We start from the raw sequence: 57,324 nt of genomic DNA on the forward strand, positions 1-57,324 counted from the left end.
GCAACGAGGTCGTGAAGTTCACACTGCGTGCGCGGGCCCGCAACAACGGCCGCAATCCTTCCTGGACCAGCTATGAAAAGCTCCGCGAGGTCATCGAGAAGCGGATGTTCGGACAGGTCGAGGATCTGCTTCCCGTCATCAGTTTCGGCTCGAAGCAGGACAGCGTGACCGAGAAGCGGCACCAGGGCTTCGTCGAGCGTATGGTGGAGCGGGGGTACACCGAGCGCCAGGTCCGGCGCCTGGTGGATTGGTACATGCGCGTGAACAAGGCGGGCTGACGTCGGCCCGAGCGGTCCCATGCCCATCTTCATCGACCGTCGATTGAACCCGAAAGACAAAAGCCTCGGCAATCGCCAGCGCTTCCTGCGCCGCGTGCGCACGGAGCTGAAGCGGAACATCCAGGACCAGATCCGATCCGGCAAGATCGCCGATGCGGACGGCGAGCGTGCCATCTCGATGCCCGCGAACGAGACGCGCGAGCCGAGCTTTCGCGATGCGAAGGATAGCGGTCATCGCCAATACGTCCTGCCCGGAAACAAGCATTTTTCTCCGGGGGACCGGACGCCGAAACCGGGCCAAGGTGGCGGGACGGGATCGTCACCGGGCTCGCAGTCGTCCGAGGATGACTTTCGCTTCGTGCTGTCGCGCGAAGAGGTGCTCGACCTGTTCTTCGAGGATCTCGCGCTTCCCGACATGGTCAAGCTCAACCTCAAGGAAATTCTCGCCTTCAAGCCGCGGCGGGCCGGCTTTTCGGTGAGCGGGTCGCCCACCAACATCAGCGTCGCGCGCACCATGCGTAACAGCCACGGCCGCCGCATCGCGCTCCGACGGCCCAAACGCGCGGAGCTCGAGGCAATCCTGCGGGAGCTGGCCAGCCTCGAATCCCGCCGGGCAGATCCCGAGGCCCGCCAGCGTATCGCCAGCCTGCGCGAGGAACTCGACCGGCTGGAGCGCCGGCGCAAGGTCATCGCCTTCGTCGACCCGGTCGACATCCGCTTCAATCGCTTCGACCCGCAGCCCCTGCCGAACGCGAAGGCGGTCATGTTCTGCCTCATGGACGTCTCGGGCTCGATGGGCGAACGCGAGAAGGATCTCGCCAAGCGCTTCTTCGTCCTGCTGCATCTTTTCCTGAAGCGGCGCTACGACCGCACGGACATCGTCTTCATCCGCCACACCCACGCGGCGCAGGAGGTGGACGAGGACACCTTCTTCTACAGCACGCAGAGCGGGGGCACCGTCGTCTCGACTGCGCTGGATGAAATGCATCGCATCATCAAGCTGCGCTATCCCAGCCGGGAGTGGAACATCTATGCCGCCCAGGCTTCGGACGGCGACAATCTTGCCACCGATTCCGAGCATTGCCTGACGCTGATGGATGGCGAGATCATGCGCCTGTGCCAGTATTTCGCCTATGTCGAGATCATCGACGAGCGCGAAAGCGAGATCTTCGGCTCGACCGACAACGGAACATCGCTCTGGCGCGCCTATCAGGCCGTCAAGGACAGGTGGTCGAATTTCGACATGAGCCGCATCGCCAAGGCGGCCGACATCTACCCGGTCTTCCGCCAGCTCTTCACCAAACAACAGGCGCTGCAGCGCGACTGAAAGGAGCGCCGATGCCCAAGCACGCGCCCAGGCTCGACCTGCTGTTCTCCGGTTCGGACTGGAATTTCCGGACGCTCTCGCGTGCTTACGACGTCATCGAGGCGGTTGCGAAGGAGGAGCTCCATCTCGATATCTATCCGGTCCAGATGGAGGTCATCTCATCCGAGCAGATGCTTGACGCGTATTCATCCATCGGCATGCCGCTGATGTATCGCCACTGGTCCTTCGGCAAGCATTACCTCCATCACGAACTGCTCTATCGCAAGGGCGGACGCGGACTCGCCTATGAACTCGTGATCAACTCCAATCCCTGCATCGTCTATCTGATGGAGGAGAACACCATGGCCCTCCAGGCCCTGGTGACCGCGCACGCGGCATTGGGCCACAATCATTTTTTCAAGAACAACTATCTGTTCCAGCAATGGACGGACGCCGGCGCCATCCTAGGCTATCTCGATTTTGCCAAGGGCTTCATCGCCCGCTGCGAGGAAAGGCACGGCGTCGCGGCGGTGGAGGCCATTCTCGATGCCGCCCACGCGCTGATGGACCAGGGCGTGTTCCGCTATCGCCGCCCTCCGAAGCTCTCGTCCGACAAGCAGCGCGAGGGCCTTCGCGAGCGGCTGGAGTACGAAGAGCGCTCCTATAACGATCTATGGCGCACAGTCCCGCGCCCTGCGGACGGCACCAAGGCCGACGAGACGGAGGATACGGTCGCCGAGCGCAAGAAGGCGCTCAATCTCCCCGAGGAGAACCTGCTCTACTTCCTCGAAAAGAACAGCCTGATCCTCGAGCCCTGGCAGCGCGAGATCCTCAGAATCGTGCGGGTCATCGCGCAGTATTTCTACCCCCAGCGGCAGACGCAGGTGATGAACGAAGGCTGCGCGACCTTCGTGCACTACACGGTCATGAACGCGCTGTTCGACCAGGGCCGGATCAGCGAGGGCGCCATGCTGGAAATCCTGCGCAACCACTCGAATGTCGTCTTCCAGCCGGCCTTCGACGATCCCCGCTTTTCCGGCATCAATCCTTATGCGCTGGGCCTGGACATGATGCAGGATATCCAGCGTATCGCGACCGAGCCCACAGCGGAGGATCGCGACTGGTTTCCCGAGATCGCGGGACAAGGCGACTGGCGCGCGATTCTGCTCGACGCCTGGGCCAATCACCGCGACGAGTCCTTCATGCGTCAGTATCTCAGCCCAGCCCTGATCCGAAAATGGCGGATGTTCCTGCTGTCCGACGCGGCCGATGAACGCTTCTACACTGTGGCGTCGATCCATAACGAACGCGGCTACGAGCGCATAAGGGCTGCGCTGGCCCAGAAATACGATATTGGCGCAAGCTATTCCGATATTCAGGTCGTGGATGTGGACCTGCTCGGCCAGAGGCATCTGCGTCTGCAGCACAGGGTCAATGGCGGCATTCTGCTGGAAAGCACCAGCTGCGACGCGACGCTGCGCCGTATCCATGAGCTTTGGGGTTATGAAGTCAACCTGGAAGGAGTGGACGCGCAGACGGGAGCCAGGATCTACGAGCGATCCAGCCGTCAGCTTGCGTAACAACTGCTCCACCCGACAGAATTGGCCCAGCCTGAATTATATCCGCAGGCAAAGCAGTTCCAGCCATCCGCTAATTCGCGATGACTACTCACCAAAACCTCGGGAACGAGCCGTAACGCGCAGCCGGATCAGCAGGATGGATCTGATGTCGGAGTTCATTGATCATAATGAGCGCGATGGCGCCGCAATACCCCCACGTCGCAATGGAGGCACCGCACCGGCCGCAGACGACTTCACTCTCTGGCTTGAGGATGCTCGGAATCGAGACATGTGGGGAGCCACATGTCTCGCAACGAAACTCGTTCTGATCCATGCCGAAACCCCCGGCTTACTGGTTATTCGTCGCGGCAAGCCGCGTTCCAGTTCATCGTCGCCAAGGATCGTTCGGGGTCGCGCTTGCCAGCCCCGCGACCTCGAACAAGGCCGATATCGGCCCCTCTACCTGAGCAGCGCTCCGGCCCCATGCTGCCGAAACCCATGTCAGTAAGGCTGGCCTGCGGGATCAAGTCGAGAAGCGACCGGTCCTTCTCCGTGACGAGCAGAACAATGTCGGCAGCAACAGATCGATCGTGATCGGGCCAGCTGCAAAGCCGCCTGACGGAACTGAGCGGCCGCCGCAGGATCGGCGCCTACGGCTTACATCCAAGCGCAGAGTGCGAGTTCGGAAAGCGCGCTCGATGACGGCGGGCTGAGCGCTGCCAAGGTCAGCAAATCCCATTTATCCTTGAGCAGTTTCCGGAGCTTGCCGACATCATTTGCGGCAACGGGTGCGGAGTTATGTGTACGGAGGATAGCTTTCCTGTCGGCGACCGCGATGTATCCGGATGCCTCGCACCGGGGGCACGCTTCGATGTGCCCGGGATATGCTAGGTTCGCGACCGAACGAAGGCCCCGGCAGCCCGGACAAACCATTTGTATCTTCATGCTTCCCCCGCGTTCAACCCCAAGCGGACGGCCATTCTTCTTGTAGAAAGCCCCGATCTTTCAAAAGAGTAAAGCACAAATTATACGCAATGATACCATCCATTTGCGAGGCGAACACGTCGCATTGCTCCGCTGGTCCGTTACTCAAACGGGAGTCGGGTTCTGTTGCTATCTTACTCTACGGCAATTTACGTCGCACACCCTGCAATTGCGAGACACCGACCGATCGAACGCAACACGGTAACGATCACATCGCGTGGCTGTTCGCGCTCTTGCACGCCCATCACCAGCGGTCGTCGTAGTCGCGGCGATAGCCATAAGCCGGCGCCCAGGGAGGCGGGCCGCCGTATCGGCGTCCGTAGCCGTATCCGTTCCCGCCACCATAGCCGTGACGACGCTCATGGTAGCGCTGGCGCTCCATATTCTCCTGAATGATCATCAGACGCTCACGCTTGGCTTCGCTCATCGTGAACTCCACCGCCTGCTTGTCGAGGCGCCGAGCAACATCTCCGGGCAACGCCTCGCTGGCGCGCAACGACGTCAATGAAGCGGCAATGCCTAAGCCAACAAGTGCTGTGATCGCAAACCGACGCATGGGAATCTCCCTTTTTGCTCTGGCCAGTAGAGCAGTCGGTTATGGAACGTGGCCTGAACAGGATTGTTCGCGGGCGTTCATCTTCCCCGCTTCCCGTTCGGCGGTATCCCCGTCTTTGAGAGCCGTACGAGAGCCATGAAGGCGTGGCGGGGGGCATGCTGGAAGGAAGAGCACGCCAGACGGCGGTTCCTCTTTGCGCCGGCGGTCAAGGAGTAGCCCTGCATCCGCCGGTCGGCCGCCAAACGGCGTTGGGTTCGGCCCCTATCGGGAGCCGGGCAGCAGGAACGGCGCGCCCTTCACCGATACGAAAACGGTCTGTCCGATCTGCGGCCGGTCCATGCTCGAAACCTGTGCGGTGAAACGGATTTCCCCGCCGCCATGGTTCGTCCGCAGTGCCACAGTGCATTGCGCGCCCCGGAAAGCGACGCTCTCGATCAAGGCTTCGAGGCCCGGACCGACCGGCGACAGCTGGAACTGCTCAGGCCTGAGCATGATGGTGCCAACCCCGCGGCGACCGCCTGTCTCGGCTTCGAACTCGCCAAGCCCGCAGGAGACGCTCTTCTCCTCGATTTTGGCCTCGAACAGAACGGCGCTTCCCAGGAACAGGGCCGTTTCGACATCCGCCGGCCGCCAATAAAGCTCGGCCGGCCGGCCTGATTGCACAAGCCTGCCTTCACGCATCACCGCGAGCTGATCGGCAAAGGACAACGCCTCACCCTGATCATGAGTGACCAGGATGGTCGTGATGCCGGCTCGGGCGAGCACGCGCGCCACAGCCTGCCGGACAGTCTCGCGCAGCCCCGTATCGAGCGCGGAAAACGGCTCGTCGAGGAGCATCAGGGCCGGTTTCCGGGCGAGCGCGCGGGCGAGCGCGACACGCTGCTGCTGCCCTCCGGAGAGCTCGTGCGGCCTGCGGGTCAGCATCGCGACATCGAGCTCGACGAGCTCCATCAGCTCGCGCAATCGGCCCGCCCGGTCCGGCTCGTTTCGCGGGATGCCGAAGCCGAGATTGCCGGCAACGTCGAGATGCGGGAACAGCGCCCCGTCCTGAGTGACATAGCCGATCCGGCGCCGATGTGCGGGGGCGATCGCCGGCCCGTCGGCCAGCACCTGCCCGTCGAGCACCACAGTTCCCGCATCGGGGGCTTCGAAGCCGGCGATGACACGCAACAGCGTCGTCTTTCCCGAGCCGGAGGGCCCGACGATGGCGACGCGGCTGCCCGCCTCCACGGAAAGTGACACGCGATCCAACGCCACCGTCGCACCGTAGCGCTTCGAGACTTCCGAGATGACGAGCTGGGTCATGCGCCGAGGGATTTGCGTGCCTGAGCGTGCAGCAGCGCGGTCATCGGCAACGAGAGAAGGATCATCAGCACCGCATAGGGCGCGGCATTCGCATAGTCGAGTTCGCTGGTGAGCGCCCAGAACTCCGTGGCCAGCGTGCGGGTGCCGTTGGGAGCGAGCAGCAATGTCGCGGTCAGCTCCGTTGCCACGCCCATCGCGACGAGTGCCATCGCGGCGGCGACGCCGGGCGCTGCGAGCGGCAGCGTCACCGACAGAAGCGTCCGGGCCGGGTTGCGGCCGAGCGCCGCCGCAGCGCGCTCCAGCTCGACCGGAACCTGCGCGATGCCGGCCCGCAGCCCGACCAGCGCGCGCGGCAGAAACATGAGGACATAGGCAAAGACCACGGTCGCAGCCGTCTGGTAGAGCGGCAAGGCGATGCGCACCGTCACGGTGACGAGGGCCAGCGCCACCACGACACCCGGCAGCGCACCCAGATAGCTGTGGCAGCTTTCCAGCAAGCGGGTCGCCCGGCCGGGTGCGCGGACCGAGAGCCACGCCATCGGCAGCGCGGTAGCAGCGGCAGCGAAGGCGCCGGCAGCGGCATAGCCCAGCGTCTCGACCAGGGACGCCGCCAGCGCGCTCTGCCGCCAGACATCGTCTCCTGCGGCCATGAGCCATCGGGAGAGCGTCAGCGCGGGTACGCCGAGGCTGAGCGCGGCGAAGGCGAACGGCAGCGCCAGGGCCGGCAGCCGCCAGGCTCCGAGCCGCTGGCGCGGTGCCGGGCGCGGCGCGCCGGAGCCGAGCCGGGCATAGCGCGCGCCGCCGCGCAGCAGCCATTCGAGCCCGATGAGCCCGCAGCAGCTCAGCACCAGCACGCCCGCGAGCATGTTCGCCGCCGGGCCGTTATAACTCGACTGGAACTGGTCGATGATCGCCGTGGTGAAGGTGTCGAAGCGGATCATGGCGTAGAGCCCGTATTCGGCGAGCAGGTGCAGCCCGACCAGAAGGCTGCCGCCACAAATCGCAAGCCGCAGTTGCGGCAGCACCACCCGCAGAAGGACGCGCGACGGAGACTGCCCGAGCGAGGCTGCTACATGTTCGAGTTCAGGGTCGAGCCGGCGCATCTGCGCGGCGACCGGCAGATAGAGGAAGGGGAGATAGGCGAGGACCGAAACCAGCACCGCGGCCGGCAGCCCGTGGAAGCGCGGCAGGAAGCTGACCCAGGCATAGGACTGGACGAAGGCCGGCACTGCGAGCGGTGCGACCGCGAGCCAGGACAAGACCTTGGCGCCGGGCATGTCGCTGCGCTCGGTGAGCCAGGCCAGCGTGACCGCCAGCAGGATCGCAGGCGGCAGCGTGCAGAGTTCGAGCAGCAACGTGTTGACGAGCAATTCGCCGACGCGTGGCCGCCAGATCAGCGAGAAGGCCGTCTGCCAACCGGTCTCGATCGCAATCCAGACGATGAATCCCAATGGCAGCAGGGCGCAGAGGGAGACGCCGCCGGCGAGCAGCAGCATTGCCCGGCCGGCGAGATTGCGTTGCCGCCTGAGCGGCAAAACCGGCAGAGCCGGCGTATCGACGGAAAGAGAAACGGTCATGGGACAATGCGCGTGCGAGGGCATCTCGCACGCGCAATTAATCTACGCAACCGGGTCAGAGCAGGCCCGCGGCGGTCATCAGCTCGGTGACCTTCTTGCTGTCGAGCTGCGAGGGCTCGACCTTCGGTGCGTCGAGCTTGGCGATCGGCTCCAGCTTCGGGTTCGAAGCCTCGCCGTTGCCGATGGCGTATTCGAAGGAATCACCCTCGCGCAGGACGGCCTGCCCTTGCTTGCCGCTCATCCACCTCACGAAGGCTTCCGCCTCCTTCTTGTGCTTGCTGGATTCGAGCACGCCCGCCCCCGAAGTGCTCAGGAAGGCGCCGGGATCCTGGCCGCGGAAATAGTGCAGCCCGACATTGCCGCTGTTCTCAGCCGTCTTCGCCTGATCGCCGAAGTAATAATAGTGGTAGATCACCGCGCCCTCGACCTCGCCGGCATTGACCGCCTTCATGGCGACGCTGTTGCCGCGGTAGGCGCTGGAGTTGTCCTTCATCGCCTTGAGCCAGTCGCCCGTGACCTTCTCGCCCTTGAGGACGAGGAGCGCGCCGACGATCGCCTGGAAGTCGGCGCCCGACGGCGAGGCGGCCCAGCGCCCCTTCCACTTGGCGTCGGCGAGATCCAGCATCGACTTCGGCAGCTCCGCCTCCTTCAGCTTGCGCTTGTCGTAGGCGAAGACGGTGCTGCGCGCGGCGACGCCCGTCCAGCGCCCGCTCGCGGGGCGAAACTGCGCCGGAACCTGATCGAGAACGTCCTTGGGCAGCGTCTCGAACAGCCCGGCCTTCTCKACCAGCACCATGGCCGGGGAATTCTCGGTGACGAAGACGTCCGCTGGAGAGGACGCGCCCTCCTGGACGATCTGGTTGGCGAGTTCGGTATCCGACCCCTTGCGGATCGTCACCTTGATGCCAGTCTCCTTGGTGAAGCCGTCGGCCCAGGCCTGCGTCAGGCTGGCGTGCTGGGCGTTGTAGACCGTGATCCCGTCCTGAGCCCGAACCGCGTTCGCCGCGGCGAGGGTGATGGCGAGAACGCCGATACGAAGAGCAAGGGACGAGTACGACGCCATGGTGACCTTCTCCTGCCAACGCAGTTCGTGAACTGGGCCGGCGTTAGATTCCCAAGCGTCAAAGCTGTCAATTATTATTGTCTAGTTTATAATCTTTCGAAACAATACGAATCCGCCGACAAGCACTACTGTCGGGCTGCGTTTCACCGCCCTCCCCCTCGGTATGATCTTCCGAACGGGATGGGCGGCGATGACGCCCGCTCACACCGTCCGCGTTACCTTGGCCAAATGGGGCGGCCGATCGGGATCCAGACCGCGGCTTTTCGCCAGAGCCGCGACCGCGCCGTAGAACGCGCGGACTTGCGCCAACGGCAGCAGCGGGGCTGGCAGCGCAGGCGGCAGAGGCAGGCTCGTGCCATGCCCCCCCTCGCGCGCACCGGCATAGCACAGGTCGGCGCCGAATTGCGCCAGGGCGGACGCGGCGTCAGCGACGCTGGTGCTGCCCTCGTCGCCCGGGTCGAGCGCCAGAGCCGGGAAGCCCGGCCCGACCAGAGCGAGCGGGCCGTGCCGCACCTCGGCGGCGCTGAAGGCCTCGGCGTGGATCCGGCAGGTTTCCTTGAACTTGAGCGCGATCTCCTGCGCGATGCCGAAGCTCAGGCCACGCCCGATCACATACAGACTGCGCGCTTCGCGCCAGGCCGAGAGAGCCGGCCCCCAGTCGCAGCGGCCGGCGGCATCGAGCGCTTCGGGCGCCTGCGCCAGCGCGGCGGACAGGGCATCGTCCTGCGCCCATTCGGCTGCCAGATGCAGGAAAGCGAGACAGGTGGCGAGGAAGCTCTTGGTCGCAGCGACGCTGTGCTCCGGCCCGGCCCGCAGCGGCACGAGCACGTCGACCATCTCGGCCAGCGGCGAAGCCTCGTCATTGACGAAGCCGACCACGAGCGCGTCGGCGCGTTTTGCGGCTTCGGTCAGGCGCAAGGCATCGGGGCTGCGGCCCGACTGCGACACGGCGATGAACAAGGCACGGGAGAGGTCGAGTTCGCCGCCATAGACCGAGGCGAGGCTTGGTCCGAGCGAGGCGACGGGCAGACCGAGCGCGAGTTCGATCAGATATTTGCCGTAGGTTGCCGCATGGTCCGACGAGCCCCGCGCGCAGGTCGCGACGAAGGCTGGCCGCTTGATGCGCAGGCGTCCGGCGAGATCGGCCATGATGGCCGCGTTTTCCGTCCGCTGACGGAGCGCGACGGCTGCGGACTCGGCCGCTTCTCGGGTGAGCAGAGCTTCAACCATGGTGGCGCAACGGTGTTTCGAGCAGATGGTCCGCGAGGTGGGCAACCTGCCGCGGGGCGAGCTTGCTTCCTGCACCTCCGACACTCTGAACCGAGAGCGTGCCGCAGACGATGCCCTCGGCAAGCGCGCGAACCGGAGAGCTTCCGGCAAGCCAGGCCGCCAGGAAGCCGGCATTGAAGGCATCGCCGGCGCCTGTCGTGTCGAGCACCTCCCGGCACGGCGCGGCCGGCAGGGTGACCTGCTCGCCGCCGTGGTAGAGCCGCGCTCCAGCGCCGCCGTCCTTGATCGCTACCAGTGCAAAATGCCGGGCGAGCCGCTGCCCCGCGAGGTCGAGATCATCGCAACCGGCGATCACGCGAGCTTCCGCCGCATTGGGCAGGAAGATATCGACGCCGCTGCAGCGTGCGAGGAGATCAGGCGAGCGGATCAGCGCGTCATCCCAGCTCGGATCGAGCGAGACTGTGAGGCCGTGACGGCGGGCCTCGCTTACCACATCGGGAATCTCGGCCAGCGTCGCGAATTCGGCGATATGGAGATGGCAGGCGCGGGTATCACCGAGCGCGGCGTTCAGTGTCGCCGGGCGCGCCGGACCGGCACGGCGCGAGAGAAAGGCGCGCTCGCCATCATGGATCATCGCGACGGTGAGCTGCGGACCCGCATCGGCGGCGCATTCGAGAAAGGCGAGGTCGACGCCGCTGGCTTCGAGTGCAGGCCGCAGCGCCTGCGAGATCGGGTCCTCGCCGAGGCGCGCAAGCAGGCCGGCAGGCCGGCCGAGCCCGATCAGATGCGCAGCGGTAATGAAGCCGCCGCCACCGGGAACGACGGCGACCTCGTCGGCGAAACGCTCCTCCCCGAGCCGCGGCATGGCCGCCAGCCCCCGGAAAACGAGATCGCAATAGAGCCGGCCGATGCTCAGCACCAGCCCGTCGGGCTGCGGTCGTTCGGCCATCACAGGGCCCGCTCGCTCTTGGCGTCGAACAGGCGCAGCGCCGATGCCGGAGCGCCGAGTCTGACAGCAGCGCCGATGGCGGGCGGCCTCTTGGCCGGAGCCGAGGCGAGCAGCAACCCGCCTTCGGTATCGACATGCACGAAGGTTTCCGGCCCGAGCGGCTCCACGACCGCGACCGTCCCGGAGAGCACGAGGTCCGCGCCCTCGCCCGGCTCCAGCACACGCAATTCCTGCGGGCGGACGCCGACGAGGAGCTCGGCTGGAAGCGGACCGGACCAGGCAACCGGCGCCTCGCCGAGCTGGAGGGTACTCCGACCGGCTTCGGAGGCTGCTCTCGCAGGCACGATGTTCATCGTCGGCGAGCCGATGAAGCGCGCGGTGAAGACATCCGCCGGCTTCTCGTAGAGCTCCATCGGCGCACCGACCTGCAGGATGCGCCCGTCGCGCATCACCACGATCCGGTCAGCCAGGGTCATCGCCTCGACCTGGTCGTGGGTGACGAAGACGATGGTGGTGCCGAGTCGCTGGTGCAGCCGCTTGATCTCAAGCCGCATCTGCCCGCGAAGCTGCGCATCGAGATTGGAGAGCGGTTCGTCGAACAGGAAGACGGCCGGATCGCGCACCATGGCGCGCCCGATGGCGACGCGCTGGCGCTGGCCGCCGGACAGGGCCGAGGGCCGGCGCTCCAGCAGCGCGGTCAGGCCGAGCACTTCGGCGACCTCTTCGACGCGCTTGCGCTTCTGCGCCTTGTCGAGACCGGAGGTGTAGAGGCCGAAGGCGATGTTCTCGGCCACGCTCATATGGGGATAGATCGCGTAGTTCTGGAACACCATGGCGATGTTCCGTTCCTTGGGCTCCAGTTGATTGACGATGCGCCCGCCGATCGCGATGGAGCCGCCGTCGATCTCCTCCAACCCGGCGATCATGCGCAAAGTCGTCGACTTGCCGCAGCCGGAAGGGCCGACGAAGACGACGAACTCCCCGTCCTGGATGTCGAGGTCGATGCCATGCACGACCTGCGTCGGGCCATAGCTCTTGACCAGCTTCTCGATCGCGATCCCGGCCATCAGACGGCTCCTGCCAAGGCGGCGAATGCGCCGTTCAATTCCTGCCGCGCAGCCTCCTCGCGCTGCGCCGTCGCGGCGGCGGCGTCCTCGGCTGCGCCAAGCTCGATGCGATAGCCGGCAAGCGCCGCACCCAGCGCCTTCGGACCCGGCCCGCCGAAACGCTCGCGCAGGGCAACAAAATTCTCCGGCGAGACGGCGAGCGTGAAATCCCCGCGGCTCAGCGCAGGCTCGCGACCAGCAGCATGGCGGAAGGCATCGACGAAGGCGTCGTAGCCATCGCGCTGCAGGTCGCCATCCCGCGCGACAACGGCGCGCGCGACCGCCGAGGCGATCTCGTGCGCGACCCGGAACGGCAGGCCCTCGCGGCGCACCAACGTGTCGGCAAGCTCGGTGATGGTGATGCAGGACCGGCGGATCGTCTCGGTGACGCGGCGGCTGTCGACCGAAAGCTTCGGCAGCAGCGCGGCGAGCAGATCGAGCACACGGCCCCCCGTCTCGAAGGCCTGATAGCCCGCTTCCTGGGTCTCGCCCTCGCTGTCATTCATGTCGGTGAACGGCGTGTTGTGAACGATGTCGCGGGCCATGCGGGCGCGGCTCATCGTCTGCGAGGAAAGATGACGCAGATGCTCGATCGGAACCGGATTGCGCTTCTGAGGCATGATCGAAGAAATCTGCACGAAGGCATTGGGAACATAGATCTGTCCGACCTCGAAGGCCGTCCAGAACTGCAGGTCCTGGATCACCCGGCCGAGATGCAGGAAGACGAGCTCGACCGCGCTGAAGACGCTGGTCACATAGTCGACCGCGGCGATGCAGCCATAGGAGTTCTGCAGCGGCGCCTTGAAGCCGAGCAGGTGCGCGACACGGTGACGGTCGAGCGGGAAACCGCTTGTGGTGATCGCGGCGGCACCCATCGGGCAGAGATCGAGGAGCTCGCGCGCCTGCGTCAGGCGCAGGTGGTCGCGCAGCATCACCTCGATCGCGGCCGAGAGATAATGCCCCAGCGTCGAGGGCTGGGCGGGCTGACCATGGGTATAGGCAACGATCAGTGTCGCCCTCTCGCGCTCGGCCAGCGTCAGCGCAGCGGCAATGACGGCGCGCAGGCGCGCGGCGAGCTGGTCCAGCCGCGGCTTTAGCGCGAGCTTGAACAAGGTGTGGTCGATGTCGTTGCGGGACCGACCGGTGTGCAGCCGGCCGTCATCCTCCGGTTTCAGGCGCTTGCGCAGCTCGGCTTCGACGAGGAAGAAATAGTCCTCGACCTCGCCGGTGTAGCTCAGCGCCGCTGGATCGATTTCGCGCTCGATCGCGGCCAGCGCGTGAGCAATGCCGGACGCCGTCTCACGGGGGAGAATGCCGGTCTCGGCCAGCATGACGAGATGGGCGCGGTCGATGGCGCGGAAACCCTCGACATGATGGGTCTTCGCCCCATCGAAGAGCGGGCGCAGCACCGTTTCCTTGTAGACCGGATCGGGAAAGATGGACTTGTCGCGCGAGCGCGGGTCGGCGTTGTCGGTCATCGGACTTATCCCTTCAGCCCGGCGAGCACGACGCCGCGGACGATATAGCGCTGCAGCACCAGGAAGACGGTGAGCGTCGGCAGGGTCGCGAGCGCCGCCCCCGTCATGATGAGTTCCCACTGCACCTGCGCCTCGACGGCGAAGCTCGTGAGGCCGACGGGGAGCGTGTAGAGCTCCTTGCTCGTCGTCACGATCAGCGGCCAGATGAAGGCCGTCCAGTTGCCCAGGAAGGTGAAGATCGCGAGCGCCGAGAGCGCAGGCGTCACCAGCGGCATGGCAATGCGCCAGAAGATCGCGAATTCGTTGAGCCCGTCGACGCGCGCGGCCTCGAGGAAATCGTTCGGCACCGTCTCGAAGAACTGCTTCATCAGGAAGGTGCCGAAGGCGGTCATCATGCCCGGGAACATGATGCCCCAGTAGCTGTCGAGCCAGCCGAAGTTCTTGGCCATGACGTACCAGGGGATGACCAGCATCTCCGTCGGGATCATCAGCGTCGAAAGGATGGCGATGAAGACCAGATAGCGGCCGCGGAACCGGAACTTCGCCAGCGTGTATCCCACCAGGCTGTCGAAGAAGACGTTGGAGAGCGTGACCGCAGCCGCGATGCCGAAGGAGTTCGCGAACCAGCGCACGAAACGGCCGTCAGAGAGAACCGTGACGTAGTTCTCGAGCGTCGGATGCGCCGGGAAGAAGGCGAGATCGTAGATCTCGGAGGAGTCTTTCAGCGAGGTCGCGAACATGAAGGCGAGCGGCGTCACCATCAACAGGCCGCCGCCGAAGAGCAGCAGCCAGGCGAGGATGCGACCGGGTCCGGTACGGCCGGAGAGTGGCGAGGCGATGGCGCTCATCAGCGGTCCCTCAGCAGGCGCAGCTGCAGCAGCGAGACGCAGAGCAGAACGAGGAAGAGCACGACGGTCTGGGCCGCAGCATAGCCCATGTCGAAGGAGGAGAAGGCAGTCTGATAGATCATCAGCACGAGCGGCTTGGTCGCGTTCAGCGGCCCGCCGGGGTCGCTGCTCGTCTGGCTCGTCATGTTGTAGACCTGATCGAAGATCCGCAGGAAGCCGATCGAGGAGAAAACGACGAGGAAGATGATCGTCGGCTTGAGCAAAGGCAGGGTGATCCGCCGGAGGATGGCGAGGTCGGGAAGCCCGTCGATGCGGGCCGCCTCGTAATAGGTGGTCGGGATCGCGCGCAGGCCGGCGAGGAAGATCACGACCTGGAAGCCCAGGCCAGCCCAGATCGCCGGCGCAAGCACGGCAGGCAGCGCCTGCGTCGTCGAGCGCAGGAAGGGCTGCTGGGGAATGCCAAGCCCGGCGAGCAGGTTGTTGAACAGGCCGATCGGCACCGGCTGGTAGAACCAGCGCCAAACCCAGGCCATCGCCGCCGCCGTGGTGAGGAAAGGCAGGAAATACAGCGCCCGGATGAAGCCGTGCATGAAGCGGACACGGTCGAGATGATAGGCGATCACGAAGGACAGGATCAGGCTCAGCGGCGTGCCGATGACGAGGTAGAGGAAGGTGTTGGCGAACACCTTCCAGAACACCGGATCGGTCAGCAGGCGCTCGAAATTCGCCAGCCCGACGTAGGTCGGCGGCGTCATCAGGTTCCACTTCGTGGTCGAGATCACGAAGGCCTCGAGCGTCGGGTAGAAGCGAACCAGCCCGTAGAACAAGATCGGCACGGCGAGGAAGGCCCAGGCCCAGACGACCTGCTTCTGTCGCAGGCTGAGGCCCTGCCAAAGGCGCCCGCCGGAGCGAGCGACATCGGTGTCGATTGTCATATGCGTCCTGTCCCGATGGCCTGCTCAGACAGCTGCGATCACTTCTTGTAGAAGCGGTCGAGGATCGCCTGTTCGGCCTTGGCCGCCTCGGCAAGTGCCGCCCTGGGCTCCTGGTCCTGGAGCAGAACGCGGTTGGCCATGTCGAGGATCACCTGGCGCTGCGGCATCTCGTCGACGAATACGGTCGCCTGCGAGTAGTTCAGCGCCTTCAGGAACGGGCCGTAGACGGGATGGGCGAGGTTCTTCTCGGTCTCAGCCGCGGCCTTGCGCGCCGGCAGCTCGCCGACGGTCTCCAACCAGAGCTGCATCGCCTCGGGCGAGGTCACGAAGGCCAAGAACTTCTTCGACGCCTCGAGCTTCTCGCCGGTCGGCTTCGTGGTGATGGCATTGACCCAATAGCTGGCGAAGTTCGACTTCGTCCCATCGGGCCCTGCCGGCAGCTCGGCGACGCCCCACTCGAAGTTCTTGATGCCACCGAACGCACCGAGGCGGAACGAGCCGTCGATCGTCATCGCCACACGGCCAGCGCGGAAGGCGGCCTGGCCCTCATCCATGAAGCCGGCGAGCCCGACCTTGTGGACGCGCTGGAGATCGGCATACCAAGCGAGCGACTTGGCGCCGGCCTCGCTGTCATAGGTCACCTTGCGATTGTCGGCGCTGTAGGGCGCGCCGCCCATCTGGCGCAGCAGCGCCTCGCGCCACCAATGGTAGTCCTGGCCGGGCATGTCGAGCGTGATGCCTGCCTGCAGCATGTTGCCCGCGCCGTCGCGCTTCGTGGTCTTCTTGGCGACGTCGAGGAACTCGTCGAGCGTCTTCGGCGGCTTGGCCGGATCGAGCCCCGCCTCCTGGAAGATCTTCTTGTTGTAGAACAGCGCCAGCGAGCGCACCGCCGTCGGCAGGCCGTAATATTCACCGTCGCGCTTCATCGCCGAGACGATCGGATAGAACTCCTTCTCGATCATCTCCGGCGGGAAGGCGTCGCGCGGCAGCGGCCGGATGACCTTGCCGGCAATGAAGTTGTCGACCCAGCCATAGAAGAGCTGGACCACGTCCGGCCCCTGCCCCGCGGGCGCCGCCGCGACGATCTTGGTCTGGTAGTCGGCATAGGGGAAGGTCGTGTGCTTGACCTTGATGTTCGGATTGGCGGCCTCGAAGCGCTTGATCAGTTCGTTCATCGCCTTGACGCGAGCGTCGAACACATACTGCCAATATTCGATCTCGACCGCCTGGGCGCGGGCGCCGGCGATGGCGCCGACAGACATCAACATGCCCAGGAACAATCCGCGAAAGCCGCGCATGGTCTCTCCCCTCTGGTTGTGACGCCCGATTCATCTGCTCCCGGCAGGCGGGGCTGTCTGGCGCCATGCTTTTCCCGGCGCAGGATCGCTGTCAACAAATTAATTCACTTGAATTGAATTAATAACCGCCGCAGCTTGTCCAGACGAAGAACCCCGGTTTCCGATGCCGCACCGCAAGCCTCCCGCAGCGCAAAGCGCCGCCCTCGGCGCCAACCCCGAAAGGGCGCGCCACCACAACCGCCGCGTTGTGCTCGAGACCTTCCGTCAGCACGGCCGGCTCGGCCGCTCGGATATCGCCCACCYGACCCGGCTGACCGCCCAGACCGTCTCGAACATCGTCGCCGAGTTGCTGGAAGAGGGATATCTGATCGAGCTCGGCCGCCGGCGCACGGCGCGGGGCCAACCGCCGGTAGAGTTCGCCCTCAACGCCGATGGCGGCCTTACCGCCGGCATGGAGATCGCGGCGGACCACATCACCACGGTACTGGTCGACCTGACCGGGGAAGTCAGGGCTCAGCGCGTCGCCCCCCTCCCCGACCTTGCCGTGGAAGCGGTACAGGCGCTGGCTGCGGGAGAACTGGCGCGGGCGCGAGCGGCACAGGGACTTCCGGAGCGCCTGCTCGGCTGCGGCGTGGTGATGCCGGGCCCGTTCGATTTCGAGGGCACGCTCACCGTCGGCTCGACGGCGCTGCCGGGGTGGACCGGCCATGATGTCACCGCCCTGATGAGCGCCGCGCTCGGCACCTCGGTCACGATCGAAAACGACGCCACGGCTGCCGCGGTCGGAGAGCATCTCTACGGGATCGGCCGCAATCTGCGGCACTTCTGCCTGGTCTATTTCGGCCTCGGCCTCGGCCTCGGGCTCATGTTCGACGGCGAGCCCTATCGCGGTGCCTTCGGCAACGCCGGCGAGATCGGCCACATTCCGGTGGTGCCGCATGGCGAGACCTGCATCTGCGGGCGCCAGGGTTGCCTGGAACGCTATGTCTCGCCGCCGGCGCTGCGGGACGCATTGCGCCGCGCCGGCATCGACCAGATCGATGCCGGCGGAATCGCGCGCCTCCACGCCGAGGGGCATCCGGTCGTGACAGGCTGGATCACCCAGGCGGGAGCATTGCTCGCCCCCGTGCTGGGCTTGCTGGAGAACCTGTTCGATCCGGAGACCATCGTGCTCGGCGGCGCACTGCCGGACAGCGTCATCGATGCGCTAATCGCAGCGGCCGGGCCGTTGCCGCTCTCCGTAGCAAGGCGTGGCGATCGCTCGGTTCCCCGCGTCCAGCGCGGCGCCACGGGCCAATTTACCGCCGCGCTCGGCGCAGCAGCGCTACCGCTCCTGGACGCGACGGCGCCGCGGCTCGTGCGCAATCCGACAACGGCCGACGAGAACCACTCCCCGGCCGCCGACGGCACTTCCGCATCCTGAGCGCCTGCCGCAGCGGCGATCCGGCAGATCGTGCTCGCTGGTGCCGCTATGCGCCTGCCAGCGGTCGCTCGGCCATCTCCGTTGCCACGCCGGCATCGATCGGCGTGTCGTAGGTCATCAGGATGTAGCCAAGGACAGAATAGAAGCCGACTGTCGCGATCAGGTCGAAAACCGCCTCGCGGCCGAGCGCGGCGGCCAGCTCGGACTCCAGCGCGACCGAGAGGCGCCGGTCGTCGAAGAGGGCGTCCACCGCCCGCGCGATCAACCCGTCCTCGCCCTCCGGCATGCCGCGCAGCGCAGCGATACGCGCGTCGCTCATGCCCAGAACCCGAGCCCGGCTGACATGATGGGCCCACTCATAGGGCGAGCCCATGCGATGGGCCGCGCGCAGGATCACCACCTCCGAGCGCACCGGCCCGAGCGCACTGTCCTTGACGACGTGCTGGCGCAGCGGTGCCCAGGCCTGCAGCAGCGCCGGATGATGCGCCATCGTCCGGTAGACATTGAGCGCGCCAGCGAAACCGGTCTTCATCCCGGCGAGGGCTTCGGGCCAGTCGGCATCGCTGATCGGCGGGCAGGCAGAACGCGTCATCGGATGTCTCGCAGGGCTCAGGGCGTGAGGTATTTGGCGTAGAGCACGGCCATCCGGTCGGCCCCGATGCCGGTGAAGCTGCGATAGCGCACGACGTCGGCGAGGTCGATATCGACCCGCGGCACGTCCTCGCGATCATCGTCGAGCGCGCGACCGTCCGGCCCAAGCGCACAGGAGCCGCCGAAGAAGCGCTGCCCGCCGCGGTTACAGCTCAGAAAGAAGGCGCCGTTCTCGGTCGCCCGCGTGCAGGCGCGATGGATCGACCGCCTCGTCCGAGGCCCCCGAGCGCGCCGCGCAGCGTGTGAAACAGCAGCAGGCTTCCGCTTTCAGCAGAACAGAAAATCACTCTCTGTCAGCGCTTCTGCGAAATTGTGGAGAGTCACCTGATCCGCCCCTGCGGTAACGATGACGTCGGAGCCACTTTGCGTAATGACGAGATCGGCGAACGATTCTACGCCCGCCACGCCACTGAACTCGATTTTATCGTGCTGGCACTGGCTGAAGTCCTCGATGGTGTTATTGGTTCCGACCGTCATTGAACCAGCGTCCTTGAACACGAACCGATCGGCACCGCCCTGAGCGTGGTCGCTCAGTTGTCCGTCACCCCACATGTCGTTGCTGACCGTGGATCCCGGTGCAGCGGTTCCGGCGATCAAGGTGTCATCGCCGCCCTTGGCGAAGCCCGACAGGCTTGCTGCGTCACCGAAGAGAACGTTCGTCACCGTGCCACTGCCGCTGTTGCTGCCGCCGGTAAGCGTATCGTTGCCAGCTCTCGCGGCCTCCGACATGAATTCCGCGTCGCCGTAGAGTTGGTAGTGAACATCACCGGCGCCGGCGTTGTCGCCGCCGGTCAGGGTATCGTTGCCGCCCCTGGCATCGCCAGACATCGTCTGGGTGTCGCCATACGCGATATCGTTGAATAGGCCTGACAGCGTCACGCTGCCTGGCAGCACTGCCACGTCGTCGCCGCCCTGGGCGTGGCCCGACATGCCGCCGGCCGCGTCGCCGTAGAATACGTTGGCGGAGTCGCTGCCAGCTATCAAAGTGTCGTTGCCGCCTTTGGCGAAGTCCGACATGTTGCCGCTCGCATCGCCGAAGAAGTTATTCGAGGAGAGGATGGCGCCGATGTAAGTGTCGTCCCCGCCCTGAGCATGGCCGGACATGCCGCCGCCCGCATCGCCGGAGAAACTATTGGAGGAGTTGCTGCCGGGGCTGAAGGTGTCATTGCCGCCCTTGGCATGGTCGGACATGTTCCCGAGCGCATCACCCTGGAAAAAGTTGGTGGAGTCCTGCCCGCCCGTAAAGATGTCGTCGCCGCCCTCAGCGTGCCCGACCATATTGCCGCCCGCGTCACCGTTGAAAGCGTTGATCGCGTCGCTGCCACCGGTGAAAGCGTCGTTGCCGCCCCGACTGTGGTCCGACATATCGCCGCCCGCGTCTCCAAAGAAATTATTGATTGCCCCCGCGCCGCCCGTGAAAGTGTCGTTGCCGCCCTGAGCATGGCCGGACATGTTGCCGCCTGCGTCGCCGAAGAAATAATTGCTCGACTCTGCGGCCCCGGTGAAGGTGTCGTTGCCGCCCTTGCCGTGGTCCGACATCTCACCACCCGCATCGCCGTAGACAGTGGTGAAGGATTGGAATGCGCCCGCGAAAGTGGCTGTGAAGGTATCGTCGCCGCCCCGCGCAGAATCAGAAATGTCGCCGAGCGCATCGCCGTAAAAAGTGTAGGTGGCGGCGCCGCTCTCGGTGAAGATGTCGTTGCCGCCCCCGGAATGATCGAGCAGACTGCCGCCAGCGTCGCCGATCAGAACATTGTTGGTCGGATTGCCGGCAAGAATGTCATCGGTACCCAATTGATGATCGGTCAGATCACCCGGGGTAAACGGGACGCGGTGAGACATGACATGCTCCCACTGAGTTACCCCAGCGCCCGCGGCGATATTAGGCTGATACGCCCCAGTCCACAACGACCGCAAACGGGCTAGTTCCTTTGGATCGATGCCAGCCTGGGGGGCCATACTTGCTGCGATGTGGTCCACGCCGTGGCCCCGAGGCGCGCATCCATTAGCCGGCTATTCCGGATCGGGGCACCCGCGGCCCATGTGCACGGCGCCAAATCTCCGGTCACAGGGGCCATCAAAAGTCCGCTTCCGGCACCGAGCGAGGCCGGCCAAGCGTGATCCGGCCGCCCCTCACACCGGCGGCATCGTCTCGAATTTCGGCAAGGCCGGATCGACGTGATCCCAGGCATGACCGCGCGCCGCGTAGGTCACCACCTGCGGAGCGTACCGGCTGGGATCGTCGAGGCTCGCGGCGTGCACGGTGAACAGATCGGGCATGGCCGCGAATGTCAGATATACCGGCGATCCGCAGGCGGGGCAGAAGCCGCGCGTCTTCACATTGCCGCTGTCGGCGACCACGTCCCAATGCGTCACCTCCCCCGCAAGCTTCACCTGCGCGCGCAACGGGAAGGTCAGGTAGGATCCATGCCCGGTGCCGCTCGTGTGCTGGCAGTCGCGGCATTGGCAGTCGTTCATGAAGATCGGCTCGCAAGAAATCTCGTAGCGGACCGCGCCGCAGGCGCAGCCGCCGGTGTAAGCGTCACTCATCGCTCTCTCCTGTCATGAAGCGTCGATGGATCGCGCGCAGATCGCAGCGATCGGAGCCCGCTCCGGGGCCCGGCCTCGTGCCCGGTCAGTCCTGCTCGCCGGCGATGCTGCCGATGCTCGGGACGACCTTCTTCCAACCGTTGCCCATTGTCTCGAAAGCGGACTGGTTCCTCGGCACGACGAAACCGGCATGGACGAGGCGCAAGCGTGTTCCGTTCGCTGTCCTGAAGAGCGTCCAGCTGACGACCGTGTCCAGCAGCGAGCCGTAGCCGGCATTCGCCTCGTGCCCGCCCTTCCAGCTATAGACGAGGCTCTCGTTCGGGATCACCTCCAATACCTGGCAATGAATGGTGCCGTCCCAGGCGCCGGCGGGTTTGGTCTGGAAGGTGAACCGCCTGCCCTTCACCGGCTCGAACCCCGTCGGCGCCATCAGCCAGCGGCCGATCAGTTCGCCGGTGGTCAACGTCTTCCAGAGAGTCTCCGGCGCGTACGGGAAGACCTCCTCGACCACGATATCCCTGGTGTCGGATGCGGTGTCGTTCATGGATCGATCTCCTTGAGAAGGGCACGGAGGTCGCCGAACCGGTCGCGCCAGAAGGCGCCGTAGTGACTCATCCAGCCGGCCAACGGCTCGAGGCCTTCGGGCCGGGCGCGGTAGTAGACCTTGCGCCCCTCGGGGCGCTCGGCGACCAGGCCAGCCTGCTTCAACGACTTCAGATGCTGGGAGACGGCTCCCTGCGTCACGCCGCTTCCCCGCGTCAGCTCGACAACGGTGATCTCGCCGGACTGGATGATCCGCTCGAACACCGCCCGCCGGGTCGGAACGGCAAGCGCCTGCATGACGGCGTCGATGGGGATGGTTGCGATCATGAAAATCAAATAGCTTTCGCTAATTGATTAGTCAAGACTATTAGCTGAAGCGCCGTAAGGCATGTCCGCGTTTCTCCGAAGCGCCGACATGCCTTACGGCGCTGTTTTATCGCATTTTCTTCTCGTGAACCGGTGTCCACTTCGCTCGAAAATGCTCTAGACAGCCCGGCTGTAGCGGCGCGGCGATTGCTCGACATGGGCATCGAAGACCGATGCCACCTTGCGCACGAGCAGGCGCGCATTCTCCGGGAGGAGCACGCGGCTGCCATCGAAGTCGACCACCCCCTCCGACGCCAGCTGGTCGAGGGCGCGTAACGCGGGGGCGAGAACCTGCGGATCGACCGGATGCCGTGCGCAGACGGCATCGATATCGACCGCGAGATCGCACATCACACGCTCGATCAGCTCGGCCCGCAGGCGGTCCTCGGCGCTCAGGCCGTAGCCCCTGGCGGTGGGCAGCAAGCTGTCGGCGATGCGCTCCGCATAGCGGCCGATGACTACCTCGTTCTGGACATAGCCCTGCGGCAGGCGCCCGATCGCCGACGCCCCGAAGCCGATCAGCGCCTCACAGGGATCTGTGGTGTAGCCCTGAAAGTTGCGGTGGAGCCGGCCTTCCGGCAGCGCCCGGGCCATCGCGTCGCCCGGCCGGGCGAAGTGATCGAGCCCGATGCGGACATAGCCCGCGGCAGTGAGGCTGCGCGCCATCGCCTCCGCCTGCTCGTGCCGCGCTTGCCCGTCGGGGAGGTCTTCCGTTGCGATCCGGCGCTGGTGCTTCTTGAATTCGGGCACATGGGCGTAGCCGAAGATCGAAAACCGATCGGGCCGCATCGCCAGGCATTGCTCGACCGTGTCGAGGCAGGATTGCAGCGTCTGCTTCGGCAGGCCGTAGATCAGGTCGAAGCTGACGGCGCGGATTCCCTCCTCGCGCAAGCCTGAGACCACGGCGGCGGTCTGCTCGACGCTCTGGATGCGGTTGATCGCCTTCTGCACGGCGGGGTCGAAGCTCTGCACCCCGAGGCTCGCCCGATTGACGCCCGCCGCCGCCAGAGCGGCCGTCATCGCAGGTTCGAGGCGGCGTGGATCGATCTCGACCGCAATCTCGGCGTCGGGATGGACAGCGAAATGCTGGCGCAGCAATCCGACAAGCGCGACGAAATCCGCCGGCTCGAGGATCGTCGGCGTGCCGCCGCCGAAATGGACGTGACGCACGTCGACAGATGCGGAGAGATGCTCGGCGACCAGCGCGATTTCGCCGCGCAGCGCTGCGAGGTAGTCGATGATCGGGCCGTTGCGCAGCGCCACCGTGGTGTGGCAACCGCAATACCAGCACATCGAACGGCAAAACGGGACGTGCAGATAGAGCGACGTCGTCGTCCCCGCCGCGAGCGCCTTCAGCCACTTCCCATAGGATGGCCCGTCCACTTCCGCATGAAAGTGAGGGGCTGTCGGGTAGCTGGTGTAGCGCGGAAGCCGCTCGTCTCGATATGGCGTGGCCTGCATGGCGCGGCTCCGATCAATTTTAAACCGAGCCCTTATTTAGTCGTCAGCGCGATCCTCTTCTTTGACATGCTGCAAACTCGCGCGGTGTCAGAGGCCTTCCATGCGCGCGTCAGTTAGAGACCGTTTGGAAACGCAAGCCCTCATCCTGAGGAGCGCCGTAAGGCGCGTCTCGAAGGATAGTCGAGAAGGTTCAGGAGCCTCCTGGAGCATCCTTCGAGACGCCATTCGCAAGGGAATGGCTCCTCAGGATGAGGGCTCAGTAAATTTTCTAACGGGCTCTTGGGGCCTGTCAGCGGGTCCAAGCTCCTGCGCCGCAACGGTTCGCACCGCAAGTGTGAGCTTGTCGAGCAGCCGCACCGCCAATCGTGTGCGCTGCCAGTAAAGCGCAACCCCGATCCGCTTTTGCGGTGGCAGCTCGATCAGGCGGCCCGCGGCAACCAGCGGGCTCGCGAGCGGCACGGGAGCCATCGACCATCCCAGCCCGGCGAGCGTCATATCCAGCATGCCCTGCGTCGACGGCGTCCAGTGAATCGGCGGCGAGATCGTCGCTCCCCATGCCTCCCGCGCCCATCGCGACTGCAGTTCATCGCGGCGGTCGAAGCGCATCATCGGAGCGCGCTGCAGGCTCGACGCATCGGCGCCCGCCGGAAAATACCTGCTCGCAAATGCCGGGCTGGCCACGGCCAGGTATTCGACAATGCCGAGTGGGTGAATCCTGCAGCCTGCGACGGGGGCCGGGTCCGCCGTCACCGCCGCCAGGACATCGCCCGTGCGAAGCCGCTCGGCTGTATGAGCCTCGTCGTCGAGGACAAGATCGAGCAGGCCACCGGTTTCAGTCGCGAATTGAGCTGCCGCCCTGGGAAACCATGTACTGACGCTGTCGGCGTTGACCGCGACACGCACCGCATAGGGGCCGGTGTCCGGACCAGCCGTCAGACCGGGCAGAGCGCCGACGACTTCGGTTTCGATGAGCCGGACCCGCTCGACATGGGCACATAGCTTGGCGCCGATCTCCGTAGGGCGGCAGGGCGAGCCTCTTGTCAGCAGGATCGCTCCGAGCCGTTCCTCGAGGCCTTTCACACGTTGCGAGACTGCCGAGGGCGTAACGCCCAGCGCTGCCGCCGCCTTTTCGAAGCTGCCTTCGCGTGCGACGGCGGCGACTGCTGCCAGCGCCTGATAGTCGAGCATTAGTTTACCTAAATCAGCATAAGAGAATTTAGTTAGACTACATCGATGCCCGGACGCATCAAGCCCGTATGACCAGCGCTCTCCTGCCCGCCTTCGCCAAAGGCTTTGTCCTCTCCGCCGGCCTCATCGTCGCCATCGGCGCCCAGAACATGTTCGTCCTCCGGCAGGGGCTGAAGCGCGAACATGTCTGGCCCATCGTCCTCTTCTGCGCGGCGGCGGATGCCTGCCTGATCGTCGCGGGGGTGAGCGGCCTGGGCAGCGTGCTTGCGCTCGTTCCGGGTTTGTCGCTGGCACTCGGTCTTGCCGGAGCAGCCTTCCTCGCCTGGTACGGCGTCTCGGCGCTGCGCCGGGCAGCCAGCCCAACCGCGCTCATCGTCGATCAGCAGGCGGGGATCAGCCTCGGTGCCGCGCTTGCGGGCACCGCCGCCTTCACCTTCCTCAATCCGCATGTCTACATCGACACTGTCATGCTGATGGGCGCCGTCGGGACGAGCCTGCCTCCCGTCGAGCGCACGCCATTCATGGCCGGAGCGGCGAGCGCGAGCTTCGCCTGGTTCGCTTCGCTGGGGCTTGGCGCGCGCTTCCTGGCGCCGCTCTTCGCCCGACCGGCAGCCTGGCGCATCCTGGATCTCGCGATCGGCGTCATGATGCTGGCGCTCGCCGCGAGCCTGGTGCGCGGCGCGCTGGCGAGTTGACGAGCCGGAGTTATCCAGCCTCAGTCACCGGATCAGGATGATGCTGGCTGCCATCGCCACCGGGCGATCCCGCACCAAGCCATGAAAGGCGAACGGAGCAGACCATGGCGGGAACTTCGATCTTTCGGGGATTGTCAGCCTTTCCGCTGACGCCGGCGGATGCTGACGGTGTGGTCGATACGCAAGCCTTTGCCCGCATGCTCGACCGGCTCGTCGCGGCCGGGGTCGATTCCATCGCGGTGCTGGGCAGCACCGGCACCTACGCCTATCTGGACCGGAGCGAGCGAGCGCGCGCGCTGGCTGCGGCCGTCGAGACCGTCGCAGGCCGCGTCCCGCTCATTGCCGGCATCGGTGCCATGCGAACCTCATGGGTGCGGGAGCTCGCCGGGGATGCGGAGCGGATGGGCGCTGATGGGCTGCTGCTGGCTCCGGTCTCGTACACACCGCTTACGCAGGACGAAGTCTTCGCCCAATTCGAAGCGGTCTCGGCGACATCCGGCCTGCCGGTCTGCATCTACAACAACCCCAGCACGACCCATTTCACCTTCTCGCCGGAGCTGATCGGCCGCCTTTCCAGGCTGGCGAATATCGCGGCGATCAAAATGCCGCTGCCTGCGGACGGGAACTTCGAAGGCGAAATGAGCCTGCTGCGATCGTCCTGCCAGAGTGGGATGACCGTCGGATATAGCGGCGATTGGGGCGCCGCCTCGGCGCTCCTGGCAGGCGCGGATGCCTGGTACAGCGTCGTCGCCGGCATTCTACCTGCCGCCGCTCTGCGTTTGACGCGCGCCGCGATGGCCGGTGATCAGGAATCAGCTGGCGCTGCCAATGCCGCGTTCGAGCCGCTGTGGGCGCTATTTCGCGCCCATGGCAGCCTGCGCGTGATGTATCGGATCGCGGATCAGCTCGGGCTTCAGCCCGGATCGCCGCCATTGCCGATCCAGCCGCTCGCCGGCTCCATCGGCGCGGCGGTCGAGGAGGCACTTCAGCTTATCGAGAAATCTGCGGCAGGCGGGAGCTGACCGGCGCATTTCGCGCCGGCCGGCGGATGTCGGCCAATCACCAAGCTCCTGGAGGCGGGCTAAGCCTTCTGCATCAGGGCAGAGCGCAGCTGAAGCAGCTCCTCGCACACCGCCTCGAGCTCCTGCACGACGAAGCCGTTGCGTAGAGTGGGGCAGTGTTCGGCCAGCCTGTCGCCGAGGATGCCGGTGAAGACGACCTTGCCTTCGGGCGAAACGACAAGGCCGTTTTCCTGCTCGAACGACGCATTCCAGGCAATCGCTTCGGCATCAGTGACGCCGCCCGGAAGATCGAGCTCGAGCGCCCCGTTCACGAGCCGGACCGGATAGCCGCCCGGCAAGCCGTTCGGCCCCGGCACGTGCCCGCGCCAGGAGCGGCCGGAGGCCATGGCGAGCAGCATGGGAACGCCGCTCGCTCCCGATATCTCGATGACCGGTTCGGGTGTGAGCTGGATGTCGGCGAAGCGCGCATAGACGTCCGCGACCTCGGAGCCATCCAGCCAGACGCGAGGCGGCCGCCCGCCCCGATCCTCCGGCCGGCGGCGCCAGGCTGCGAGGTTCTGATAATGGGCGAGAACCTTGACCTCGCTTCCCGGCGGCGTGGCAGCCGATCCTGCGAAGACGTTGGACAGGATCGCGACATTGCCCATGCCGCAAGCGACGTCATGGCCCATCGCACGGATCATGCCATTGACCACGTCGGGGAAGCCGCAATTGACCAGCGTCACGGGCTTGCCTCTGCGCGTGATCGCCGCAGCGACGCGCGAAGAAAGCAGAGCCTGGAAAACCGCCGTGGCGCTCAGGCCGCCCTCGGCCACGAGCTGCGTCCAGGCATTGCCGCTCTGGGCGATCACCTGCGAGGTCTGGATCGAGGCAGCCTGGACGAGAATGCGCGGGCCGGTTGCGGCGAGCAGATCATCCGATGCGTTCGGAGTGAGCAGGTCGACCGCGTGGGTGGTGAAGCGCGCCTTCTTGCCGAACAACGCCGCGCGGGCATTCGCCGCGGTCCGCAGCCAGTTCAGCCGCTCGCGGTTACGGCCGGCGATGACGACCTCGACAGGCTCCTCAGCCGTTGCGGCGATGTCGAAGGCGATGCGCGCGGCGAATCCGCCGGTTCCGGAAACAAGGATATCGCAGCCGGCCATCTCAGTGCCCCATCGCCATCGCAGCCCTGTCCCAGCAGTCGTCGAGCCGGGGCGAGAGCTTGTGCTTCATGATGCGCTGGCTCGCCGTGCGTTCGAATTCGTCGACGACGACGATGTAGCGCGGGTTCTGGTAGGGAGCGAGGCGCTGGCCGAGCCAGCCGGACAACGCGCGCGGATCGATGATCGCGCCCTCGCGCGGCTTGACGAACAGCTTGATATCCTGCTCGCCAACGTCGGCCGCGACGCCGATCATCGCGCAATCCTCGACCGCCTCATGCTCGGCCGCGACGTGCTCGACCTCCCAGGCCGAGACGTTCTCGCCCCTGCAGCGCACGCTGTCGGTCATCCGGCCGTGGAAGTAGAGATTGCCGTCGGCGTCGAAGGAGCCGAGATCGCCGGTATGGAAGCCGTCCGCGCGCAGGGCCTTCGCCGTCGCCTCGGGATTGTCGAGATAGCCGGGGAAGATCGCGCCGGGAATGCTGGTCTCGATGACGATCTCGCCGCGCTCGCCGGCGGCCACTGCCCAGCCTTCCGCATTCTGCAGCTTCACCGTGAACCAGGGCATCGGCCGCCCAACCGAGCCGACCACGCCGGTGACGTTGCAGGTGGTGAGGCTGGAGGCTTCCGTCATGCCGTAGCACTCGCGGATATCGATACCGAAGCGATCGCGGAACTGCGGCCAGATGTCCGGCGGACAGCCGCCGCCCCAGGCGATGCGCACGCCATGATCGCGGTCGCGCGGCGAAGCCGGCTGCTTCAGCAGGATCTGCAGGATGCCGCCGAGATAGTGGATATGGCTCGCGCCCTCCGCCCTGACCTGATCCCAGAAGCGGCTGGCGCTGAAGCGCTCGACCATGGCGAGCGTGATGCCTCTGATCATCGGCAGAGGCAGAAGCTGCGCCCCGCCGATGTGGTAGAGCGGCTCCCAGACGAAGAAGACATCATCCTGCTTCGCAGCCGAGAGCAGCGCGACGCTCTCCGCCGCGAGCCGCAGCATGCGGTGCGAGACGATCACGCCCTTCGGGCGCCCGGTCGTGCCGGAGGTGTACATGATCGCGAAAACTGCATCGGCGGACGGAGCAGGCTCCTCGAAGGAGCCGGTGCCTGCAAGAACGGCGTCGAGCTCGCCGCCCGGCTCATGGGCGAGCAGCGAGAGCTCCGCTTCGGACGCCATCGCCTCGGCGATCTGCGGCGCAAGCTCGGCATCGGCGACGACAAGGCGCGGCTGCGAATGCGTCAGCAGGTAGCGCAGCCCCTCCCCGCGCTGCTGGGCGTTGACCGGCACCCAGGCGACGCCGGCGCGCGCGAGGCCAAAGACCACCGCGATGGTCGCGATCGAATTGCGCATCATCACGGCGACCCGGTCACCGGCGACGATGCCGCGGGCTCTCAGATGCGCGGCGAAGGCGGCTGAGCGGCGCTCGATCTCGGCATAGGTCACCGGCTCGCCGCAGAAGCGCGCATAGACGCGCTGCGGTTCCGCTGTGGCACGCGCTGTCAGAAGGCTCACGAAGCCGTTGTCGTCAGGAGGCGTCATGTTCGTCGGTCAGTCGAGTCGGGAGGTGGAGCGGAAGCGTTCCGCGATGAGCAGCATCGCCGTCACCACGACGAAGACGACGACCGAGACCGCCGCGAGCGTCGGGTTGAGCTGCAGGATCATGTCGTCCCACATCTGCTTCGGCAGCGTCGTCTTGATGCCGCCCGAGACGAAGATCGCGATGGTCAACTCGTCGAAGGAGGTGATGAAGGCGAAGAGGAAGGCCGCAACGAGACCTCCCTTGACCAGCGGGATGGTGACGCCCGTCAATGTCCGCACCCGGTTCGCGCCGAGCGTCGCCGCCGCCTGGTCGAGGCGTTGGTCGTATGTCTTCAGCACGGCTGCGATGGTGACCAGCGTGAACGGGATCGCCAGCACGGTGTGGCCGATGACGAGGCCGAGATCGGTCGCGATCAGCCCCAGCCGCGCGAAGAGATAGAACAGCCCGACGGCAATGACGATGCGCGGCACGATCATCGGCGCGAGGAAGAAGGCGAAGATCAGCCCGGCCCAGCGGGTACGGCTGTTCGCCAGTGCCAGTGCGGCGAAGCCGCCGATCGCCGTTGCTGCCAGCGCCGTGACGAAAGCGACCGTGAAAGAGCGGATCGTCGCCTGGATCCAGAGTGGCGAGCTGAAATAGGTCTGGAACCAGCTCAGCCCGTAACCCGGCGGGGGGAACTCCAGGAACTGCGAGGAGGTGAAGGCAAGCGGAATGACGAGCAGTGTCGGCAGCACCAGGAAGGCGATGACGAGCCAACAGAAGGCGGGCAGCAACATCGCGCAGACGCGTTTGCCGAGCAGGGGTTGCGCCAGCGTCGCGAGACGACCTGCGAGGGTGGCGACCGCCGAGAGGATCGCAAGGCCGAGGTCGCGGATACGGCCCGTGCCGACCTGGGCTGAGCCGCCTGCGATCGTCGAGAGCCCGAAGACCCGGTCGTAGATCACACAGGAGACCAGCGCGGCCACCAGCATCATCGCCGACAGCGCCCCGGCGAAGGACCAGTTCAGCAGCTCCTGCACCTGCGTGATGATGAGCTGCGCCAGCATGGTCTCCTGCCGCCCACCGAGAAAGGCGGGCACGATGAAGAAGCCGAGCGAAGAGATGAAGACGAGCAGCCCCGCCGCCGCCACGCCCGGCAGGGAGAGCTTGAAGTAGACGAGCCAGAAGGCGCGCGCAGGCGCGGCGCCCAGCGTCTGAGCCGCCTGGACCAGGCGCCGGTCGATGCCGGCCAGCACCGGCAGCATGGTCATCACAGCCAGGGGCACCATGGCGTGGACCATGCCGACCATCACGCCGAACTGGTTGTTGATCAGCGAAAGCGGCTGGTCGACCACATGCGAACCGGTCAGCAGGGAGTTGATGACCCCGCTTCGGCCGAGGATCAGCATCCAGGCGAAGGTCTTGACGAGATAGCTCGTCCAGAACGGCACCATGACGAAAAGCAGCATCCGCCCGCGGAACATGTCGGGCAGGCGCGCGAGCCAATAGGCCAGCGGATAGCCGATCAGCAGCGACCACAGCGCCGTCCAGCCCGCGATGCGGAAGGTGATGCCGAGCACGCGCAGATAGACGTCGGTCGCGGCGATGCGCTGATAGGCATTCGCCGAGAAGGCTCCGCTATCCGGGTCGACGACGCTGAGACCGAGAAGCTGAGCAACCGGCCAGACGAAGAAGACCGCAAGGAACAGAACGCCGGGCACCGCCAGCCAGAGCGCGCTGAGGCGCAAACTGCTCGTGCGCGCCGGCGCGCCGCTGATGCTGACAGTGCTCATGCGACCAGCACCGCCTTGTCGCGCGGCCAGCCGGCGACGATGGTTTCGTCGATTGCGGGCACTACATCGTCGGGGCCGAGGCGCAGCACGAGCTGGCCGCCGTCCTGAAGCGCGGCGATGACGCGCGTCTCGGAGCCGGCATAGACGATCTCGCTGACGCGCCCGTTCACCGCGTTGCCGTCCTGTGCGCCGAGGCGCAGGTTCTCGGGCCGGATAACCAGCGCCGCATCCTGGCTCTCGCAACGCGCTCCGTGCGGCAGTGCGAAGCGTCCATGCGCGGTTTCGAGCGAGCCGTTGCCGTCCCAGCGGCCGCGGAAGATGTTGGAGATGCCGATGAAATCGGCGGCGAAAGCGGTGCGCGGGCGCTCGTAGATCTCGCGCGGCGTGCCGAGCTGCTCGATCCTGGCATGGTTCATCAGGCAGATGCGGTCGGACATCGCGAGCGCCTCCTCCTGATCATGCGTGACATAGACGATCGTGGCGCCGCTCTCGCGGTGCAGCCGCTTGATCTCGATCTGCATGTGCTCGCGCAGCTTCTTGTCGAGTGCGCCCAGCGGCTCATCCATCAGGATGATCGAGGGCTGGTAGACGAAGCAGCGCGCCAGCGCGACGCGCTGCTGCTGGCCACCGGACAATTCGCGCGGGAAACGCCCCGCAAGATGCCCGAGATGCACCATCTCCAGGGTTTCCGAGACACGCTTCGCGATCTCCGCCCCCGGGCGCCCGCGCATCTTGAGCGGAAAGGCGATGTTCTCCGCCACCGTCAGGTGCGGAAACAGCGCATAATGCTGGAAGACAAGGCCGATATCGCGCTGATGCACCGGCATGGCCGACTGGTCGCGGCCATCGATGACGACCCTGCCCTCGCTCGCCTCGACCAGCCCGCAGATGAGCTGCAGCAGCGTCGTCTTGCCGGAGCCCGAAGGCCCCAGCAAAGTCAGGAACTCGCCCTCGGCGACACTGAGCGAGCTGGGCTCGAGGGCCGTGGTCGCGCCATAGCGCTTGCACAGACCCTCGACGACGAGCTTGGCGGTTCTTGTTTGGGTCATGGTCATCGCGGCGCTCGTCGCCATCGCCATCAGGTCAGGAGCCAGGAGTTGAAGCGCTCGCTCACCTTGGCGCGGTTGGCGCTCCACCAATCCTCATTGGCGATGGCCATCAGTTTCAGGTTCTCCGGCGAGGTCGGCAGGACCTTGGCGCGCTCGGCGGGGATCGTCTGATAGGCGTCGAGATTGGTCGGGCCATAGGCCAGGGCGTCGGTGAAGACCGCCTGCGCCTTCGGGTCCGAGCAGAAGCGGACGAACTGGCGGGCGACATCCGCCTTCGGGCCGCCCTTCGGCAGTCCCCAGCCCTCGATCGAATAGAGGCCCTGGTTCCAGACGATCTTCGCCGGTGCGCCGCCGTCGATCGCCGCCTGCAGCCGGGCGTTCCAGCCCGTGGTCATGTCGACCTCGCCGCTCTGCAGGAGCTGCGTCGACTGGGCGCCACCGGTCCACCAGACCGCGATATGCGGCTTGATCTTGTCGAGCACCTTGAAGGCGCGGTCGATGTCGAGCGGGTAGAGCTTGTCGAGCGGCACGCCATCGGCAAGCAGGGCCTGCTCGAGGCTGTCGATCGGGTTCTTGCGCATCGAGCGGCGGCCCGGGAACTTCTCGACGTTGAAGAAGTCGGTCCAGCTTGCGGGCGCGTTCTTCACCTTGTCGGTCCGGTAGGCGAAGATCGTCGAATAGACGTCCGTGCCCATGAACTCGGGCGAGATCGCCTGCGGCATCAGCTTCGGCACATCAGCATGGGCGAAGCCGATCGGGTCGAGCAGGCCTTGCGCCTTCAGGATGTCGCGGGCCGAGAGCGTCAGCGTGCAGACGTCCCAGGTGTAGGACTTCGTCTCGACCATCGCCTTGAACTGCGCGGTCGGCTCCGCTTCGCGCGCGACGTTGACCACCTTGTTGCCGGTCGCCTTCTCGAACGGGTCATAGAAGGCCTTGCGGAAGGCGGGACCGAACGGGCCGCCGGGATCGGCGACCGTGATCTGCACGGCGGCGCGTGCCGTGCCGATGAGATAGGGTGCCGCAAGCGCGCCTGCGGCAGCGCCGCCGGCCAGTTGCAGCAGGGTACGCCTCGTCGGATTGGTGCTTCTGCTCGTCATCGTCTTCTCCCCTTCAAGCGGTTTTCCGCATTTCCCCGTGGGTGATCAGGTCGTCAGGCGCTCTTGCGCGCGGCGCGCTTGGCGAGAAACGCTTCCATCATCCGCGCCGGCTCGCCGGTCGCGTAGGCCTCGCGCTGGGTGCGGATGCCGGCGGCCAGGCACTCGCGGAAGCTCTCCTCGGTGACCTCGCGGAAGCGGGCCTTGTTGAGCCGCATGGCGACAGGCGCCTTGGCCGCGAGCTCCTCCGCCAGCGCCAGCGAGGCCTCCATGACCTTATCCTTGGGCACGATCCGGTTGATCAGGCCGATGCGGAAGCACTCGTCGGCATCCATCATGCGGCCCGTCAGGGTGAGGTCGATGGTCCGGGCGAGCCCGATCATCTCCTTCATGATCCAGGGGCCGGTCACCGAGGCGATGCCGGAATTGATCTCGGGCTGGCCCATGGTGACGCCGTCATGGCCGATACGCAGGTCGCAGAGCAGCGCGACCTGGAAGGCAGAGCCAGCCGCAACGCCGTTCAGCGCCGCGATGATCGGCTTCGAGAGCGAGCGGAGGCGGTCATAGAGGCGCTCCCACTCATGCATCCAGGCTTCGGCCCGGTCGGGATCGAAAGTCTTGGTCTCGTTGAGGTCCTGGCCTGCGCCGAAGGCACGGTCCCCCGCCCCGGTGAGGATGATCGCGCGCACCGCCTGGTTCGCCTCCAGCTCCTCCAGCCCCTCGACGAGGCGGGTTCGCATGGGCGCGTTCCAGGCGTTGAGGATCTGCGGGCGGTTGAGGGTCAGGAAGCCGACCGCGCCGCGCACCTCGACCAGAACAGAATCCTTCATGGCGCTCTCCGATGAGTGTTTATTTCTATACGATAACTTCTATTGAATAATCAACGAGATTGCGCCACCTTGTCAAGGCCGCCGGTCACAGCCATTGATCGACCCAGGAGAGCAGGCCCCGATGACGATGCCCGAACCGAAACAGAACGGCCGCAAGCGAGCAGCCGCGACAGCCGATGAGGCCGGGCGCAAAGACGATGTGCTGATGGTCAACTCGGTCGAGAAGGCGTTCCGCGTTCTCTCCGCCTTCGGCCGCCAGCATCAGACGCTGAACCTGTCGCAGGTCGCGTCGGAGACCGGTATGGATCTCAGTGCTGCGCAGCGCTTCACGCATACGCTCACCAAGCTCGGCTATCTGCGGAAGGACGCGCAGACCAAGCGCTTCGAGCTGACCGCCAAGACGCTCGATCTCGGCTATCATTTCGTGCGCAGCAGTCGCCTGCTCGATCGGGCGATGCCCTATCTCATGCACCTGAGCAAGGAGACCGAGGAGACGATCAACCTGACCGTGCGGGACGGCACGGAAATCATCTTCGTCTCGCGCTTCCTGAGTCGGCATGTGCTGAACACCGACGTCATCATCGGCACGCGGATGCCGGCCTATTGCACGGCGCCGGGCATCGCCATGCTGTCGCGCCTCCCCGAGGACGAGGCGATGGCGATCATCGATGCGTCCGACCTCAAGCCGCACACGCCCTCGACCACGTGGCAGCGCGAGGCGCTGCGCGAGAAGCTGCGCCAATCGGCGGCCCAGGGCTACGCCACGGCCTTCGAAGAGGTCTATCTCGGCGACGCCTCCATCGCGGCCGTGATCGTCGATCACCACGGCCAACCGGAGGCGGCCGTCAATATCGCCACGTCGACCTCGCGTTACAGCCATGCCGAGGTCGTCGCGCGCTTTTCCTCGCTCGTCATCGCAACCGCGCACGCCATTTCCCGCGTCTGAGCAATGCGGAGGAAGCGCTTGACAGGTCGTCGGCCGACTTATCAATATCCAAGAGAAACTATTGCATTGAAATAAATCTCCAGGAATCCGCATGGACGCTCCGAAGCCCCAGTTCCGCCGCGTGGCGGCGCGTGCCGGACGGCAGGCGACACTCAGCTTCGACGGCACGACCATCAAGGCGACGGTCGGCGACAGCGTCCTCGCAGCGCTGCTCGAAAGCGGCGCCTTGATCCGCCGGCTGGAATTCGGCGGCGAGCCGCGCGCCGGCTTCTGCCTCATGGGCGCCTGCCAGGACTGCTGGGTCTGGAGCGCGGAAGGCGGCCGGATCAGGGCCTGTACCACGCCGGTCTCCGACGGGATGGCGCTGTTTGCCGAGCCGCAACCGCTGGCCGCCGCCCATGGCTGACATCGTCATCGTCGGCGCCGGTCCGGCCGGCATCAGCGCCGCCGAGGTGCTTTGCGCGAAGGGCCTGAGGCCCATCCTGATCGATGAGGGGGCCAGGCCCGGCGGGCAAGGCTATCGGCGTCCCGCGGATGATCTCGCCCTCGATATGAACCGGCTGATGGGTTCGGAAGCGCAGCGTTACGCCGCCCTGCATCGCCGCTTCGAAGCTCTGCTCCCCGCCATCGACTATCGCCCCCGCACGCTCGTCTGGGCCATCGACGGCAAGCAGTTGCATCTGCTGCACGAGGGGAAGGCGGAGACGCTGGCTTTCGACAAGCTGCTGATCGCCAGCGGCGCGATGGACCGGGTGGCCCCCATGCCCGGCTGGACCCTGCCGGGAGTGTTCACGCTCGGTGGCGCACAGGTGGCGCTGAAGGATCAGGGTTGCCTGATCGGGAGCCGCGTCGCCTTCCTCGGCTCCTCCCCGCTGCTGACGCTGGCCGCCAAGCAATATCGCGACATGGGCGCCGACATCGCCGTCATCGCCGATACGACCCCGTTGTCGGCCAAGGCCACCGCCCTGCCGGCGCTGCTTCGCGCGCCGCGAACCCTGCTCCGCGGGCTCTGGTACATGGGCGCCTCGCTGCGCGCCGGAACCGCCATGCTGCATGGGGTGACGCCGGTCGCGATCGAAGGCGCAGGGCGCGTCGAGGCGCTCGTCCTGCGCGACGCCCAGGGTCGCGAACGCCGCTTCGCCTGCGACGCCGTAGCACTCGGCTATGGCCTGAAGCCTGAAACGCAACTTGCCGACCTGGCCGGGGCACAATTCGCCTACGACACCGATTTCAGGCTGTTCCTTCCAGAAATCGACCGAATGGGCCGGGCGCGACCGGGCCTCTACCTCGCCGGCGACGGCGTGCGAATTGGCGGGGCCGATGCGGCCGAGGCGAGCGGCGCCTTGGCTGCCCATGCGATCCTGTCGGATATCGGACAGGCTCAGGACATCGAGGCCATCAGGCAGCTGGCGCGGCAGGTCGAGCGCTTGCGCAGCTTCCAGCGGGGGCTCGCCCTCGCCTTCGCCTGGCCGAAGGCGCAAATCGCCGCCCTGCCCGATTCCGTGACGCTCTGCCGCTGCGAGAACGTGACGATCGGCGAGGTGCGCGCGGCGATGGCGAGGGATCTCGGTCCGGTCGAGGTCAACCGCGTGAAGGCGATGACGCGCTGCGGGATGGGGCGCTGCCAAGGCCGCGTCTGCGGCCCCGCCTTGCAGGAGATCGTCGCGGCCAGTGCCGGTAGCGACGGCGCCACTGCCGGGAGGTTGCGCGGCCAGGCACCGGTCAAGCCGATCGCGCTCGCCGCAGCCGGGGATGGCGCATGAGCCCGCACAGCGCGGATGTCGCCATCATCGGCGGCGGGCTCGTCGGGGCCTGGACCGCCTTCTTCCTGGCGCGGCGCGGACAACGCGTGACCCTGGTCGAGAAGGGCGTCGTCGGCGCCCAGTCGAGCGGCGTCAACTTCGGCAATCTGCGCCTCCAGGGGCGGTTTCCGGGCCAGTATCCGCTCTCCCTGCGCTCCCAGGCGCTCTGGGAGGATTTCGACGCGCTGATCGGCGAGGACTGCGAGTTCGAGCAGACCGGGCATCTCTACCTTGCCTATGACGAGGAAGAGCACGCCAAGCTGGAGGGCTACGCCAAGGTCTCCGAGTCCTATGGACTTGCGATCGAGCGCGTCGGTCCGGCCGATCTCAGGCGACGCTGGCCCTGGCTCGGCGAGCGCGCCGTCGCCGCCACCTACTCGGCCCGCGACGCTACCGCCAATCCACGCCTCGCCACGCCGGCTGTCGTGCGCGCCGCGGCGCGGCACGGCGCGGTGATCCGCGAGAACACATGCGTCGCCGCTGTCGATCGTTCAGGCGACGGCTTCATGCTGACGCTTGCGGATGGCGGCACGCTGAGCTGCGGCGCGCTCGTCAACAGCGCCGGCGCCTGGGCGCTGGAGATCGCGGAGCGCTTCGGCGAAACGGCGCCCCTCTTTCCCGCGGGACCGCCGCAGTTCGTGACGGAGCCTTTCCCCTACATGATCGAGCCTTCCGTCCAGGCGATCGACGGCTCGGTCATCTTCCGGCAGATTTCGCGCGGGAACATCATCCTTGCCGGCTATCCGCGCACGGCGGCCGATCCACAGGCGAACCGGGCCCCCGTACCGCCGGTCAAGACGCTAGCGGCGATGAAGGCGCTGGCGCGCGTCGCGCCCGTGCTCGCGCAATGCCATGTCATCCGCGTCTGGTCCGGCATCGAGGCCTATCTGCCCGACATGATCCCGGTCATCGGGCCGAGCGAGACGACGCCAGGGCTGTTCCACGCCTTCGGTTTCTGCGGCCATGGCTTCCAGATCGGCCCCGGCGTGGGGCTATGCCTCGCCGAGATGATCGTCGACGGGGCGACGCAGACGCCCCTGGAGCCGTTCTCAATCGGCCGCTTCCGGTCAGCAGCTACCGTCAGCGAAAAGTTCCGCAAGGAATTCGACTGAGGCTCGCCGGGATCGGTGCCAGCCCCGTCAACTGGCCACCGTTCGGAAGCCCGGCCATGTCCGCGCAAGGGTGAGGCGCACCCGCGTCATCCGGCCGTCGCGCGAGACGGCAAGCTCACCGCCATGGGCCGTCGCAACCTCCACCGCGATGGACAGGCCAAGCCCCGAACCGGTGGAGGCTGCGCCTTTCGCGAAAGGGAGGAGGAGATCTTCGGGCGGCTCCGGAAATCCGCCGCCGTCATCGGCCACGTCGATCCATGCATGCTCCGCATCTTCGCCCACCGTCACGACAAGCCGGCTCTCGGCGCCGTGCTTCAGCGCGTTGTCGATCAGGTTTCCCAAGGCTTCACGCAGGCTCACGGCATCGCCGTTCACGATCGGCGGCGGCTCGGCCGGAATGAAGGCGATGTCGACCTCGCGGGACAGCGAGAGCGGCACTGTCTTGGCCAGAACGGCCTTCGCCAGCTGGTTCAGATCGACCGCCGCCATCGCCGCGGCATCCTTGCGGTGGATCACCATTGCATGGTCAAGAAGCTGCCCGGTGAGGCGGCCGAGTTCGGCCGTGCGTTCATGGATCCGCTTGACGGTATCGACCTTGCGCCGCGATGCGGGCGTCGCAAGCAGGATTTCGACCTGGGCATCGAGCGCCGCCAGCGGCGTGCGGATCTGATGGGCGGCGTCGGCGATGAAGCGCTGCATGATCGCCATGCGCTCGGACAAACGGCGCATGAAGTCGTCGATCGCCTCGACGAGATTGCGGATTTCCGCCGGGGGCTCGGCCGCGATCGGCCTGAGATCGTCGGGCCGGCGGCTCGCGATCTCGCGCTCGATGCGCGTCAGGGGCTTCAGCGCCAGCGTCACGGCATAACCCGTCGCCAACAGGGCGAGCAGGCTCATGACCGCAATGACGCCGAGCGCCTTGAGCGTCAGGTCGCGGGCGAGCGCGCGTCTCGCATCGGTCGTCTGCGCGACGACGATGGTCGCCCAGTTGTTCGTTCCGGGAAGATCGATCTGCCGGGCGAGGCTGGCGATACGCACCGGCTGGCCTTGATAGAGGCCATCCTCCAGAACGACCCCGGCACGGATATCGACGGGGTCGGCATCCGAAGCGAGATCATCGTAGCCGGCGACCACGACACCGCGCGGATCGACGATCTTGTAGAAGACGAGATCGTAGGCGGCGAGCGTCGCGATTGTGGAGACGGGCGGATCGACCGTCACCACCCCGCCCTGCACATAGACATTCTCGGCGATCTGCACCGCGCCGCCGGCAAGCAGCCGGTCGTAAGCCTGCCGCGCGGCAAGCGAGGATGAGTGCCAGGCCGCCAATCCGAGTAGAATCGCCCCTGCCGACAGCACCGCCGAGAGCACGGCGACGATGCGGAAACGGAGCGACAGGCGCAGATCAGAGAGCAGCAAGCTGATACCCCAATCCGCGCAGGGTCCGGATTTCGACCGGCGTGTCCGCGAGCTTGCGGCGCAGCCGCGCCACGAACTGCTCGACTGCGTTGGGGCTGGCCTCCTGGTCGAAGTTGAAGAGCTGTTCGACCAGCTCCTCCTTGGGCACGATCCGCTCCGGCCGGGCGGCGAGGATTTCGAGCACGGTCAGCTCGCGGCGCGTCAGGTTGAGGGGCCGGTCGCCGACTGTCGCGACGCGCCCTGCCCGGTCGATGGCGAGAGGCCCGACGCGCAGCATGTTGTCGGGCTGGCCAGCGCTGCGCCTGAGCAGTGCCCGCGCCCGCGCTTCGAGCTCACCATAGTCGAAGGGCTTGACCAGGTAGTCATCGGCGCCGAGATCGAGCGCGCCGATGCGCTCGTCCACGGCCGAACGCGCCGTCAGCACAAGCACCGGCGTCGTCAGCCGCCGCGCCCGCATCTGCCGGAGAACCGCCAGCCCATCCTGCCCCGGCAGGCTGAGGTCGAGGATGACGAGGTCATAGGCCTGCACCGCCAGCAACTCGGCAGCCGTGACGCCGTCCTGCTCCCAATCGACGGCGTGACCGATCTTCTCGAGCCGCATCACGACGGCCTCGGCGATATCGGCGGTGTCTTCGACGACGAGCACGCGCAAACGAATCTACCTCCCCGGACGAGCTCCGACAGGCCGGGCAGCGCCGGTCAGGTTCACGTCAGCTTGCTAGGCTATCTCATCTCGCAAGCGCCCATAAGTGCGCATGGAAACGAGACATGGGAGGGTGCATGCTGGCCCCGTTCGACGCTGCTTCTGCGACTCCGCTCCTCACGGTCGAGGGCGTGACGCTGCAATACAAGACGCCGGACGCGGTGGTGACCGCGACGCGGCGCGTCTCCTTCGACGTCTATCCGTCCGACCGCTTCGTCCTGCTCGGCCCGTCCGGCTGTGGCAAGTCGACTCTGCTCAAGGCGATCGGCGGCTACCTGACGCCCGTCGAGGGCGACATCAGCCTGAAGGGCCGCAAGGTCTCCGGACCCGGGCCGGACCGGATGATGGTGTTCCAGGAATTCGACCAGCTCCTGCCCTGGAAGACGGTGCGCGAGAACGTGGTCTTCGCGCTGACGGCCTCGGGCCGTGCCACGCAGGCGGAAGCCGCCGAGCGCGCCCGCTCCTATATCGACAAGGTCGGCCTGACCAAGTTCATCGACAGCTACCCGCACATGCTCTCCGGCGGCATGAAACAGCGCGTCGCCATCGCCCGCGGCATGGCGATGGAGCCCGACGTGCTGCTGATGGACGAGCCCTTCGCCGCGCTCGACGCGCTGACCCGCCGCAAGATGCAGGACGAATTGCTGCGGCTCTGGGACGATACGAAGTTCACCGTGCTGTTCGTCACCCATTCCATCGAGGAAGCCATCCGCATCGGCACCCGCATCCTGCTGCTTTCGCCGCATCCGGGCGAGGTCAAGGCCGAGCTCAACAGCGTGCCGCCCGAGGAGATGGGCACCGGCAAGCAGGCCGCGCTCGAAACCCGCATCAACGACATGCTGTTCGCGCACCATTGAGCCGGAGGTGACCGACATGACCGATCTCGTCAGCTTCCGTCCGGAAATCATCCGCGACGTCAACTCCAGCGACGCCCCCGTCGTCGCCAAGACCATCGGCTGGGCCGAGCGGATCTATCGCCTCGGCTTCGTCCGCAAGGGTTTGATCCTCGCCGTCCTCGCCATCGCCTGGGAGGTCTATGGCCGCTGGCTTGGCAACCCGCTGCTCTTCCCCACCTTCGGCCAGACCGTCGCAGCCTTTGTCGAGAACATCGCCAACGGCATCATCCCGCAGCGCATGCTGGTTTCGCTGCAGACCCTCATCATCGGCTACAGCATCGGCATCGTGCTCGCCGCTCTGCTCACGACACTGGCGATCGGCTCGCGCATCGGTGCAGACCTGCTGGAAACGCTGACCTCGATGTTCAACCCCTTGCCTGCCATCGCGCTGCTGCCTCTGGCGCTGATCTGGTTCGGGCTCGGCACCGGCAGCGTGATCTTCGTGCTCGTCCACTCCGTGCTCTGGGCAATCGCGCTCAACACCCATGCCGGCTTCCGCTCGGTCTCGAACACGCTGCGCATGGTCGGGCAGAACTATGGCCTGCGCGGCCTGAAGCTGGTGCGGCTCATCCTGATCCCGGCCGCCTTCCCGGCGATCCTGACAGGCCTCAAGGTCGGCTGGGCCTTTGCCTGGCGCACGCTGATCGCGGCCGAGCTCGTCTTCGGCGTCTCGTCGGGCTCAGGTGGCCTCGGCTGGTTCATCTTCGAGAACCGCAACCAGCTGGAGACGGCGAATGTCTTCGCCGGCCTGTTCACGGTGATCCTGATCGGCCTCTTCGTCGAGAACGTCATCTTCGCCACCATCGAGCGCAAGACGATCCGCCGCTGGGGCATGCAGCACTAAAATCTGAACTCAGAAGGCCGAACGGCCACCAATCGGAGGAGAACACCTATGGCATTCAAGACATTCCTGCGCACCGCCTTCACCGTCGCCGCGCTCGGCGCGGCGCTCGCCACCGCCCCGGCCCGCGCGGAGGTCAGCGAGGTCCGCGTCTCAAAAGGCTTCGGCATCCTCTACCTGCCGCTCATCGTGATGCAGGACCAGCAGTTCCTGGAGAAGCGCGCCAAGGCCGCCGGCCTCGGCGACATCAAGGTGACCTGGCTGATGCTCGATGGCGGCAACGTCATCAATGACGCGATGATGGCCGGCACGCTCGACTTCGCCGGCACCGGCGCGCCGGGCTTCGTCACGCTCTGGGCCAAGGCCAAGGGCATCCCAGGCGTCGAGGTCGTCGGCGTCTCCGGCATGAGCTCGACCTCGCTGTGGCTGATGGCGAACAAGCCGGAGCTGAAGTCGCTCAAGGACTTCACCGCGACGGACAAGATCGCCCTGCCCGGCATCAAGACCTCGCTCGCCGCCGTCGTACTGCAGATGATCGCCGCCAAGGAATTCGGCGACGCGAACTACGCCAAGATGGACCCGATGACGGTGAGCCTGCCGCATCCGGAGGCGCTCGCCGCGCTKATCGGCGGCAAGACCGAGATCAAGGCGCATTTCACCTCGCCGCCCTTCCAGTACATCGAGGCCAAGAGCCCTGGCATCCAGCGCGTGCTCAACTCGGTCGACTATCTCGGCAACCTGACGCTCGACGTCACCTTTGCGCCGAAGAAGTTCGTCGACGCCAATCCGAAGATGACCCAGGCCTTCATCGACGCGATGGACGATGCCACCGCGCTGATCGAGAAGGACAAGAAACTCGCCGCCGAGATCTTCGCCAAGAGCTCGAAGGTGAAGGTCGATGCCGCCGAGGTGCAGCAGATGATCGAGGACAAGGACTCGCGCTTCACCGCCACGCCCGAAGGCGTGATGCAGTTCGCCGAGTTCATGCACAAGGCCGGCTCGATCAAGGTCAAGCCCGCCAAGTGGAGCGACATGTTCGTGCCGCAGCTCGCAGGCCGTTCGGGCAGCTGAACCGGGCACGGATCGAACTGAATATATCCTGTGGGGCGCAGCCGCGTGCCCCGCAGCGCCGGACCGGCGAGCAGATCGCCGCCGGGCCTGCTCAGGAAAGCCAGCCTGGCAACCGGGCTGGCGCGGCGCCGGTGAGAGCCGCTTCGATGCAGTCCTCGAATGTCCCGAGCCTGACGGTGCAGCCGGAGAGCCCCGGTCCGTAATGCGCGTATTTTCCGGAGTTGGTGAGCACCACCTTCGCCCTCTCCGGAAAGACCGGGCGCGTAATCGAGCACCAGCAGAGATCGGGAACCACGTCGACGCCGCTCCGCCGCAGACTTGCCAGCGTTCCCTCGGCCTCCGCTGCTGCGACGACGTCCCGCCCCGTGGTGATGATGACGGAGAGATTTCCGGCAAGGCGAAGTCCGCCGAGTCGCTCAGCGACGGCCCTGCACTCTTCCAGTGAGGCGTGAGGGCTGCCGATCGCGACGAGATCGATGCCCGCCGGTCCGTCATTCAGGTGGCGCCAGCCGGCTGCCAGCGCAGCACGCGTGATGACGACCTCGTCTTCGGGGCTGCCGCCGAGGCTGTCCGCTTCCGGCGTGATGCCCTCGATATGCAGCATGGCCGCCGCCGAGGTCGTACCGAACGCGGCGCAGAGTGCCTTGAGATCGTCCCGTGTCGGGCGCGCCTTCGCGAGCCCCTTGATCAGCGGCACCCGGTCCGGCGAAGCCAGGCCGGTGAGATAGCCGATCAACGGCCAGGCCGAGCTGTCCGCTCCTTCCGGCAACTCCACCCGAACCGCACGGCGCGCACGCCGGCCTTCGTCGAGAAACGCCCCGGCTAGCGGCGCACGACCGGAGACCGCGATGCAGAAGTCCAGGAAGTCGGGGTGTTTCGCGGTCCGGGCTCCCAATACCGAATTGGCAAAGATCACGGCATTCGATTCCGACCAGCCGATCGCCTCCCCCAAAGCGGGCGGCTCTGGCAGGGAATAGGGCGCGCAGGTGAAGCTCGGCCGGCAGCCCATCCGGACATAGGCGTCGGCCAGGCGCGCCGCAGGCTCGCCGAACTCCGGCGCCACGCCCTGGCGGCGCCAGTTGGCGTGATCCACCGAAATCGCGTTCATCGTCGTCGGGACGCGAGTTCGGGCGCCCAACTGCTCCATCTTCTCGGCGAAGATGAGATTGGCCGGACCGGCATAGATGCAGCCATCGACATGGGCCCGCGTCACGTCGACGAGCGCCGTCGCGCCCTGCTGGCGTGCCATGGCACAGACGATCCGCATGGCCTGCTGCGCTGCGATCCCCTCGTCGCCAGCGAGCAAGCGGCGATCGCTGGTGGAAAGCTGCAGGTCGCCATGCACAGCCGCGGAAAGCGGGATTTGCACCCGCCCGCCATCAGCCAGGACAGCGTCCGGCACGATCTCCGCCTCGGCAGCGGAAGCGAGAGCGGCGAACGCTTCTTCCGGCAGGCGAACGACCGGAATGGAGCGGCCGAACATCTCCGCCGCGACGATGGCGCCGAGCGTCAGCGTATCCTCAGGGCCGGCGAAGATCAGCGCCGCGGGACAGCGCCCCGAGAGCGCGAGCTCCAGCAACACGCCGGATCCTGAGCAGGAGCCACGGCTGGTCGGCATCAGCACGACCGCGCCGGCAAGCGAGACGCCGTGCGAGGGATGGTGCACGTCGATCACCGTTCCCGTAGCCGGATCGACACCGCCCCAGAAGCTCAGCGGCTCCGCCATCACCACGATCGGCCCGGAGGCCGTGCCGGGAAGGAGGGAGATTCCGGCGTGGTGCCGCAAGGATGAGTCCCTATCGCTGATCATTGGATGCCGCAGTCGATAGCAGGGGGCACGGAGAAGCACTTCCCCAGCACTAGAGCATTTCCGCGTTTCTCTGAATCGCTGAAATGCTCCATCTCTTTGTTTGATCGCATGCTCTTCACGCGAGCGGGAGATCATCCGGTCGAGGATTTCCTTTGTGAAGCCCAGTGCGGCAAGCCAAGCGACTCCCTTTTTTAAGCCAGGCACTTCCTGTGAGCCGAGTTTGTCCGGCCTCCGTCAAAACTTCGGCGGCCCGATCTCCAACAGGTCGGAGGGAGGAACGATATCGCGCAGGCGGCGTGCGGCGTCGGCTTCGGAAGGAGCCGCAACAGCCGGCTCTGGCGCCCTCCCCAAATGCGCGAGGCTCGGCCAGTAAACCACCGCCGCCGTCACGCATAGCTGCACCAGGATGAAGGGAGCGAGCGACGCCATAGCGGCCCGCAACGGCGCTCGCCGGGTCGAGGCTGCCCGCGTCATCGTCAGGGCGTAGCCGAGCGGCGGAAGCAGGAAGCTCGTCTGGAGGATGAGCAGAGTCAGGACCAAGCCGACAGTGAGGAGCGCGAGAGCAGCTTCCGCCAGCGTCGGCACCGGAAGGCGGCGTAGCAGAAGCGCCAATCCGCGGCCGACGCCGGCAGCGCAGGCTCAACCAATGCGCACAGCAGAAAAAGAGCGATCGTCGCAAGCTTACGCCTGCCTCTTCGATGAAAATGCTTCATCCGGGCGCTCATGCCGATCAGCGGCTTGCCTCGCACCACGGGATTCAAGCGAACATGCCGGTCGCGACCGCCCATAGCAGGAAGATGCCCATCCCGGCCCGATAGATCACGAAGGCCCAGCTCGACATCCGCTCCAGATACCGCATCAAGCCCCAGATCGCGGCGAAGGAAGCCAGCGAGCCGGCGATCAGGCCGACCGCCAGCAGTGCTACGGCATGAGCGTCTATGCCGACCTTGGCGATCTCCCAGGCTTCCTTGAGCCCGGCCAGAGCGATGGCCGGCAGGCCGAGCAGGAACGAGAACCGCGCGGCCTCGTCACGCTTGAAGCCCAGCCCCAGCGCCGCGGTCAGGGTCGAGCCCGAGCGCGAGACACCGGGGATCAAGGCGCCGACCTGGGCAAGGCCGACCAGCAGGAAATCCCGCCAACTCGCCTGCTCCACAGTACGACGGTGGCTCGCAAACCATTCCGTCGCCGCCAGCAGCAGCGCCATCACCAGCGACGCCGCGCCGATTACCTCCAGCGAACGCAAAGGCGAGCCGCAGCGATTGAGCATGGGCGCAAGCGCAACACCCGCCACCACGATCGGAATCGTCGCAAGCACGATGCCGAGCGCCAGCCGGCCCGGCCCTGTCGCGAACTTGCGGGTCCTGAGCGCCGCGAGCCCCCCGCCGACGATGCTGCCGACATCGCGCCTGAAATAGCTGACCACAGCCGCCAGCGYGGCCAGTTGCATGAGCGCCGAGAACGCGGAACCTGGATCGGGCCAGCCAAGCAGGGCTGGCACAACCCGCATATGGGCGGTCGAGGAAATCGGCAGCAATTCGCTGACGCCCTGAACGAGCCCGAGCACGACGATCTGCCCGAAATCGAGCATGGCGAACCCCGTATCGAGTCCGGCGGAACAGGCGGCTGCGGCCATAGTGATGGGTCTCGTGAGAAAAGTGGCGCGCCCGAAGCATAAAGCGTTCCAGAATGGATGGCCGATCCGAAGCCTCCGCCATCACGCGAGATAGGCCGTTCCATGCGCGCCTCGCGCGTCCCGCCGCCTCGTCGCATATGCGTTCGTGGCCACGATCCGCGCTCCAAGTTTTGTAGCTCCGCTCAATCCTTGAAGTTCGTGCAGCGCATCAATTCGGAGAAACAGACCCTCGCCCGGCCGTCGGCGGACGACGCACCGAACGCCGGCCGCCTCGAGCAGGTCGAAGGATTTTGTCGGCGTGATCTTCGCCGCGCTCGACGCCACTGTCATGCAGCCAACACCAGAAGCCCGTGTGGCACTCCGGAAAGCACGAGTCAGGCACGGGCGGGCGCCTCGCCTGGTCATCTCGATCGGGTCGGTCGCAAGCTGGCGGCCGCACCCGAAGTCGGACGAGTATCGCGCCCACCGATCGCGCCTGCGCCGACAGGATCGCAACAATTGATGCCGGTGGCTGGATGGGTGGCTTCAGCGGCCATGCATCCGAAAGGTTGGTGAAAGTTTGGCGGACTAGAGAACTGGCATCGCCGCCAAACCGCCCTCAGAGAGCGGGGCTCGGCGAGAGGACACAAACAAGGAGCTTGCCCATGCGCATCCGTGCCGCCATCTATTCGCTTGCCCTAGCGTCAGCGCTAGCCGGCTCCACCGCAGCGCTCGCCGCTGACAAGATCACGATCATTGTCGGCGGCTACGAAAAGCAGATCTACCTGCCCGCCAAGCTCGCCGAGAGGCTGGGCTACTTCAAGGACGAGGGGCTCGACGTCGATCTGCTCAACGAGGCGGCCGGCGTCGATGCCGAGAACGAGATGCTGGCCGGGGCGGTCCAGGGCGTCGTCGGCTTCTACGACCACTGCGTCGACCTGCAGGCCAAGGGCAAGTTCGTCGAGTCGGTCGTCCAGTTCAGTCAGGCGCCGGGCGAGGTCGAGCTCGTCTCCAGCAAATATCCCGACGTCAAGTCGATGGCCGATCTCAAGGGCAAGAACCTCGGCGTGACCGGCCTCGGTTCCTCCACCAACTTCCTGACCCAGTACCTGATGATGAAGTCGGGTGTGCAGCTCAGCGACTTCACCTCCGTGCCCGTCGGTGCCGGCGCCACCTTCATCGCCGCGATTCAGCAGGACAAGATCCAGGCGGGCATGACCACGGAGCCGACGATCACACGGCTGCTCAAGACCGGCGAGGCACGCATCCTCGTCGACATGCGCACGGTGGAAAAGACCAAGGCCGCGCTCGGCGGCACTTACCCCGCCGCTTCGCTCTACATGACCTCCGCCTGGGTGGAGAAGAACAAGCCGACGGTGCAGAAGCTCGCCAACGCCTTCGTCAAGACACTGAATTTCATCAAGACGCATAGCGCCGAAGAGATCGCCGACAAGATGCCGAAGGACTACTATATCGGCGACAGGGAAGGCTATGTGAAGGCACTGGCCGACGGCAAAGAGATGTTCACCTCGGACGGCGTAATGCCGCAGGGCGGCCCCGAGACGGTTCTCGCCGTGCTCTCCGGCTTCTCGAAGAACATCAAGGGCAAGCAGATCGACCTGTCGAAGACCTACACGACCGAGTTCGTGAAGGCGGCGAAGTAGGTTGCGCATCCCGAGGGCGGCCGGAACGCCGGCCGTTCCTCACCCTGCCCTGTCACCAAGCACCATCGAGCGACGCCGCTTTCGCGGCGAAGGAGGCCTTATGTCCGTAACCGACACGGCCGGCAGCCCGGTCGTCGAACTGATCAACGTCTCGCGCCGCTTCATCACGCCGGACGGCAAGTCGATGACCGCGATCAGGGACTTCAACATGAGCGTGGCGCGCGGCGAGTTTGTCGCCGTCGTCGGCCCGACGGGCTGCGGCAAGTCGACGACGCTCAACCTCGTCACTGGCCTGGCGCGACCGTCGAGCGGCGAGGTTCGGCTCTTCGGCCAGCCTGTCACCGATATCGACCCGCGCATCGGCTTCGCGTTCCAGACGGATGCGCTGTTCCCCTGGCGCAGTGTCATCGACAATGTCGTCGCCGGCCCGCTGTTCCGCGGCAAGCCGCGCGACGAAGCCTATGCCAAGGCGCGCGAATGGCTTGCCCGCGTGCATCTGAGTGGCCACGAGACCAAGTACCCGCACCAGCTCTCTGGCGGCATGAGAAAGCGCGTCTCGCTGGCGCAGACCTTCATCAACGAGCCGCAGGTGCTGCTGATGGATGAGCCGTTCTCTGCTCTCGACGTCCAGACGCGCGTCGTCATGCACGAGGTGTTGCTCAACCTCTGGTCGGAAGCCAGGGCCTCGGTGATCTTCGTCACCCATGACCTCGAGGAGGCCATCGCACTCGCCGACAAGGTCGTTGTGCTGACCTCCGGTCCCGGCACGGTGAAGGCGGTCTATCCGGTCGAGCTGCCGCGCCCGCGCGTTGTCAGCGAGATCCGCTACCAGGACGACTTCATCGCGCTGTCCCGCCGGATCTGGGACGATTTGCGCGCCGAGGTCGAGCGTGGCGCCGCCCGCGACGAAGCCCGCGCAGCTTGAGGAGAGCGGCCATGACCGATGCAGTTCTCACGACCTCCACCGCATTCCGCCCGGGAACATCCGACGCCGAAATCGAGGCCGCCGCGGCCAAGGCGGCCCGCCACCGTCGTCACAAGGTGCTGTTTTGGCGTTGGGCGATTCTGCTCGCCATTCTTGGCGGCTGGGAACTCGGATCCCGTACCGGTGTCATCGACGAGTTCTTTTTCTCCAGCCCGAGCGCGATCTGGAGCCGACTCGTCGAATGGACGGTCGAAGGCACCTCCGAAGGATCGCTTTGGCTGCACCTCTATGTGACGATGGAAGAGGCGTTGCTTGGCTTCGCGCTTGGATCAATCGCTGGCATCGTCGTCGGCATCGCGCTCGGCCGCAATCAGATGCTCGCGGACATCTTCTCGATCTACATCAAGGTGTTCAATTCGATTCCTCGCGTCGTGCTGGCGCCGATCTTCATCATGATCTTCGGGCTCGGCATCGGCTCGAAGGTGGCGCTCGCCTTCATCATGGTCTTCTTCGTCGTCTTCGCCAACGCCTTCCAGGGTGTGCGCGAGGCGGACCGGAATCTCATGGCCAACGCGCAGATTCTCGGCGCTCGCGGCTGGCAGCTCACCCGCGCAGTGGTGATCCCTTCGGCGATGAGCTGGATCTTCGCCTCGCTGCATGTGAGCTTCGGCTTTGCCATCATCGGCGCCATCGTCGGCGAGTTCGTCGGCTCGCGCCACGGCATCGGCCTGCTGATCAACATCGCCAAGGGCACCTTCGACTCGGCCGGCATGTATGCGGCGATCGTGGTGATCATGATCGTGGCGCTCGCCGCCGAGTATCTCATGACCTGGGTCGAGGGCCGGCTCGCGACCTGGCGCCCGGCGCCCTTGCAGGACCAGTACTGAAGCCTCATGCCGGCGGCGCTTCTCCGGGAGCCGCCGGCAACCTGACCTCGACACGCAGCCCCGGCGGGGGCTGCGTCTGCGTGAGCAGGATCGTGCCGTGATGAGCGGCGACGATCTCCCTGACGATCGCAAGCCCGAGCCCGGTGCCCTCGACGGTCGAAGGAGCGAGGCGGTGGAAGCGCTCCAACACCCGTTCGCGATCCTCCGCCGGAATCCCGGGGCCGTTGTCCTCGACGACCAGCAGGATGGCTGCCCCCGCCCGCTCCAGCTTCACAGCGACTGCACCGCCCTGCGGAATGTGGCGCAGGGCGTTCTCGACCAGATTGACGACGAGCGCACGCAGCAGCGTGACATGGCCGATAACGGGCAGCGGCTCCTCGGCAGCATCATAGGAGAGGTCGATCGCACGGTCGAAGGCGATGCCGGCCAGCCCCTCGGTGGCTGAACGCGCAATCTCGCCGAAATCGAGCTCCTCCTTGCGCAAGGCCGCGCCGCCGGGCTCCGCCCGCGCCAGGGTCAGAAGCTGGTTCACCAGCCGGCCCATCGCATCGACGCCACCGTCGATCGCGGCAAGCGCTTCCTGTCGCAACTGCGGGTCGTCGTCGCGACAGGCCATCGCGATCTGCGTCTTCAGCACTGCAAGCGGCGTCCTGAGCTGGTGCGATGCGTCGGCGACGAAGCGCCGCTGCAGGGCGATGTAGGCCTGCACGCGCTCGAGAGCATGGTTGAGTGCATCGATCATCGGCCTGAGCTCGCTTTGCACGCCGTCGCGATCCAGTGCCTGCAACGATTCCGGGCTGCGGCTGCGCAGCTCGTTGCGCAAGCGCAGCAGCGGCGCGAGGCCGCGCCGCAGTCCGAACAGCGTCAACAGCGCGGCCATACCGACGAGGAGGAGCTGGTCCCGCAGCGAGGTCAGCCAGATCTCGTCGACGAGCCGGTCGCGGCCATGGAGCGTGGTTGCCACGATCACCAGCGCATTGCCGCCGTCCACCTGCGAGATGACCGGCTGAGCGAGAGCGACGGCGCGCATGGCCTCGGTGCGGAACGTACCCTCGTAATAGGCGGGCTCCAGTCCGCGCGGTGGTGCTGGCGGCGCGACCACGTCTGGAAAGCCGGCGATGAGCTCGCCTGAAGGCGAAAGCACCCGATAGATCACCTTGTCGCGGTCGGGCGAGGCGAACATCTCGAGTGCCGAAGGCGGAATCAGCGCCTCGACGCGGCCGTCGGTCTCCTTGACCTGTTCGGCGATGACACGGGCCGAGGCGAGCAGCGTGCGGTCTGTGATCAGATCGGCCGTCCGCATGGCATCCCGGTGCGAGGTCCAGCCGTTGAAGGCGACGACCGCCACCAGTGGCAGCAGCAGCCAGCCCAGCAATTCGGCGCGCAGGCTCCTGCTCACCCCGCAAGCCTCAGCGCATAGCCGAGGCCGCGCAGCGTGCCGATCGAGACGCTGCTTCCGCCGAGCTTCTTGCGGACGCGATGGACGTAGATCTCCAGCGCATTGTCGGTCGCATCGTCGTCGAAGCCGAAGACGGTGCCCGTCAGCTTGGCCTTGGGCACGACGCGCCCGCCCGCCAGGATCAACGCCTCGAGCACGCTGAACTCCCGCGCCGTCAGATCGAGCTGGACGCCGTCCAGCGTGAACCGCCGCGCATCCGTCTCCAGCATCAGCGCCCCGAAGCTGACCTGGGCCGTGCGGCTGTCCTGCCTGCGCCGCAGCTGGGCGCGGATGCGGGCTTCGAGTTCGTCGGGCTCGAAGGGCTTGACCAGGTAGTCGTCAGCGCCTGCGTCCAGCCCGGCAACGCGGCTGGAGACGGCGTCGTTGGCCGTCAGGATGATCACGGGCGTCACGCCACGCCGCTGGCGAAAGCGACGCAGCAATTCCAGCCCGCTCATCTGCGGCAAACCGATGTCGAGAATGATCAGGTCATAGTCCTGCGTGGCCAGGGCGGCATCCGCGTCGATGCCGTCATGGGCGCAGTCGACGACATAGCGGCTCCTCTGCAGCAACCGCGACAGCCAGTCTGCAAGTTCGCGATTATCCTCGATCAGCAAGATCCGCATGCAGTTGAATACCGAGCCCTGAGATTATCGAAAGGCAGAATCGAACAGGATCACGAAAGAGGCAGAGGGGGCGAATATCCGTATCCGTAGCGGCTTTCCGCCCTGTCGACAAAGCTCGACGTGTTGGCAGAACCGCTCTGAGGCAGAACGCGCTCCCGAGCGCACCGCTTCATTGCGGAGCGGGCACAGGAGTTCTCGCGTTCGACCTCTGCAAGCCAGCGATTTCTGATCGACCCACCCCTCGGAGCCGATCCAGGCGCGCACCGTTTTTCGGGCAGCCGGAAGGCGCGGGCGCCGGGTGCGCGAGCGTCTTCGCGATGTGCTCTCGCCTGGAACTGTCAACCCGGAACATCGGGCGGGACGCTTCCCAAAACGTGAACCCTGTTTCCGAAAAGCCCGAACAGGGCGAGAACGACTTCCCGGGCAGTACCGCCGGGAAGTCGTTCTCCAGCAGGGTGCGGTTCCAGAGCGTCTGGCGCCAGCACTCGATCTTGCCCTGGGTCCGGGGATGAGCGAGTGCTCTATTGCAGGCAGAGCGGCGACAGGCGATCGGCCGGAAGCTTGACGGCACGCCCGTCCTCGATAGCGATGACGCCTTCCAGTGGCCCCTTCGTGCAGTCGATGCCGTCGAGCAGCAGCATGAAGCCGAACCGCTTGCCCTTCAGATCGGGCCTTTCGAATATCGTCGCCATGTCCGGCCGTACGCGGCGGGTGCCGACGATCCCGAGGATGTTGCCGTTCTGGCGGATCGCGAAATGCGCGACGAGATCCGGCGCGGCGAGATCAATGGCGTAGCCGCGGATCACCCAGGTGCCCTTGGGCAGGCGCTCGACCTGATCCACATCCGCCCGGACAGCCTCTGCCTCCGACTGCGTCGGTGCCATCAGGATGCGGCGAGCCTGTTCCAGCTGGGTCTCGGCCTGGCGCGTCTCGCGTCCGGTGACGAAGGCGATCGCCAGGAAGGCGGCGATGAAGGCGAGAGCAGCCGCCCGCAGCCGCGCCGGGCGCTCAGCATCGATCGCGCGCTTCAGCCGGCGATACAGTGCGACGTCGAGCGGGCCGAGCAGCAGGGCGACGCCGATCGAGCCTACCAGCCAAGAGACCCACACGAGGGGCGTCGGCGCGGCAGCGCCGAGCAGCGCACCGAGGATCGTGATCACCGGCACATGGCAGAGATAGAGCGCGTAGCTTGCATCGCCCAGCCGCGCACCCGCGCGGCCGAGCCAACCCCGGCCTCCGAGCGCCGGCGCACAGATCAGCCCGGCAACGAGAAAGCTTGCGGAGACCCCGATAAGCAGCCGGAAATGCGCCTCCTGCGAAAGGATGCTCGCTACTGCGAGTGGCAGGGCGAGGCAGGCGAGCAGCGGATGCAGCCAACCACGCGTCTGCGCCTCGGAGGCCAGGTATCCAAGCAGGAACGGGAACGTCACGACGCTGAGCGGGATCGTGCTCAGGATGGGCATGCCCTCGACGTGCTCCCCTCCGCCCAGGCTGTAGGCAAAGCAGAGAAGGCCGAGCCAGGCGATGACGATGCGCGTCCGGAGCGCGGCGAGCCCGACGAAGCCGAGCAGGCCGAGGCCGATGTAATAGGACATCTCGTAGAGCAGCGTCCATTCGACGCCGAGGAAATAGCCGCGCGGCCCGGAGGGCGCGAGCGAGAGGGAAATCAGGTTGATGCCGCGCGGCGCGCCGAGCAGCAGCAGAGCCAGGGCGAAGAGCCCGACCATGAGCAGCATCAGGGGATAGATCCGTGCGACGCGGCTCATGACGAAGCGCGCTGGGTCGTCCCGTCGCAGGACCTCGGCGATCAGGTATCCAGAGATCGCGAAGAAGATCGCGACACCGAATGCTCCGAAGAAGCCGGAGAATATCGACAGAAAGCGATCGTCTCCCCGGTAGGCCGACAGGTATTCGGAGCAGTGGTAGAGCACCACGAAGAGCGCGGCGAGGCCTCTCAGATAGTGCAGATAGAGGTTGCGCCGGTCGACCTTGCTCGCGGCAGCCCCGGCGATCGTATCCGGAGCCCTAGCTGGTTCCAGAGGATTGCCATAGCGGTCAGCCAGATCGGTCAAAATGCCGCTCCCCCGAAGCGGCCACCTTCTGCGAGTGGCTCGATCCCGTCATTTCCTGTCTAACGGGAATCCGGCATCTCTGGAAAGTCTGATTTTTTACTTTCAAAGATCAATCGAGACCCAGCTCGACTGAAAAGCCGCCTTTCGAAGGGCGAAAGCCGGGACGAGGAGCGCGAGCCAGCGGCGATCACCGATGCGATCGACCGTTACCAGGAAGCCGGATCTGAAGCCGTCACGTGGCGGGCAAGGCCGCCGCCCTCCTGCCAAAAGGAGCGCCAAGCATCTGCGGGGCCGAATAGGCTATGTCTTCAGCAGCTCATAGATTTCGGTCTCATCGGCGCTCTCGCGCAGCCCCTTGAACGATGCGTGTCGCAGCTTGCCATCATCTGTCCAGGCACGGAATTCGATCTCTGCGACCAGCTCTGGCTTGACCCAGCGATAAGCCTTACTTCGACCTGTCATGTTGACCGCGGGCTTTTCAGTAATGATCCGATCCATCTGTTTCCGCAGCGCTATCGCGCTCGCATCGGTGAAACCAGTGCCGGCACTTCCGACATAGACGAGCTGGCTGCCCTCCCGAGCGGCAACCAGAATGCGGCCGACACCGCCAAACGCCTCGGTGGAGGCCTCATAGCCAATGATGATGAAGCTCTCGGACTGGACGCACTTGATCTTGAGCCATTCCCCACCTCGCCCGGATCGGTAGGGGGCGGATCGCCGCTTCGCAATAATGCCCTCTAGCCCCATCTCGCAGGCCATCCGCAAGAATGCCGGCCCATCCGCGTTGATGTCCTCGCTCAGGTGGATGGAATTGTGCGGCGAGTCTCCCAGGATGTCCTCGAGGATGCCTCGTCGCTCCTCGCAGCCGAGCCCGCGGACATCGTGGCCGTTCAGATAGAGCAGGTCGAACGCATAGAAGATCGCCTGGGTAACGATCCGCGTCCCGCCGAAACCGCCTAAAGCCTTCTGCAATGCTCCGAAGTCCGGGGCGCCGCGTTCGTCGACGACGACTGCCTCCCCATCCAGAATTGCGCTGTCGACACCAAGTTCGAGGGCGTCGTGCGCAATGACGGGAAAGCGTGACGTCCAGTCATGCCCACCGCGTGTGATGATCCGAACCCGCTCGCCAGGCTCAATGTGGAGAGCGACGCGATAACCATCCCATTTGATCTCATAGGACCAATCACGGCCGTTCGGCGCCTTGCTGCTCAATAAGGCGAGGCATGGCTCGACGCGCTGCGGCATTGGATCGGTAAAGAGACGCTCTAACTTCCGCCGCCGGGTGAGCGGCCCCTGAAGCGTATGCCCGCCCAGCCCGGCCCTGAGAACTCGCCGCGCACACATGGACGCAACTCCGCAACGAACGAGTAGAAAACGAGCGACGGATCGAATCGTTCCACCATGGAACCGCGCCTCGATCGACCCGGTAAAATCCCTCACCAGGGTGTTGCGTGAGATGCGAAATGCCCAGCTATCGGCGCAATTGCCGAACTGCGCAGGCGAAATCGTCCTACCATTCGCCCAACAAAAAAGCCCCGCCAGCCAGAGCTGACGGGGCCATGGGGGCGTGCGCCGACGCTAGAAGCTGACCCTGAGCTGCGCCGATCCACCGATGCGGCTTCTGTTGGACGCAAGTTCGCCGTCGAGGTTGAGGCCAAGCGTGACGCGCTCGCTGAGCCTGGCGCTGATGCCGGCGGCAAGCAGCGCGCTGTTGCGGTCGGCTTTGGCGCCGGTGGCCGTGAAGGCCGCACCGGGGAGACCGACGAAGCTTGCGGTCAGCTCAGCATCGCGCTGGAAGTAATGCGCCCAGGCCGCCCGGACATAGCCGGTGACGGGAACCCCGGCGAAGACGCTGTCAGCGTCGAGTTGCACGCCGAGTTCGCTGCGCGAGGTCGTCTCGCTACGCCTGGCCAGGGCGAGCGCGCCCGCGCTGGCACCGGCCCAGTTCGCCTCCGTTACGGCCGGATTGCGTGTCCGCGTCGCCTGGACCGCGGCAAGCGGCGAGAAGCTCAATCCGTTCCAGGCGAACGCCGCCACGCTCGCCTGCAGGCGCCCGCTCCAGGCGGTGGTTTCGTAGGACGAGGACAGGCTCGAGCCCAGCGCCGGGATGCCGCGGCTGACGTCGTTGTCGAGCCGGGCATAGCTCGCCGCGGCACCAAGCTTCACCGGGCCGAGCTGCGTCACTCCGTAGAGGCCGGCCTGGAAGACGTCGGCGTCGATCTTGCCGAGCAGACCCGGCAGTGAGGCACGCGCCTTGCCGCCTGCCACCGCAACGCCGGCGACCGTGCCCGGCATCAGCCGCACGTCGATGCCGGTAGCGAGATGGGCGTCGTCGATCGTGCGCCGGGCCGAACCGACCGCAGCGTCTCCATCGGTGCGGCCATAGGAGCCGAAGGCCGAGCCCCAGACCGAATAGTTGGGCGCATTGAGCCGCGCCGGCGCGGGCGGCTGATCGGTGCCCTTGCGCACCAGCCCGGAGAAGGCGGCCGCCCCCGGCCCAGCCGCGCCGGTGCCGAGCCGGCCTGCCGCCATTGGATCGAGCATGGCGCGCAGGAACTGATCGGCCGCAGCATTCGCCATCGCCGGTGCGGCGGTGTGGATCTCGCCGGAGAGCTGGTTGACCGCGGCGGGGATCGCCGCCGCCGGCAGGTTGTAGATGCCGAACAGCGATGACGGGTTGCCCCCGGCCGCGACCGCCCCGTCGATCGCCGACGCCACCGCATAGGCGTTGGACGGTGCGACGACGCCGAGGCGGGGCGCGCCGGGTATGGGTGTCGTCGGGCCCACGACGATCGGCGCCAGCGGCTTCGGGGTCAGGGTGAGCTGCACGTCGGTCGCGGTGTAGTTCACCGCCGTGGTGACGCCATCGCCGAAGGAGCCGTTGGTCTCGACCGGGTTGAAGGTGCCGCTACGCCCGCTCTGGGCCGAGAGCAGCGTGTACGGGCTGTTGAAGCTGTAGGCGCCGCCGAGCGGAATGATCTTGAGCGTGCCGGCGAGCGCGGCCGTGCCGGTGACGTTGACCCGGTCCGAGACCGCGCCCTGCACCTCGGCCTCGTAGACAGAGCCTGAGCCGAGCGTCAGGTTGCCATTGACTGTCATCGTGCCCGGCGAGTTGCCCGGGGCCAGCGTGCCGGTGATCACAACGCCGGGAACCTGGCCGGTGCCGCTGAGACGGGCACCCGGCGCAATTGTGAGGCCGGACGAGGAAGCGATCGAGCCGTTGACGACAAGAGTGCCGCCGGTGATCGACGTTTCGCCGGTGTAAGTATGGTTCCCCGTCAAAGTCAGGGCACCCGGCCCTGCCTGCTCGACGCGCCCGCTGCCGGAAATGATGCCGGCATATGAAACGCTGTTCGAGCGGTTATAGACCAGCGCGCCGTTATTGTTGATCGCACCGACATACGAGCCTGTGCCGCCGAGCCAGCCCGAAGTGCCGCCGTTGCCAAGCTGAAGCGTGGTGCCCGCATCAATGGTGACAGGAGCCCGCGAACTGCTCGTTCCAGTCAGGATCAACCTACCACCGCCGGCAACGGAAATCGCGCTCGTGTTCGGCCCGGTCACAACCCCGGCATAGGTAGACTCGTTCGAGCGATTGAAGATGAGCGTGCCGTAATTGGTGATATCGCTCGTAATCGAACCGGAAGCTCCACCGTCGCCGATGCGGAGCGTTGCGCCAGCGGAAATGCCCGCACCTCCGGTAAAGT

At 66.0% G+C, this 57,324-nt stretch carries 50 protein-coding genes (2 of these 50 running past the window's edge); 16 read left to right on the forward strand and 34 right to left on the reverse strand.

Annotated features, from left to right (window positions below; genetic code table 11):
• The 3 genes in view from AC1DIN_RS12245 to AC1DIN_RS12255 are tightly spaced (at most 19 nt apart) and all read left to right on the forward strand, a layout consistent with a single transcriptional unit that may run on beyond the window.
• Window positions 1–278, forward strand: partial view of a PrkA family serine protein kinase gene (locus AC1DIN_RS12245; RefSeq protein ID WP_476766037.1) — the 3' end only. Its footprint begins 1,672 nt before the window's first position; 278 of the gene's 1,950 nt are visible here — the last part of the coding sequence; its start codon lies off the left edge, out of view; it ends in the stop codon at window positions 276–278.
• A gap of 19 nt (window positions 279–297) precedes the next feature.
• On the forward strand, window positions 298–1,605 hold the full coding sequence (locus tag AC1DIN_RS12250; RefSeq protein ID WP_476810000.1) for a YeaH/YhbH family protein: 1,308 nt from the start codon (window positions 298–300) through the stop codon (window positions 1,603–1,605).
• 11 nt (window positions 1,606–1,616) lie between these two features.
• Window positions 1,617–3,164: a SpoVR family protein gene (locus AC1DIN_RS12255; protein WP_441470272.1), complete on the forward strand. Its 1,548-nt coding sequence runs from the start codon at window positions 1,617–1,619 to the stop codon at window positions 3,162–3,164.
• Window positions 3,165–4,371: 1,207 nt separating this feature from the next.
• On the opposite strand, the gene AC1DIN_RS12260 is transcribed toward AC1DIN_RS12255, so the two are convergent.
• The 11 genes from AC1DIN_RS12260 to AC1DIN_RS12310 all read right to left on the reverse strand — a co-directional run bounded on the left by AC1DIN_RS12260 (window position 4,372) and on the right by AC1DIN_RS12310 (window position 16,472).
• Entirely contained in the window at window positions 4,372–4,683 is a 312-nt protein-coding gene (locus AC1DIN_RS12260; RefSeq protein ID WP_476810001.1) for a hypothetical protein, read from the reverse strand.
• Window positions 4,684–4,944: 261 nt separating this feature from the next.
• Window positions 4,945–5,988, reverse strand: coding sequence for an ABC transporter ATP-binding protein (locus AC1DIN_RS12265; RefSeq protein WP_476810002.1), 1,044 nt, complete (start codon window positions 5,986–5,988; stop codon window positions 4,945–4,947).
• Window positions 5,985–7,565 carry an ABC transporter permease gene (locus tag AC1DIN_RS12270; protein WP_476810003.1) on the reverse strand — a complete coding sequence of 527 codons (1,581 nt, stop codon included), beginning with the start codon at window positions 7,563–7,565 and terminating at the stop codon, window positions 5,985–5,987. Before AC1DIN_RS12270 ends, AC1DIN_RS12265 begins: the two co-directional genes overlap by 4 nt.
• Before the next feature lie 55 nt (window positions 7,566–7,620).
• Window positions 7,621–8,628, reverse strand: a complete 1,008-nt coding sequence (locus AC1DIN_RS12275) for an iron ABC transporter substrate-binding protein (RefSeq protein WP_476810004.1) — start codon at window positions 8,626–8,628, stop codon at window positions 7,621–7,623.
• Window positions 8,629–8,829: 201 nt separating this feature from the next.
• Window positions 8,830–9,777, reverse strand: coding sequence for an SIS domain-containing protein (locus AC1DIN_RS12280; RefSeq protein WP_441470277.1), 948 nt, complete (start codon window positions 9,775–9,777; stop codon window positions 8,830–8,832).
• Window positions 9,778–9,850: 73 nt separating this feature from the next.
• Complete coding sequence (locus tag AC1DIN_RS12285; RefSeq protein WP_476810005.1) at window positions 9,851–10,807, reverse strand: carbohydrate kinase family protein; 957 nt, start codon at window positions 10,805–10,807, stop codon at window positions 9,851–9,853.
• Complete coding sequence (locus AC1DIN_RS12290; protein WP_476810006.1) at window positions 10,807–11,874, reverse strand: ABC transporter ATP-binding protein; 1,068 nt, start codon at window positions 11,872–11,874, stop codon at window positions 10,807–10,809. Before AC1DIN_RS12290 ends, AC1DIN_RS12285 begins: the two co-directional genes overlap by 1 nt.
• Window positions 11,874–13,391 carry a lyase family protein gene (locus AC1DIN_RS12295; RefSeq protein WP_476810007.1) on the reverse strand — a complete coding sequence of 506 codons (1,518 nt, stop codon included), beginning with the start codon at window positions 13,389–13,391 and terminating at the stop codon, window positions 11,874–11,876. Before AC1DIN_RS12295 ends, AC1DIN_RS12290 begins: the two co-directional genes overlap by 1 nt.
• A 5-nt stretch (window positions 13,392–13,396) precedes the next feature.
• On the reverse strand, window positions 13,397–14,239 hold the full coding sequence (locus AC1DIN_RS12300; protein WP_476810008.1) for a carbohydrate ABC transporter permease: 843 nt from the start codon (window positions 14,237–14,239) through the stop codon (window positions 13,397–13,399).
• Complete coding sequence (locus tag AC1DIN_RS12305) at window positions 14,239–15,174, reverse strand: carbohydrate ABC transporter permease (protein WP_476810009.1); 936 nt, start codon at window positions 15,172–15,174, stop codon at window positions 14,239–14,241. The genes AC1DIN_RS12300 and AC1DIN_RS12305 overlap by 1 nt, the downstream gene beginning before the upstream one ends.
• A 38-nt stretch (window positions 15,175–15,212) precedes the next feature.
• On the reverse strand, window positions 15,213–16,472 hold the full coding sequence (locus AC1DIN_RS12310; RefSeq protein ID WP_476810010.1) for an extracellular solute-binding protein: 1,260 nt from the start codon (window positions 16,470–16,472) through the stop codon (window positions 15,213–15,215).
• Between the two features lie 163 nt (window positions 16,473–16,635).
• Here AC1DIN_RS12310 and AC1DIN_RS12315 point away from each other — a divergent pair, with 163 nt between their 5' ends.
• Window positions 16,636–17,895: an ROK family transcriptional regulator gene (locus AC1DIN_RS12315; RefSeq protein ID WP_476810011.1), complete on the forward strand. Its 1,260-nt coding sequence runs from the start codon at window positions 16,636–16,638 to the stop codon at window positions 17,893–17,895.
• A 46-nt stretch (window positions 17,896–17,941) separates the two neighbouring features.
• On the opposite strand, the gene AC1DIN_RS12320 is transcribed toward AC1DIN_RS12315, so the two are convergent.
• The 7 genes from AC1DIN_RS12320 to AC1DIN_RS12350 form a co-directional block, all read right to left on the reverse strand.
• A complete protein-coding gene (locus AC1DIN_RS12320) occupies window positions 17,942–18,487 on the reverse strand; it encodes a carboxymuconolactone decarboxylase family protein (protein ID WP_441470285.1) in 546 nt (181 codons plus the stop codon).
• A gap of 326 nt (window positions 18,488–18,813) precedes the next feature.
• Window positions 18,814–20,388 carry a hypothetical protein gene (locus tag AC1DIN_RS12325; protein ID WP_476810012.1) on the reverse strand — a complete coding sequence of 525 codons (1,575 nt, stop codon included), beginning with the start codon at window positions 20,386–20,388 and terminating at the stop codon, window positions 18,814–18,816.
• A 291-nt stretch (window positions 20,389–20,679) separates the two neighbouring features.
• The gene (locus AC1DIN_RS12330) at window positions 20,680–21,096 is read right to left on the reverse strand and encodes a GFA family protein (protein WP_476810013.1); all 417 of its coding nucleotides are present in this window, start codon (window positions 21,094–21,096) and stop codon (window positions 20,680–20,682) included.
• 85 nt (window positions 21,097–21,181) lie between these two features.
• Window positions 21,182–21,640, reverse strand: coding sequence for an SRPBCC family protein (locus AC1DIN_RS12335; protein WP_441470289.1), 459 nt, complete (start codon window positions 21,638–21,640; stop codon window positions 21,182–21,184).
• On the reverse strand, window positions 21,637–21,966 hold the full coding sequence (locus AC1DIN_RS12340) for an ArsR/SmtB family transcription factor (protein WP_476810014.1): 330 nt from the start codon (window positions 21,964–21,966) through the stop codon (window positions 21,637–21,639). The genes AC1DIN_RS12335 and AC1DIN_RS12340 overlap by 4 nt, the downstream gene beginning before the upstream one ends.
• Before the next feature lie 156 nt (window positions 21,967–22,122).
• Window positions 22,123–23,466 carry an oxygen-independent coproporphyrinogen III oxidase gene (gene hemN / locus AC1DIN_RS12345; protein WP_476810015.1) on the reverse strand — a complete coding sequence of 448 codons (1,344 nt, stop codon included), beginning with the start codon at window positions 23,464–23,466 and terminating at the stop codon, window positions 22,123–22,125.
• Window positions 23,467–23,709: 243 nt separating this feature from the next.
• Window positions 23,710–24,654: a LysR family transcriptional regulator ArgP gene (locus AC1DIN_RS12350; RefSeq protein WP_476810016.1), complete on the reverse strand. Its 945-nt coding sequence runs from the start codon at window positions 24,652–24,654 to the stop codon at window positions 23,710–23,712.
• Window positions 24,655–24,722: 68 nt separating this feature from the next.
• Between AC1DIN_RS12350 and AC1DIN_RS12355 the strand changes: the two genes are divergently transcribed.
• Window positions 24,723–25,349: a LysE/ArgO family amino acid transporter gene (locus tag AC1DIN_RS12355; RefSeq protein ID WP_476810017.1), complete on the forward strand. Its 627-nt coding sequence runs from the start codon at window positions 24,723–24,725 to the stop codon at window positions 25,347–25,349.
• Window positions 25,350–25,453: 104 nt separating this feature from the next.
• Window positions 25,454–26,371, forward strand: a complete 918-nt coding sequence (locus AC1DIN_RS12360) for a dihydrodipicolinate synthase family protein (protein ID WP_476810018.1) — start codon at window positions 25,454–25,456, stop codon at window positions 26,369–26,371.
• Between the two features lie 59 nt (window positions 26,372–26,430).
• On the opposite strand, the gene AC1DIN_RS12365 is transcribed toward AC1DIN_RS12360, so the two are convergent.
• The 6 genes from AC1DIN_RS12365 to AC1DIN_RS12390 are packed head-to-tail and all read right to left on the reverse strand — an operon-like array spanning window position 26,431 to window position 33,796.
• Entirely contained in the window at window positions 26,431–27,513 is a 1,083-nt protein-coding gene (locus AC1DIN_RS12365; RefSeq protein ID WP_476810019.1) for a hypothetical protein, read from the reverse strand.
• Window position 27,514: 1 nt separating this feature from the next.
• Entirely contained in the window at window positions 27,515–29,050 is a 1,536-nt protein-coding gene (locus tag AC1DIN_RS12370) for a class I adenylate-forming enzyme family protein (RefSeq protein ID WP_476810020.1), read from the reverse strand.
• Between the two features lie 9 nt (window positions 29,051–29,059).
• On the reverse strand, window positions 29,060–30,823 hold the full coding sequence (locus AC1DIN_RS12375; RefSeq protein WP_476810021.1) for an ABC transporter permease subunit: 1,764 nt from the start codon (window positions 30,821–30,823) through the stop codon (window positions 29,060–29,062).
• Window positions 30,820–31,878, reverse strand: coding sequence for an ABC transporter ATP-binding protein (locus AC1DIN_RS12380; protein ID WP_441470298.1), 1,059 nt, complete (start codon window positions 31,876–31,878; stop codon window positions 30,820–30,822). Before AC1DIN_RS12380 ends, AC1DIN_RS12375 begins: the two co-directional genes overlap by 4 nt.
• 23 nt (window positions 31,879–31,901) lie before the next feature.
• Window positions 31,902–32,969 (reverse strand): ABC transporter substrate-binding protein, encoded by a 1,068-nt coding sequence (locus tag AC1DIN_RS12385; RefSeq protein WP_441470299.1) that lies wholly within the window; start codon window positions 32,967–32,969, stop codon window positions 31,902–31,904.
• Window positions 32,970–33,022: 53 nt separating this feature from the next.
• A complete protein-coding gene (locus AC1DIN_RS12390) occupies window positions 33,023–33,796 on the reverse strand; it encodes an enoyl-CoA hydratase/isomerase family protein (RefSeq protein ID WP_476810022.1) in 774 nt (257 codons plus the stop codon).
• 121 nt (window positions 33,797–33,917) lie between these two features.
• Between AC1DIN_RS12390 and AC1DIN_RS12395 the strand changes: the two genes are divergently transcribed.
• The 4 genes from AC1DIN_RS12395 (at window position 33,918) to AC1DIN_RS12410 (ending at window position 37,656) form a co-directional block, all read left to right on the forward strand.
• The gene (locus AC1DIN_RS12395; protein ID WP_441470301.1) at window positions 33,918–34,742 is read left to right on the forward strand and encodes an IclR family transcriptional regulator; all 825 of its coding nucleotides are present in this window, start codon (window positions 33,918–33,920) and stop codon (window positions 34,740–34,742) included.
• Between the two features lie 91 nt (window positions 34,743–34,833).
• Window positions 34,834–35,148 (forward strand): (2Fe-2S)-binding protein, encoded by a 315-nt coding sequence (locus AC1DIN_RS12400; protein ID WP_441470302.1) that lies wholly within the window; start codon window positions 34,834–34,836, stop codon window positions 35,146–35,148.
• Window positions 35,141–36,505, forward strand: a complete 1,365-nt coding sequence (locus tag AC1DIN_RS12405; RefSeq protein WP_476810023.1) for an FAD/NAD(P)-dependent oxidoreductase — start codon at window positions 35,141–35,143, stop codon at window positions 36,503–36,505. Before AC1DIN_RS12400 ends, AC1DIN_RS12405 begins: the two co-directional genes overlap by 8 nt.
• Window positions 36,502–37,656 carry an NAD(P)/FAD-dependent oxidoreductase gene (locus AC1DIN_RS12410; protein ID WP_476810024.1) on the forward strand — a complete coding sequence of 385 codons (1,155 nt, stop codon included), beginning with the start codon at window positions 36,502–36,504 and terminating at the stop codon, window positions 37,654–37,656. Before AC1DIN_RS12405 ends, AC1DIN_RS12410 begins: the two co-directional genes overlap by 4 nt.
• A 27-nt stretch (window positions 37,657–37,683) precedes the next feature.
• Here AC1DIN_RS12410 and AC1DIN_RS12415 read toward each other — a convergent pair whose 3' ends face one another.
• Both AC1DIN_RS12415 and AC1DIN_RS12420 read right to left on the reverse strand, forming a co-directional pair.
• On the reverse strand, window positions 37,684–39,075 hold the full coding sequence (locus AC1DIN_RS12415) for a sensor histidine kinase (protein ID WP_476810025.1): 1,392 nt from the start codon (window positions 39,073–39,075) through the stop codon (window positions 37,684–37,686).
• A complete protein-coding gene (locus AC1DIN_RS12420; RefSeq protein WP_441470306.1) occupies window positions 39,062–39,727 on the reverse strand; it encodes a response regulator in 666 nt (221 codons plus the stop codon). Before AC1DIN_RS12420 ends, AC1DIN_RS12415 begins: the two co-directional genes overlap by 14 nt.
• Window positions 39,728–39,855: 128 nt before the next feature.
• Between AC1DIN_RS12420 and AC1DIN_RS12425 the strand changes: the two genes are divergently transcribed.
• The 3 genes from AC1DIN_RS12425 to AC1DIN_RS12435 are packed head-to-tail and all read left to right on the forward strand — an operon-like array spanning window position 39,856 to window position 42,586.
• Complete coding sequence (locus tag AC1DIN_RS12425) at window positions 39,856–40,635, forward strand: ABC transporter ATP-binding protein (RefSeq protein ID WP_476766018.1); 780 nt, start codon at window positions 39,856–39,858, stop codon at window positions 40,633–40,635.
• Window positions 40,636–40,651: 16 nt separating this feature from the next.
• Window positions 40,652–41,518 carry an ABC transporter permease gene (locus tag AC1DIN_RS12430; RefSeq protein ID WP_476810026.1) on the forward strand — a complete coding sequence of 289 codons (867 nt, stop codon included), beginning with the start codon at window positions 40,652–40,654 and terminating at the stop codon, window positions 41,516–41,518.
• Between the two features lie 48 nt (window positions 41,519–41,566).
• Entirely contained in the window at window positions 41,567–42,586 is a 1,020-nt protein-coding gene (locus AC1DIN_RS12435) for an ABC transporter substrate-binding protein (RefSeq protein ID WP_476810027.1), read from the forward strand.
• Window positions 42,587–42,677: 91 nt separating this feature from the next.
• Here the strand turns inward: AC1DIN_RS12435 and lhpI are convergent, their stop codons facing one another.
• The 3 genes from lhpI to AC1DIN_RS12450 form a co-directional block, all read right to left on the reverse strand.
• Window positions 42,678–44,372, reverse strand: coding sequence for a cis-3-hydroxy-L-proline dehydratase (lhpI, locus tag AC1DIN_RS12440; protein ID WP_476810028.1), 1,695 nt, complete (start codon window positions 44,370–44,372; stop codon window positions 42,678–42,680).
• Window positions 44,373–44,630: 258 nt separating this feature from the next.
• A complete protein-coding gene (locus AC1DIN_RS12445; protein WP_476810029.1) occupies window positions 44,631–45,008 on the reverse strand; it encodes a hypothetical protein in 378 nt (125 codons plus the stop codon).
• 145 nt (window positions 45,009–45,153) lie between these two features.
• Window positions 45,154–46,029: an undecaprenyl-diphosphate phosphatase gene (locus AC1DIN_RS12450; RefSeq protein WP_476810030.1), complete on the reverse strand. Its 876-nt coding sequence runs from the start codon at window positions 46,027–46,029 to the stop codon at window positions 45,154–45,156.
• 644 nt (window positions 46,030–46,673) lie between these two features.
• Here AC1DIN_RS12450 and AC1DIN_RS12455 point away from each other — a divergent pair.
• The 3 genes from AC1DIN_RS12455 to AC1DIN_RS12465 all read left to right on the forward strand — a co-directional run bounded on the left by AC1DIN_RS12455 (window position 46,674) and on the right by AC1DIN_RS12465 (window position 49,484).
• Window positions 46,674–47,672, forward strand: a complete 999-nt coding sequence (locus AC1DIN_RS12455; protein ID WP_476810031.1) for an ABC transporter substrate-binding protein — start codon at window positions 46,674–46,676, stop codon at window positions 47,670–47,672.
• 100 nt (window positions 47,673–47,772) lie between these two features.
• Complete coding sequence (locus tag AC1DIN_RS12460) at window positions 47,773–48,597, forward strand: ABC transporter ATP-binding protein (protein WP_441470321.1); 825 nt, start codon at window positions 47,773–47,775, stop codon at window positions 48,595–48,597.
• 11 nt (window positions 48,598–48,608) lie between these two features.
• On the forward strand, window positions 48,609–49,484 hold the full coding sequence (locus tag AC1DIN_RS12465; RefSeq protein ID WP_441470322.1) for an ABC transporter permease: 876 nt from the start codon (window positions 48,609–48,611) through the stop codon (window positions 49,482–49,484).
• 4 nt (window positions 49,485–49,488) lie between these two features.
• Here AC1DIN_RS12465 and AC1DIN_RS12470 read toward each other — a convergent pair whose 3' ends face one another.
• The 5 genes from AC1DIN_RS12470 to AC1DIN_RS12490 form a co-directional block, all read right to left on the reverse strand.
• Window positions 49,489–50,883, reverse strand: coding sequence for a sensor histidine kinase (locus AC1DIN_RS12470; protein ID WP_476810032.1), 1,395 nt, complete (start codon window positions 50,881–50,883; stop codon window positions 49,489–49,491).
• Window positions 50,880–51,548 carry a response regulator gene (locus AC1DIN_RS12475; RefSeq protein WP_476810033.1) on the reverse strand — a complete coding sequence of 223 codons (669 nt, stop codon included), beginning with the start codon at window positions 51,546–51,548 and terminating at the stop codon, window positions 50,880–50,882. The genes AC1DIN_RS12470 and AC1DIN_RS12475 overlap by 4 nt, the downstream gene beginning before the upstream one ends.
• Window positions 51,549–52,069: 521 nt before the next feature.
• Complete coding sequence (locus AC1DIN_RS12480; protein WP_476810034.1) at window positions 52,070–53,620, reverse strand: acyltransferase family protein; 1,551 nt, start codon at window positions 53,618–53,620, stop codon at window positions 52,070–52,072.
• A gap of 300 nt (window positions 53,621–53,920) precedes the next feature.
• Window positions 53,921–54,865, reverse strand: coding sequence for a non-homologous end-joining DNA ligase (ligD, locus tag AC1DIN_RS12485; protein ID WP_476810035.1), 945 nt, complete (start codon window positions 54,863–54,865; stop codon window positions 53,921–53,923).
• Window positions 54,866–55,198: 333 nt separating this feature from the next.
• Window positions 55,199–57,324, reverse strand: partial view of an autotransporter outer membrane beta-barrel domain-containing protein gene (locus AC1DIN_RS12490; RefSeq protein WP_476810036.1) — the 3' portion only. 1,225 nt of this gene lie beyond the right edge of the window; only the last 2,126 of its 3,351 coding nucleotides appear in the window; its start codon lies off the right edge, out of view; the stop codon is at window positions 55,199–55,201.

It is taken from the genome of Allobosea sp. 05T438 (genome assembly GCF_056396025.1).

Coding starts and splice junctions, on each gene's coding strand:
- AC1DIN_RS12425 (WP_476766018.1), top strand. CDS start 39,856: ATGCTGGCCCCGTTCGACGCTGCTTCTGCGACTCCGCTCCTCACGGTC.
- AC1DIN_RS12475 (WP_476810033.1), bottom strand. CDS start 51,548: ATGCGGATCTTGCTGATCGAGGATAATCGCGAACTTGCAGACTGGCTG.
- AC1DIN_RS12260 (WP_476810001.1), bottom strand. CDS start 4,683: ATGCGTCGGTTTGCGATCACAGCACTTGTTGGCTTAGGCATTGCCGCT.
- AC1DIN_RS12405 (WP_476810023.1), top strand. CDS start 35,141: ATGGCTGACATCGTCATCGTCGGCGCCGGTCCGGCCGGCATCAGCGCC.
- AC1DIN_RS12325 (WP_476810012.1), bottom strand. CDS start 20,388: ATGTCTCACCGCGTCCCGTTTACCCCGGGTGATCTGACCGATCATCAA.
- AC1DIN_RS12250 (WP_476810000.1), top strand. CDS start 298: ATGCCCATCTTCATCGACCGTCGATTGAACCCGAAAGACAAAAGCCTC.
- AC1DIN_RS12290 (WP_476810006.1), bottom strand. CDS start 11,874: ATGGCCGGGATCGCGATCGAGAAGCTGGTCAAGAGCTATGGCCCGACG.
- AC1DIN_RS12460 (WP_441470321.1), top strand. CDS start 47,773: ATGTCCGTAACCGACACGGCCGGCAGCCCGGTCGTCGAACTGATCAAC.
- AC1DIN_RS12355 (WP_476810017.1), top strand. CDS start 24,723: ATGACCAGCGCTCTCCTGCCCGCCTTCGCCAAAGGCTTTGTCCTCTCC.
- AC1DIN_RS12340 (WP_476810014.1), bottom strand. CDS start 21,966: ATGATCGCAACCATCCCCATCGACGCCGTCATGCAGGCGCTTGCCGTT.
- AC1DIN_RS12360 (WP_476810018.1), top strand. CDS start 25,454: ATGGCGGGAACTTCGATCTTTCGGGGATTGTCAGCCTTTCCGCTGACG.
- AC1DIN_RS12375 (WP_476810021.1), bottom strand. CDS start 30,823: ATGAGCACTGTCAGCATCAGCGGCGCGCCGGCGCGCACGAGCAGTTTG.
- AC1DIN_RS12330 (WP_476810013.1), bottom strand. CDS start 21,096: ATGAGTGACGCTTACACCGGCGGCTGCGCCTGCGGCGCGGTCCGCTAC.
- AC1DIN_RS12370 (WP_476810020.1), bottom strand. CDS start 29,050: ATGACGCCTCCTGACGACAACGGCTTCGTGAGCCTTCTGACAGCGCGT.
- AC1DIN_RS12255 (WP_441470272.1), top strand. CDS start 1,617: ATGCCCAAGCACGCGCCCAGGCTCGACCTGCTGTTCTCCGGTTCGGAC.
- AC1DIN_RS12310 (WP_476810010.1), bottom strand. CDS start 16,472: ATGCGCGGCTTTCGCGGATTGTTCCTGGGCATGTTGATGTCTGTCGGC.
- AC1DIN_RS12430 (WP_476810026.1), top strand. CDS start 40,652: ATGACCGATCTCGTCAGCTTCCGTCCGGAAATCATCCGCGACGTCAAC.
- AC1DIN_RS12395 (WP_441470301.1), top strand. CDS start 33,918: ATGACGATGCCCGAACCGAAACAGAACGGCCGCAAGCGAGCAGCCGCG.
- hemN (WP_476810015.1), bottom strand. CDS start 23,466: ATGCAGGCCACGCCATATCGAGACGAGCGGCTTCCGCGCTACACCAGC.
- AC1DIN_RS12270 (WP_476810003.1), bottom strand. CDS start 7,565: ATGACCGTTTCTCTTTCCGTCGATACGCCGGCTCTGCCGGTTTTGCCG.
- AC1DIN_RS12410 (WP_476810024.1), top strand. CDS start 36,502: ATGAGCCCGCACAGCGCGGATGTCGCCATCATCGGCGGCGGGCTCGTC.
- AC1DIN_RS12400 (WP_441470302.1), top strand. CDS start 34,834: ATGGACGCTCCGAAGCCCCAGTTCCGCCGCGTGGCGGCGCGTGCCGGA.
- AC1DIN_RS12295 (WP_476810007.1), bottom strand. CDS start 13,391: ATGACCGACAACGCCGACCCGCGCTCGCGCGACAAGTCCATCTTTCCC.
- AC1DIN_RS12305 (WP_476810009.1), bottom strand. CDS start 15,174: ATGACAATCGACACCGATGTCGCTCGCTCCGGCGGGCGCCTTTGGCAG.
- AC1DIN_RS12280 (WP_441470277.1), bottom strand. CDS start 9,777: ATGGCCGATCTCGCCGGACGCCTGCGCATCAAGCGGCCAGCCTTCGTC.
- AC1DIN_RS12300 (WP_476810008.1), bottom strand. CDS start 14,239: ATGAGCGCCATCGCCTCGCCACTCTCCGGCCGTACCGGACCCGGTCGC.
- AC1DIN_RS12285 (WP_476810005.1), bottom strand. CDS start 10,807: ATGGCCGAACGACCGCAGCCCGACGGGCTGGTGCTGAGCATCGGCCGG.
- ligD (WP_476810035.1), bottom strand. CDS start 54,865: ATGCCGCAGCGCGTCGAGCCATGCCTCGCCTTATTGAGCAGCAAGGCG.
- AC1DIN_RS12365 (WP_476810019.1), bottom strand. CDS start 27,513: ATGGCCGGCTGCGATATCCTTGTTTCCGGAACCGGCGGATTCGCCGCG.
- AC1DIN_RS12265 (WP_476810002.1), bottom strand. CDS start 5,988: ATGACCCAGCTCGTCATCTCGGAAGTCTCGAAGCGCTACGGTGCGACG.
- AC1DIN_RS12390 (WP_476810022.1), bottom strand. CDS start 33,796: ATGAAGGATTCTGTTCTGGTCGAGGTGCGCGGCGCGGTCGGCTTCCTG.
- AC1DIN_RS12465 (WP_441470322.1), top strand. CDS start 48,609: ATGACCGATGCAGTTCTCACGACCTCCACCGCATTCCGCCCGGGAACA.
- AC1DIN_RS12380 (WP_441470298.1), bottom strand. CDS start 31,878: ATGACCATGACCCAAACAAGAACCGCCAAGCTCGTCGTCGAGGGTCTG.
- AC1DIN_RS12350 (WP_476810016.1), bottom strand. CDS start 24,654: ATGCTCGACTATCAGGCGCTGGCAGCAGTCGCCGCCGTCGCACGCGAA.
- AC1DIN_RS12335 (WP_441470289.1), bottom strand. CDS start 21,640: ATGAACGACACCGCATCCGACACCAGGGATATCGTGGTCGAGGAGGTC.
- AC1DIN_RS12320 (WP_441470285.1), bottom strand. CDS start 18,487: ATGACGCGTTCTGCCTGCCCGCCGATCAGCGATGCCGACTGGCCCGAA.
- AC1DIN_RS12455 (WP_476810031.1), top strand. CDS start 46,674: ATGCGCATCCGTGCCGCCATCTATTCGCTTGCCCTAGCGTCAGCGCTA.
- AC1DIN_RS12385 (WP_441470299.1), bottom strand. CDS start 32,969: ATGACGAGCAGAAGCACCAATCCGACGAGGCGTACCCTGCTGCAACTG.